The sequence below is a fragment of the Dietzia sp. NCCP-2495 genome, from assembly GCF_026011735.1.
Taxonomy (GTDB): domain Bacteria; phylum Actinomycetota; class Actinomycetes; order Mycobacteriales; family Mycobacteriaceae; genus Dietzia.
Genome location: NZ_BRVN01000002.1, coordinates 399,687 through 444,928, shown reverse-complemented (window position 1 = coordinate 444,928; position 45,242 = coordinate 399,687). Strand labels below are relative to the sequence as shown.

50 protein-coding genes (1 of these 50 only partly in view) are annotated in these 45,242 nt (G+C 69.4%); 10 read left to right on the top strand and 40 right to left on the bottom strand.

Translation table 11 applies throughout. The annotated features are described in order from the left end of the window. Positions 1-561 precede the first annotated feature (561 nt). The 29 genes from OPF83_RS04305 to OPF83_RS04170 all read right to left on the bottom strand — a co-directional run bounded on the left by OPF83_RS04305 (position 562) and on the right by OPF83_RS04170 (position 25,425). A complete protein-coding gene (locus OPF83_RS04305) occupies positions 562-1,197 on the bottom strand; it encodes a hypothetical protein (protein ID WP_264885968.1) in 636 nt (211 codons plus the stop codon). Continuing rightward, positions 1,190-1,402, bottom strand: coding sequence for a type II toxin-antitoxin system HicA family toxin (locus tag OPF83_RS17460; protein WP_375546203.1), 213 nt, complete (start codon positions 1,400-1,402; stop codon positions 1,190-1,192). The genes OPF83_RS04305 and OPF83_RS17460 overlap by 8 nt, the downstream gene beginning before the upstream one ends. A 173-nt stretch (positions 1,403-1,575) precedes the next feature. Further along, positions 1,576-2,004: a hypothetical protein gene (locus OPF83_RS04300; RefSeq protein ID WP_264885967.1), complete on the bottom strand. Its 429-nt coding sequence runs from the start codon at positions 2,002-2,004 to the stop codon at positions 1,576-1,578. After that, positions 2,001-2,612, bottom strand: coding sequence for a DUF433 domain-containing protein (locus OPF83_RS04295; protein ID WP_264885966.1), 612 nt, complete (start codon positions 2,610-2,612; stop codon positions 2,001-2,003). The genes OPF83_RS04300 and OPF83_RS04295 overlap by 4 nt, the downstream gene beginning before the upstream one ends. Before the next feature lie 812 nt (positions 2,613-3,424). Then, positions 3,425-3,850: a VOC family protein gene (locus OPF83_RS04290; protein ID WP_264885965.1), complete on the bottom strand. Its 426-nt coding sequence runs from the start codon at positions 3,848-3,850 to the stop codon at positions 3,425-3,427. A 26-nt stretch (positions 3,851-3,876) separates the two neighbouring features. After that, on the bottom strand, positions 3,877-4,326 hold the full coding sequence (locus OPF83_RS04285) for an SRPBCC family protein (protein ID WP_264885964.1): 450 nt from the start codon (positions 4,324-4,326) through the stop codon (positions 3,877-3,879). A gap of 116 nt (positions 4,327-4,442) precedes the next feature. Further along, positions 4,443-5,102, bottom strand: coding sequence for an MBL fold metallo-hydrolase (locus OPF83_RS04280; RefSeq protein WP_264885963.1), 660 nt, complete (start codon positions 5,100-5,102; stop codon positions 4,443-4,445). Next, the gene (locus OPF83_RS04275; RefSeq protein WP_264885962.1) at positions 5,099-6,184 is read right to left on the bottom strand and encodes an S-(hydroxymethyl)mycothiol dehydrogenase; all 1,086 of its coding nucleotides are present in this window, start codon (positions 6,182-6,184) and stop codon (positions 5,099-5,101) included. The genes OPF83_RS04280 and OPF83_RS04275 overlap by 4 nt, the downstream gene beginning before the upstream one ends. 226 nt (positions 6,185-6,410) lie before the next feature. Continuing rightward, complete coding sequence (locus OPF83_RS04270) at positions 6,411-7,139, bottom strand: M23 family metallopeptidase (protein ID WP_264885961.1); 729 nt, start codon at positions 7,137-7,139, stop codon at positions 6,411-6,413. Between the two features lie 178 nt (positions 7,140-7,317). Then, on the bottom strand, positions 7,318-8,736 hold the full coding sequence (gene pyk, locus OPF83_RS04265; RefSeq protein ID WP_264885960.1) for a pyruvate kinase: 1,419 nt from the start codon (positions 8,734-8,736) through the stop codon (positions 7,318-7,320). 153 nt (positions 8,737-8,889) lie between these two features. After that, entirely contained in the window at positions 8,890-9,774 is an 885-nt protein-coding gene (lgt, locus tag OPF83_RS04260) for a prolipoprotein diacylglyceryl transferase (protein ID WP_264885959.1), read from the bottom strand. Then, on the bottom strand, positions 9,771-10,562 hold the full coding sequence (gene trpA / locus OPF83_RS04255; RefSeq protein WP_264885958.1) for a tryptophan synthase subunit alpha: 792 nt from the start codon (positions 10,560-10,562) through the stop codon (positions 9,771-9,773). Before trpA ends, lgt begins: the two co-directional genes overlap by 4 nt. Then, the gene (gene trpB / locus OPF83_RS04250) at positions 10,559-11,854 is read right to left on the bottom strand and encodes a tryptophan synthase subunit beta (protein WP_264885989.1); all 1,296 of its coding nucleotides are present in this window, start codon (positions 11,852-11,854) and stop codon (positions 10,559-10,561) included. The genes trpA and trpB overlap by 4 nt, the downstream gene beginning before the upstream one ends. A 66-nt stretch (positions 11,855-11,920) precedes the next feature. Further along, positions 11,921-12,733: an indole-3-glycerol phosphate synthase TrpC gene (trpC, locus tag OPF83_RS04245; RefSeq protein WP_264885957.1), complete on the bottom strand. Its 813-nt coding sequence runs from the start codon at positions 12,731-12,733 to the stop codon at positions 11,921-11,923. Between the two features lie 95 nt (positions 12,734-12,828). Further along, positions 12,829-13,476, bottom strand: coding sequence for a TIGR02234 family membrane protein (locus OPF83_RS04240; RefSeq protein ID WP_264885956.1), 648 nt, complete (start codon positions 13,474-13,476; stop codon positions 12,829-12,831). Next, on the bottom strand, positions 13,473-15,032 hold the full coding sequence (locus OPF83_RS04235; RefSeq protein WP_264885955.1) for an anthranilate synthase component I: 1,560 nt from the start codon (positions 15,030-15,032) through the stop codon (positions 13,473-13,475). Before OPF83_RS04235 ends, OPF83_RS04240 begins: the two co-directional genes overlap by 4 nt. Then, positions 15,029-15,208, bottom strand: a complete 180-nt coding sequence (locus tag OPF83_RS04230) for a tautomerase family protein (RefSeq protein ID WP_264885954.1) — start codon at positions 15,206-15,208, stop codon at positions 15,029-15,031. Before OPF83_RS04230 ends, OPF83_RS04235 begins: the two co-directional genes overlap by 4 nt. A 6-nt stretch (positions 15,209-15,214) precedes the next feature. Further along, positions 15,215-15,568: a phosphoribosyl-AMP cyclohydrolase gene (gene hisI, locus OPF83_RS04225; protein ID WP_264885953.1), complete on the bottom strand. Its 354-nt coding sequence runs from the start codon at positions 15,566-15,568 to the stop codon at positions 15,215-15,217. Continuing rightward, positions 15,565-16,338 (bottom strand): imidazole glycerol phosphate synthase subunit HisF, encoded by a 774-nt coding sequence (gene hisF / locus OPF83_RS04220; RefSeq protein WP_264885952.1) that lies wholly within the window; start codon positions 16,336-16,338, stop codon positions 15,565-15,567. Before hisF ends, hisI begins: the two co-directional genes overlap by 4 nt. Positions 16,339-16,348: 10 nt before the next feature. After that, complete coding sequence (locus tag OPF83_RS04215; protein WP_264885951.1) at positions 16,349-17,260, bottom strand: inositol monophosphatase family protein; 912 nt, start codon at positions 17,258-17,260, stop codon at positions 16,349-16,351. A 46-nt stretch (positions 17,261-17,306) separates the two neighbouring features. Beyond that, positions 17,307-18,065 carry a bifunctional 1-(5-phosphoribosyl)-5-((5-phosphoribosylamino)methylideneamino)imidazole-4-carboxamide isomerase/phosphoribosylanthranilate isomerase PriA gene (gene priA, locus OPF83_RS04210; RefSeq protein WP_264885950.1) on the bottom strand — a complete coding sequence of 253 codons (759 nt, stop codon included), beginning with the start codon at positions 18,063-18,065 and terminating at the stop codon, positions 17,307-17,309. A 17-nt stretch (positions 18,066-18,082) separates the two neighbouring features. After that, positions 18,083-18,334: a hypothetical protein gene (locus OPF83_RS04205; RefSeq protein WP_264885949.1), complete on the bottom strand. Its 252-nt coding sequence runs from the start codon at positions 18,332-18,334 to the stop codon at positions 18,083-18,085. 16 nt (positions 18,335-18,350) lie between these two features. Further along, positions 18,351-19,016, bottom strand: a complete 666-nt coding sequence (gene hisH / locus OPF83_RS04200; protein ID WP_264885948.1) for an imidazole glycerol phosphate synthase subunit HisH — start codon at positions 19,014-19,016, stop codon at positions 18,351-18,353. Next, positions 19,013-20,260 (bottom strand): MFS transporter, encoded by a 1,248-nt coding sequence (locus tag OPF83_RS04195; RefSeq protein ID WP_264885947.1) that lies wholly within the window; start codon positions 20,258-20,260, stop codon positions 19,013-19,015. Before OPF83_RS04195 ends, hisH begins: the two co-directional genes overlap by 4 nt. Positions 20,261-20,267: 7 nt before the next feature. Next, on the bottom strand, positions 20,268-20,891 hold the full coding sequence (hisB, locus tag OPF83_RS04190; protein ID WP_264885946.1) for an imidazoleglycerol-phosphate dehydratase HisB: 624 nt from the start codon (positions 20,889-20,891) through the stop codon (positions 20,268-20,270). Further along, positions 20,888-22,027 (bottom strand): histidinol-phosphate transaminase, encoded by a 1,140-nt coding sequence (locus OPF83_RS04185; protein ID WP_264885945.1) that lies wholly within the window; start codon positions 22,025-22,027, stop codon positions 20,888-20,890. The genes hisB and OPF83_RS04185 overlap by 4 nt, the downstream gene beginning before the upstream one ends. Next, the gene (gene hisD / locus OPF83_RS04180) at positions 22,024-23,448 is read right to left on the bottom strand and encodes a histidinol dehydrogenase (protein WP_264885944.1); all 1,425 of its coding nucleotides are present in this window, start codon (positions 23,446-23,448) and stop codon (positions 22,024-22,026) included. The genes OPF83_RS04185 and hisD overlap by 4 nt, the downstream gene beginning before the upstream one ends. Positions 23,449-23,545: 97 nt before the next feature. Continuing rightward, positions 23,546-24,313, bottom strand: a complete 768-nt coding sequence (locus tag OPF83_RS04175) for an ABC transporter ATP-binding protein (protein WP_264885943.1) — start codon at positions 24,311-24,313, stop codon at positions 23,546-23,548. 53 nt (positions 24,314-24,366) lie between these two features. Continuing rightward, positions 24,367-25,425, bottom strand: a complete 1,059-nt coding sequence (locus tag OPF83_RS04170; RefSeq protein ID WP_264885942.1) for an FtsX-like permease family protein — start codon at positions 25,423-25,425, stop codon at positions 24,367-24,369. Positions 25,426-25,581: 156 nt separating this feature from the next. Between OPF83_RS04170 and OPF83_RS04165 the strand changes: the two genes are divergently transcribed. Together OPF83_RS04165 and OPF83_RS04160 are read left to right on the top strand one after the other, a co-directional pair. Further along, complete coding sequence (locus OPF83_RS04165) at positions 25,582-26,844, top strand: sensor histidine kinase (protein ID WP_264885941.1); 1,263 nt, start codon at positions 25,582-25,584, stop codon at positions 26,842-26,844. Continuing rightward, positions 26,841-27,509: a response regulator transcription factor gene (locus tag OPF83_RS04160; RefSeq protein WP_264885940.1), complete on the top strand. Its 669-nt coding sequence runs from the start codon at positions 26,841-26,843 to the stop codon at positions 27,507-27,509. The genes OPF83_RS04165 and OPF83_RS04160 overlap by 4 nt, the downstream gene beginning before the upstream one ends. Before the next feature lie 120 nt (positions 27,510-27,629). Here the strand turns inward: OPF83_RS04160 and OPF83_RS04155 are convergent, their stop codons facing one another. Next, complete coding sequence (locus OPF83_RS04155; protein WP_264885939.1) at positions 27,630-27,863, bottom strand: hypothetical protein; 234 nt, start codon at positions 27,861-27,863, stop codon at positions 27,630-27,632. A 26-nt stretch (positions 27,864-27,889) separates the two neighbouring features. Between OPF83_RS04155 and OPF83_RS04150 the strand changes: the two genes are divergently transcribed. Then, on the top strand, positions 27,890-28,258 hold the full coding sequence (locus OPF83_RS04150) for a YceI family protein (protein WP_264885938.1): 369 nt from the start codon (positions 27,890-27,892) through the stop codon (positions 28,256-28,258). A 135-nt stretch (positions 28,259-28,393) separates the two neighbouring features. Beyond that, positions 28,394-29,902, top strand: coding sequence for a lamin tail domain-containing protein (locus OPF83_RS04145; RefSeq protein ID WP_264885937.1), 1,509 nt, complete (start codon positions 28,394-28,396; stop codon positions 29,900-29,902). Between the two features lie 63 nt (positions 29,903-29,965). Here OPF83_RS04145 and OPF83_RS04140 read toward each other — a convergent pair whose 3' ends face one another. From OPF83_RS04140 to OPF83_RS04130, 3 genes are all read right to left on the bottom strand, one after another. Next, positions 29,966-30,301 (bottom strand): hypothetical protein, encoded by a 336-nt coding sequence (locus tag OPF83_RS04140; RefSeq protein ID WP_264885936.1) that lies wholly within the window; start codon positions 30,299-30,301, stop codon positions 29,966-29,968. Continuing rightward, on the bottom strand, positions 30,298-31,437 hold the full coding sequence (locus tag OPF83_RS04135) for a hypothetical protein (protein WP_264885935.1): 1,140 nt from the start codon (positions 31,435-31,437) through the stop codon (positions 30,298-30,300). Before OPF83_RS04135 ends, OPF83_RS04140 begins: the two co-directional genes overlap by 4 nt. A 115-nt stretch (positions 31,438-31,552) precedes the next feature. Then, positions 31,553-33,169, bottom strand: coding sequence for an NERD domain-containing protein (locus tag OPF83_RS04130; RefSeq protein WP_264885934.1), 1,617 nt, complete (start codon positions 33,167-33,169; stop codon positions 31,553-31,555). Between the two features lie 136 nt (positions 33,170-33,305). Here OPF83_RS04130 and OPF83_RS04125 point away from each other — a divergent pair, with 136 nt between their 5' ends. From OPF83_RS04125 to OPF83_RS04115, 3 genes are read left to right on the top strand one after another with little or no spacing between them, the layout of a single operon-like run. After that, positions 33,306-33,908, top strand: a complete 603-nt coding sequence (locus OPF83_RS04125; protein WP_264885933.1) for a biotin transporter BioY — start codon at positions 33,306-33,308, stop codon at positions 33,906-33,908. A gap of 11 nt (positions 33,909-33,919) precedes the next feature. Further along, positions 33,920-34,624 carry an energy-coupling factor ABC transporter ATP-binding protein gene (locus OPF83_RS04120; protein ID WP_264885932.1) on the top strand — a complete coding sequence of 235 codons (705 nt, stop codon included), beginning with the start codon at positions 33,920-33,922 and terminating at the stop codon, positions 34,622-34,624. Continuing rightward, positions 34,624-35,223, top strand: a complete 600-nt coding sequence (locus tag OPF83_RS04115; protein WP_264885931.1) for an energy-coupling factor transporter transmembrane protein EcfT — start codon at positions 34,624-34,626, stop codon at positions 35,221-35,223. The genes OPF83_RS04120 and OPF83_RS04115 overlap by 1 nt, the downstream gene beginning before the upstream one ends. A gap of 85 nt (positions 35,224-35,308) precedes the next feature. Here the strand turns inward: OPF83_RS04115 and OPF83_RS04110 are convergent, their stop codons facing one another. The 7 genes from OPF83_RS04110 to OPF83_RS04080 form a co-directional block, all read right to left on the bottom strand. Continuing rightward, positions 35,309-36,352 (bottom strand): oxygenase MpaB family protein, encoded by a 1,044-nt coding sequence (locus OPF83_RS04110; RefSeq protein WP_264885930.1) that lies wholly within the window; start codon positions 36,350-36,352, stop codon positions 35,309-35,311. Between the two features lie 105 nt (positions 36,353-36,457). Beyond that, positions 36,458-37,423 (bottom strand): siderophore-interacting protein, encoded by a 966-nt coding sequence (locus OPF83_RS04105; protein ID WP_264885929.1) that lies wholly within the window; start codon positions 37,421-37,423, stop codon positions 36,458-36,460. Beyond that, on the bottom strand, positions 37,420-38,337 hold the full coding sequence (locus OPF83_RS04100; protein WP_264885928.1) for an ABC transporter ATP-binding protein: 918 nt from the start codon (positions 38,335-38,337) through the stop codon (positions 37,420-37,422). The genes OPF83_RS04105 and OPF83_RS04100 overlap by 4 nt, the downstream gene beginning before the upstream one ends. Next, positions 38,337-39,395 (bottom strand): iron chelate uptake ABC transporter family permease subunit, encoded by a 1,059-nt coding sequence (locus tag OPF83_RS04095; protein ID WP_264885927.1) that lies wholly within the window; start codon positions 39,393-39,395, stop codon positions 38,337-38,339. Before OPF83_RS04095 ends, OPF83_RS04100 begins: the two co-directional genes overlap by 1 nt. Further along, the gene (locus OPF83_RS04090; RefSeq protein WP_264885926.1) at positions 39,392-40,474 is read right to left on the bottom strand and encodes an iron ABC transporter permease; all 1,083 of its coding nucleotides are present in this window, start codon (positions 40,472-40,474) and stop codon (positions 39,392-39,394) included. Before OPF83_RS04090 ends, OPF83_RS04095 begins: the two co-directional genes overlap by 4 nt. A gap of 4 nt (positions 40,475-40,478) precedes the next feature. Further along, entirely contained in the window at positions 40,479-41,585 is a 1,107-nt protein-coding gene (locus OPF83_RS04085) for an iron-siderophore ABC transporter substrate-binding protein (protein WP_264885925.1), read from the bottom strand. Positions 41,586-41,943: 358 nt separating this feature from the next. Beyond that, positions 41,944-42,540: a hypothetical protein gene (locus tag OPF83_RS04080; protein WP_264885924.1), complete on the bottom strand. Its 597-nt coding sequence runs from the start codon at positions 42,538-42,540 to the stop codon at positions 41,944-41,946. 192 nt (positions 42,541-42,732) lie between these two features. On the opposite strand from OPF83_RS04080, the gene OPF83_RS04075 reads away from it, so the two are divergent. The 3 genes from OPF83_RS04075 to OPF83_RS04065 all read left to right on the top strand — a co-directional run. Beyond that, positions 42,733-43,872, top strand: a complete 1,140-nt coding sequence (locus tag OPF83_RS04075; protein WP_264885923.1) for an alkaline phosphatase family protein — start codon at positions 42,733-42,735, stop codon at positions 43,870-43,872. A 105-nt stretch (positions 43,873-43,977) separates the two neighbouring features. Continuing rightward, entirely contained in the window at positions 43,978-44,481 is a 504-nt protein-coding gene (locus OPF83_RS04070) for a transporter substrate-binding domain-containing protein (RefSeq protein ID WP_264885922.1), read from the top strand. After that, positions 44,478-45,242, top strand: partial view of a cation transporter gene (locus OPF83_RS04065; protein WP_264885921.1) — the 5' portion only. 243 nt of this gene lie beyond the right edge of the window; 765 of the gene's 1,008 nt are visible here — the first part of the coding sequence; it begins with the start codon at positions 44,478-44,480; its stop codon lies beyond the right edge, outside the window. The genes OPF83_RS04070 and OPF83_RS04065 overlap by 4 nt, the downstream gene beginning before the upstream one ends.

The following is a 45,242-nucleotide window of genomic DNA, read 5'->3' as shown; positions in this document are numbered from 1 at the left end:
CTTATCCATTGATCCCAACCTTTTCGGGGTCTCAGGTTGAAGCCGATGATGCCATCGCCAGTCGGGGCGGCAGGAGCGGCGTCGCAAGCCACCTCGGTGTCCGTCTCAACAGCCTCCTCCCCATTGACCGAGAGGTCGAACCCCGAGGGGTCTAGGACGTGGATATCCGTCACCCCCGGCTGATGGGGGGAGAGGCGCGACTTGAGGATGGTCTCCGAGCTTGGGTCGAAGTAGTTCGGAGCCTAAGTGCCCCACGGCGCTTCTCACCTATTTGCACGCGGTAGACGAGAGCTCTTCGTAGTCCCCGTAGGTGACAGTAGCCCCAACTACGTCAGAGACCGTCGAAGTCACCGAGCACCAGATCGACGTAGGTGAGCAGTTCACGATAAAAGCCCCCAATACGTCACCGTCGAGGACGTATTCCGCCCTGCCGACCGCGGGGCGGCCTACGAGGGCGGGCCCTCCACCTCTAGTGGAATCGAGGCAGATGTCGAGGTCGAGTGGGGTAAAGGAGGGCTATTCTTCCCAATGGCTTCAACGAACGCGCTCGTTAAACTGGGATTACACCAATGCGATTAAGGTCTTACGCCTCTCGGATGTCTCGCGTGAGCGCTGCTTGTATTTGTTAAGCGCGGCTAACGCGTCCCGCAGCATAGCGTCGGGCCCTAGGTCAAGATCCAACGTCTCATACGAGTCATCGCGAGCGGACTTGCCGTTCCCGATTGCTATCGAGTCCGTGGAATCGCCCCGCAAGACCACGAAGCGCCCAACCGCGCCCGGGTCGAGCTGCGCTTCACACCACGACAACTTGTCCTCTGGCAGCGCTGAGATCAGAAGACGCTCTCCGGTGGCCGTGGGCGGCTGCCCCGCGTGGGTGACATCGTCGATGTCATCGAGATGCAAATGGGCCGTCAGCGCTTCAGTAAGGTGCATCCGGGACCACCGAACGGCTGGGTCGTCGGAATGATGAGTACGAAGCAGGTATTCGAGTCCGTTCTTGGCCACTAGAGGGTGCTGAACATGAACCTCTGGAAACTTCGGCAAGGGGCTCCAACCAGCTTCTTCGCACAGCTCGCGCGCGAACTGGAAAGCTTCGTCGTAGGTGTCGCGACCACCGATGATTGAAGGCAGCTGCGGAGACTCGATGGTCCAACCGAATTTGCCGTGATCCGTGAGGACGAGATGTAGGTCAGTCAACCCCGAGCACCTCCTTAGCTTCTCCGACCGAGAGCCCGGCCTGTCGTACAAGCACTTGCCGTACCGTCCTAGGCGCTAGCGTGGCCTTGGTATGAAAGCCCCAGATGATCCGCGGTCTCCCCTCCGCTTCCAGAACAGTATGACTGCCCTTGCCACGCTTGGGAACTATCGAGTAACCCAAATCGAACTTCAATACTCGCAGCATCTCCCGAGCCTTCATAGATGGGAAACCTCCAGCGTCGCCCATTTATGCCCCGTCCCAGTCGTTCACTGAGTCTTGGTTCCCTTCGCTGGCGGCCTTGCCAGGCCGGGGCCGGAGCTCGTCCTGTGGGGGGCCGGGCAGGCCGCGGGCGGCACGGAACGTGCATTCGGGACTGATCACAGGTCCATCACGCGCTCGAACAGCACTTTCCTCTCAACTCTGCCGATCGCCAAAATGAAGCACTGGGGACTTGTCGCAGATTCGATCTCCTCGACGATGTAAGGCAACGCCGCAGCGAGGGGTGTGAGCTGGGATGCCAGGACCTTGTGCTTCCCGATGACGGGGATCTTCCTGATCCCGATCCAATGGAGTCCAGCGGCGCGACACCCAGCTCGTTCGTGCCGGCGGTCCCAATGCTCGACCTGCTTCAGGTCCGAACAGACGTAGGCCGCACACCCCAATCCTGCTGCAGCCGGGTAGATGTCGACATCGTCGAGCGCCTTAGGCAAATCGGAACCAGAGTGGAGAAAGCTGTGAGCGCCGTAGGCCGCTTTCAACGGGGCCAAGACCTTCAGGTTGAGGCTCTCGTCCAAGAAGAACTTCACGCACCCACCTCTAACACTTCCTGCTGGAAGCTCACCGCGTCGAGCGCGGCTTCGGCAGAGACGCGAGGGTAGTACTCGGCCACCTCGTCTGGTTCGACGTCGCCGCCGGCCATGAGCTGGGCGACCGCGTCGTACGGGACACGAGAGTCGACGATCACCGGGTAGCCGCCAAGGCGGCGGCTATTGATCCGCAGGTTCTTTCGAGGTCTCTCGAATGGCACGACCCTACGACCGCTCCGGTTCTCGAAGGACTCGAAAATGTCCGCGAGAGTAACGAACTCGAACTGGCCGGGGTTTTTCACTAGGTCCATGAACCCGTCGTCGGTCCTGATCATGACGGCCTTGCCGTCGGTAGCGAACTTGTACCTGGAGGGATGGTCTGTGAACTCAAATTCCGGGAGGTTCGCAAAGGCCCGCTTGATGCGTTGAAGGCTGGTCTCGGCTCGGAGGTAGCTCACGGAGCGAAGTGCCGCCAGATCTCGGAAAGAGTAGAGCATCGGGCGCGATGCGTTTACCTCGGGAACGAGGAGGTCGTCTCGGTTCCACCGCCGCAGCTGAGCTACGGAAGCGCCGCTCAGCGTTGCTGCAAGGTCAAGCGGGAAAGCCATCTGGTGTCACCTCCTCCGGTGTGGCTGCCGCCAGTGTGGCAGCCCGATACGTCACAGAACTAGCCACGCGCCGACTCAGCCGTCGACCGAGTCCTCACTCTCGTGGCTAGCAGTCGTCTCGTCGGGTGCGGGTCCAGCACGATTCTCGCCATCACCGTGTATCGAAGGGTCTCTTGGGACGCTTCGCCTGCCCAAAAGGCGCACCTGGTGCGGACCGCTTCAACTGACGGCCCTTGGGGTTGTTAGGACCGTAACTGGTCACTTGGGTCCTCGTTTCCTGGGTCCTGACATTCTTCGCTGGCCGGTTCGACCTGGCCGCATAGCTGCTCACCCCAAGACGGCCCGGGCAAGTCTTTCGAGCCGCCGAGAGCCCGCCTGAGTCGTACGGCAAGGACTCGCCTGCCTCGTTCTAGGCTTCTCCATAGTTAAGCAGAGCAAGGGTCCAGATAGGGCCATGATCTGACATCGTCACCCGCGCCAGTCGCTCTACCCCTGGGTAGAGAACGGCCAGCCGCTAGCACCGTGCGGCTTCTCAACTCCTTGACACCCCATACCTTTAGTCCGGCCTCAGTACGCAGAGAGTACGCAGGAAATCCACCAGAGCACGGCACCCGCCAATAACCGCCGTGTTGTCTCCGCAGGTAGAAGCGCTACGGACTTAACCAGCCATGACGCTACCGCCTGGGACAACATTGCTAGAGCGGATTCAAAACCCGTCCAGTGTCGGTTCGAGTCCGACCGGGGGCACCACCACGCTCAGTCCGGCATCTGGTCTTCAGGCGCTACACCGACTCCGGATCACCTCGGGCGTCTCACACCGACGGCGCGAGCGCGAGCTGCCAACTCACCCCGAGCCTGTCGTTCAGCCAGGCGAATCGCGCCGCGAAACCGTACTCATCGTTGTCCGGCATGAGGAACGATCCGTCGTGTCCCAGCCCCGACAACACCGTCTCGTACTCGGCGGGGTCGTCGGTCTGGAAGTACAGCGAGGTCGACGGCGTGAACGTGAATCCGTGTGTGATCGGTGTGTCGTTGATCTTCACCGTCTGGCCGTCGAGTGAGACCCCCGCCATCATGACGAGCTGCGGTGCCGGCTCACCCGTCACCTCGCCCTCCGGCTCACCCTCCGCCGGGAAGTAGACGACCGAGTCGACCGATGACCGCGGGACCACCGAGGTGTAGAGGTCGATCGCCTCTCGGGCGCGGCCTTCGAACATCAGGAACGGGGTGAGTGACATCAGGGCCTCCGGGTAATTGGTGCGCCTCAGCCCTCGACGTCGGCCTTGAGGTTGGCGAGCAACTCGTGCTGGATCTTCTTGAGCCCGCCGGGAGCGAAGGTGCGCTCGAAGAAGCCGCCGACTCCCCCGGCGCCGTCCCAGGAGGTGGTCATCTCGACCAAGGAGCCACCGACCGATTCTCGCACTGTGTAAGTGGTGGACATGGACGAGTTCTCGTCCTTCTCGACCATGGACCAGCGGCCTGCGGCCTCGTCGACGGTCACGCTCACCTTGACGTCGCGGCTCCGCTTCTTGGTCGCCTGCAGGTGCCACGCGGCGACGGTGCCCTGACCCTGACCACCCTCGATCAGGCGGTAGGCACTGTACTGCTCGGGCTGGATACGGGGGCGCACGCCCGCGTAATCGGCGATCGCCGTGCTCACGGCCTCGACGGGCGCCTCGATGACGATGGTATTGGTGGCGGTGACCCTGGCCATGGTGACGTGTCCTCCTGCAACGGTCCGAGAGATTCGATCCCGGTCCTACCGGGTCGGCGCCCCTGGGCGGACGCGTCGGACGGGTTCCATCCTGCCCGACGCGTCCGGCCGGCGGATCAGTGACCTCGCCGGATCCATTCCTCGAGGTGCGGGGACTCGTCCCCGACCTTCGTCCCGTCTCCGTGGCCGGTGTGCACCAGCGTGTCCGCGGGGAGGGTGAGGATCCGGTCCCGGATAGACGTGATGATCGTCGGGAAGTCCGAGTACGAGCGGCCCGTCGCGCCGGGTCCACCGGAGAACAGTGTGTCTCCGGAGAAGAGCACTCCCGCCTCGGGGACGTGGAACACACACGACCCCGGCGAGTGGCCGGGCGTGTTCATGACGTCGATTCGGGTTCCCGCGATCTCCAGCGTGAGCCCGTCAGAAAGGTCCCCGTGCGTGACGTCCGGGTGGGTCTCGTCCCACAGCATCTGATCTCCCGGGTGCACCAGGATCGGGGCGTCGAGCGTGGCCGACAGTTCGGGCGCCACCGTGATGTGGTCGTTGTGCGCGTGCGAACACAGGATGCCCTTGACCTCGCGGCCGGCGACCGCGTCGATGATCGGCGCGGCCGTGTGGGCGGCGTCGATCACGTACACCTCGGAATCGTCACCGAGGATCCAGATGTTGTTGTCCACCTCCCACTCGCCACCGTCGAGGGCGAAGATCCCGCTCGTGACGACCTTCTCGATCCGCAGTCCGCCGGCGTACCCGGAACTGGTGTAGGTCTCGCTCACAACGTCACCACCGATCGCAGCACGGAGCCCGCCTTCATCGCGCCGAACGCGGCCTCGACGGCGTCGATGCCGATGCGCTCGGAGACGAACTTCTCCAGCGGGAGCCTGCCCTGCAGGTGGAGGTCGACGAGCATGGGGAAATCGCGCTCGGGCAGGCAGTCGCCGTACCACGAGGACTTGAGCGAACCGCCGCGACCGAAGAAGTCCAGCAGCGGCAACTCGAGCTTCATCTCCGGAGTGGGGACACCGACGAGTACAACGGTGCCCGCCAGGTCACGCGCGTAGAACGCCTGCTCATAGGTCTCCGGGCGACCGACGGCGTCGATGACGACGTCGGCGCCGAACCCGCCCGTGAGACCCTGGATGGCTTCGACCGGGTCGGTCTCGCGCGAGTTGACCGTGTGGGTCGCCCCGAAATCCTTCGCCCACTCGAGCTTGGTGTCGTCGATGTCGACCGCGATGATGGTCGACGCGCCCGCGAGACGTGCACCGACGACGGCGGCCACGCCCACGCCACCGCAGCCGATCACGGCAACGGACTGTCCTCGCTTCACTCCGCCGGTGTTGACGGCGGCGCCGAGGCCCGCCATCACGCCGCAGCCGAGGAGGCCGGCGACAGCGGGGTCGGCGGAGGGGTCCACCTTGGTGCACTGCCCCTCGTGCACGAGGGTCTTGTCGATGAACGCGCCGATTCCCAGTGCGGGCGAGAGCTCGGTGCCGTCCGTCAGGGTCATCTTCTTGGACGCGTTGTGTGTTGCGAAGCAGTACTGCGGCTCGCCGCGCTTGCAGGCACGGCACTCGCCGCACACCGCGCGCCAGTTGAGGACAACGAAGTCGCCCTCGGCCACATGCGTGACGTGCTCTCCGACGGTCTCCACGATCCCCGCGGCCTCGTGGCCGAGCAGGAACGGGTACTCGTCGTTGATCCCGCCGTCTCGGTACGCCAGGTCCGTGTGGCACACGCCGCAGGCCTGTACCCGGACTATGACATCGTTGGGGCCGGGGTCGGGAACCACGACGTCGACGAGCTCGACCTCTTCTCCCTTACCGCGAGCGATGACTCCCCTGACGGTCTGCGACATGGATGGCCTCTCCGGTTGATCTGGATACTCCAGACCACTGTGTCAGAAAGCCCGGACCGGCGATGCCGGTTTGTCCCGCGGGTGAGACCGGAGCACCCCGACCGGTCCCACGTGCCCGCCCGCGGCCCGGAAATGGCCGACGCCCCGCCGTCCGGATCGGAGGCGGGGCGCGGTGCCGGGTATTACTGCGGTGCCAGGTATTACTACAGTGCGGGCCTACTGGCGGTCAGAGGACGACGCCGTTGCCGCGCAGCCACGGCACGGGATCGATCCACTGGCCGGCGGCGTTCTGGACGCCGAAGTGGAGGTGGGGTCCGGTCGAATAGCCGCGGTTGCCGACGGTCCCGATGACCTGTCCGGCGTTGACGCGCTGACCGACCGAGACGTAGTTCTGGTCGTTGTGGCCGTACTCGAGCAGCTCTCCGTCGTCCGTCTTGATACGGATCCAGAGGCCATACCCGGAGGCCGGGCCGGCCGCGACGACCGTGCCTGACTTAGCGGCGTACATCGGCGTGCCCACGGGAGCCCCGAAGTCGGTGCCGTTGTGGAACGTCCCCCAGCGGGGACCGAAGCCGGAGGTGATGGGACCGACGGTCGGAGCGTGCGCGCCGCCGACACCCGGGATACCGAGCGAACCGAACATGGACGGGTCGATGTTGAAGTCGGCCGCGTAGTCACGCAGCTGCTGATCATTCAGGCCCATGCCCTGGATTGCGCCCTGCGCCATCTCGGCGAGCTGGTCCGGGTTGACCTCGGCGGACTGCGCTGACGCGGCCGGGGCCGCGGCCATGGCCACTCCGCCGGAGATCGCGGCTCCGGCGACGGCACCGGCGACGAGGCGTCCCATACAAGCAGACGAGCGGGCGGCGCGGTGGCGACCGCCGGCAGCGCCGGAGCCGTCCATACCGAGCCTGTCGGCGAGCTCGGCGAAGGGAATGCTGGTGGCGTCGGACATCAGGGGGAACCTCAAAGTCTGTTGCGGGGGTAGAGCAGGTAATCAGCCGGTCTCACCGGCGACCTCCAAGAAGGTAACAGAATTGTCTCGGCACTGTCACGTCAAAAGCACGAGAACATACGAAAGCGCCGGTCAGCGGGTCGCTGACCGGCGCTTCCGAACCGTTATCTGATGGTGATCAGTGGTCCGCCTCGCCGATGCGGTGGACCAGGATGAAGTTCGTCGACCCCTCGACGCCCGGGACATTGCCCGCCACGAGGACGATCACGTCGTCCTTGTTGTACCCCTCGAGCGGCAGTAGCATCTCGTCGGTGGCCTTGACGACCTCGGCGGTGTCGTTGATGCGGTCGGTGAGGAACGTCTGCGCACCCCACGTGAGCGAGAGCTGGCGACGGATCTTCGGGTCACCGGTGATCGCGATGAGAGGCAGCGGACTGTGGAGGCGCGCTAGACGACGCACCGTGTCACCCGTCGAGGTGACCGCCACGAGGGCCTTGGCGCCGAGCCGCTCCCCGATCTCGCGCGCCGAGTACGAGATGACGCCGCGCTTCGTCCGCGGCATGTGGACCAGATCCGGCGCCGCCGTGGAGTCCGACTCCACAGCCAGGGCGATGGACGACATGGTGCGCACGGCGTCGATCGGATACTTGCCCACCGACGTCTCGCCCGACAGCATGACGGCATCCGCACCGTCGAGCACGGCGTTGGCCACGTCCGAGGCCTCGGCCCGGGTGGGGCGCGAGTTCCCGATCATCGACTCCAGCATCTGCGTCGCGACGATCACGGGCTTGGCGTTCTCGCGTGCGATCTGGATGGCACGCTTCTGGACGAGGGGCACCTCCTGCAACGGCAGCTCCACGCCGAGGTCACCGCGGGCGACCATGATCGCGTCGAACGCCAGGACGATGGCCTCGAGGTTCTTGATCGCCTCCGGCTTCTCGAGCTTGGCGATGACCGGAACGTGCACTCCGACCTCGTCCATGATCTCGTGCACCAGGTCGACATCGGCCGGCGACCGGACGAACGACAACGCGATGAAGTCGACGCCGAGATTCAGCGCGAATCGCAGATCGGCGATGTCCTTCTCGCTCAGTGCCGGGACGGAGACGTTCATGCCGGGCAGGGAGACACCCTTGTTGTTGGAGACGATGCCGCCCTCGGTGACGCGGCAGTGCACGTCGTCGCCGGCGACGCGCTCGACCGTCAGGCCGATGTTCCCGTCGTCGACGAGGAGACGGTCTCCGGGACGGGCGTCGTTGGCCAGACCCTTGTAGGTGGTGGAGACCCGCTCCTTGGTCCCCTCGACGTCCGCGACGGTGATGACCACTTCGTCACCCTCGTCCCACTGGTGCCGTCCCTCGATGAAGCGACCGAGGCGGATCTTGGGCCCCTGGAGGTCGGCGAGGACACCGACGGCGCGGCCCGTCTCGTCCGAAGCCTGACGCACCCATCGATAGTTCGCCTCGTGATCAGCGTGCTCGCCGTGACTGAAATTCAGCCGCGCCACGTCCATCCCGGCGTCGACTAGTTCACGGATGCCAGCTTGGGAGGCGACGGCGGGACCCAGGGTGCAGACGATCTTGGTACGACGATTCACCTGACCCAATCTAGTCCCCTTCCGCGGACTGCCGGTGAACCGCACACCAACGGCCGGACAATGGGGGTGAGATCACGCGCTGCGAGGCGACCGGCGAGGCCCCGCGACGACGTCGTCGCGGGTCCGAACCGGGAGAGAGGGACAAGACCCGGGTCAGTTCTCCGAGTCCGATTCGGCCGCGGTCACTGACTCGTCTCTCGTCGACTCAAGATCCGACGGGTCCTCTCGTCGGCCCCTGACCCTCACGAAGTAGATCAGCGCGGCGATCATGACGACCACCGAGACGATGGTGTTGATCCGGAGGCCGAACACGTGCGTCGCCGAATCGGCGCGCATGAGCTCCACGAAGAATCGGCCGAAACAGTACAGGGCCACATACAGCGCGAAGACCCGGCCGTGACCGAGCCGGAACCGGCGGTCGAGCAGGACCAACACGATCGCCACGAGTACGTTCCACAGCAGTTCGTAGAGGAACGTCGGGTGGACGGTGGCCAGGACCTGGCCGGTGGACCGCCCGATCGTCTCGGAGTACCCGTACACCTCGTCGTAGCGCTGATAGATCTCCAGAGCCCACGGGACGTCGGTCTCGCGACCGTACAGTTCCTGGTTGAAGTAGTTGCCCAGGCGACCGATCCCCTGCGCCAGGACGATGCCGGGCGCCACGGAGTCCGCGAACGCACCGATCGCCCGGATGCCCTGCTGCCGGAGTCCGATGTACGCACCGACGGCACCCAGTGCGACGGCGCCCCAGATCCCGAGGCCCCCGTCCCAGATCTTCAGGGCGTCGACGGGGTTCTTGCCCTCCCCGAAGTAGCGGTACCAGTCGGTCGCCACGTGATAGGCGCGGCCGCCGATGAGACCGAACGGGATCGCCCACAGTGCGGTGTCGATCACCACCCCGGGCTTGCCGCCACGCGCGGCCCAGCGCTTCTCGCCCCACCAGATCGCGATGACGATCCCGAGGATGATCCACAGTGCGTAGGCGCGCAAGGGGAACGGTCCGATCTCCCAGACGCCCTGGGGAGGACTGGGGATCATGCCGTGGTCCCCGGCCGTCGCACACCCTCCGCGAGCTCAGCGGTGAGCCGGCCCAACTCGTCGAGCCCCTCCGTCGCGGCGGAGATGAGCGCCGAGCCGACGATCACGCCGTCGGCGTACGAGGCGATCTCCGCGGCCTGGTCACCGTTGCGGACACCGAGTCCGACGCCGCAGGCGAGGTCAGAGACCTCACGCACACGGGTGGTGAGCACCTTCGGCGCATCGGTGACGACGTCCCGCGCGCCGGTGACGCCCATGACCGCCTGGACGTAGACGAACCCACCGGTCTGCGCCAGCGTCGTGGCCAGCCGCTCCGGCGTGGACGAGGGCGCCACGAGGAACACCCGGTCGACCCCGTGCGCGTCGGTGGCGGCGATCCAGTCCGCCGCCTCGTCGGGAATGAGATCCGGCGTGATCACCCCGGCTCCCCCGGCCGCCGCGAAATCCCGGGCGAACCGATCGACGCCGTACTGGAGGATCGGGTTCCAGTAACTCATGACCGCGGGCACGGCACCGGCGTCGGCGACCGCACGGACGACCTCGAAGACATCGCGCACGCGAAATCCCGCCTCGAGCGCGGTGTCGGCGGCCGCCTGGATTGTGGGACCGTCCATCATCGGGTCGGAGTACGGGATCCCCACCTCGACCACATCACAACCGTTCGCCACCATCGTGCGCACGGCCTCGAGCGAGCCCTCCAGTGTGGGGAACCCGGCCGGGTAGTAACCGATGAGCGCTGCCCGCCCCTCGGCCCGGCACCTGACGAACACGTCACTGAGAACACTCATGCTTCGACTCCCCCATCCGCGTACGCACCGTTGCCGTCGTCGTCGCCCCTGTGGGCATCGACCCCCGCCTCGGGCGGGGCACCCCCACCCAACAGTCCGAACCACCGTGCGGCGGTGTCCACGTCCTTGTCACCACGACCGGAGACGTTGACCAGGATCAGGTCCACGCCCTCCGCGGCGAGCTGCGCCGCGCCAGCGATCGCGTGCGCCGACTCGATGGCCGGGATGATGCCCTCGGTGCGGCACAGCTGGGCGAAGGCGTCCATGGCCTGGGTGTCCGTGACCGGCCGGTACTCGGCGCGTCCGATGTCCGACAGGTGCGAATGCTCCGGGCCGACGCCCGGGTAGTCGAGCCCCGCCGAGATCGAGTGGGACTCGATGGTCTGCCCGTCGGAGTCCTGCATGAGATGCGCGTACGAACCCTGGAACACCCCCGGGCGACCGGCGTTGACGGTGGCCGCCGTACGCCCGGAATCGACGCCGTCGCCACCGGCCTCGCAGCCGACCAGCCGCACCGACTCGTCGTCGATGAACGGGTGGAACAGGCCGATCGCGTTGGACCCGCCACCGACACAGGCGACCGCGGCGTCCGGCAGCCGTCCGGCCTGGTCCAGGATCTGGACCCGCGCCTCACTGCCGACGATCCGCTGGAAATCACGGACCATCACCGGGAACGGGTGCGGTCCGGCCGCGGTGCCGAACGCGTAATACGTGTCGTCGGCGCGGGAGACCCAGTCGCGCATGGCCTCGTTGATCGCGTCCTTGAGCGTGGCCGAGCCGATCTCGACGGCCTCCACCTCCGCGCCGAGCAGCCGCATGCGGGCCACGTTCAGCGCCTGGCGCCGCACGTCGACCGCACCCATGAAGACCTTGCACTCGAGCCCGAGCAACGCGCACGCGGTCGCGGTGGCGACACCGTGCTGACCCGCACCCGTCTCCGCGATGACGCGCTTCTTCCCCATGCGCTTGGCGAGCAACGCCTGGCCGAGCACGTTGTTGATCTTGTGCGACCCGGTGTGGTTGAGGTCCTCACGCTTGAGGAACACCCGTGCGCCCACCTCGGCGCCGAACCGCTCCGCCTCGTACAGCGGCGAGGGTCTACCGGTGTAGTGGCGCTGCAGACGGTCCAGCTCCCCGAGGAAGCCCTCGTCGATGCGCGCCTTGGCGTACGAATCCGTCACCTCGTCGATCACCGCCATGAGCGCCTCGGGGACGTAGCGTCCGCCGAAGTCCCCCCAGTGGCCCTTCGGATCGGGCTCGTGGGCGGTGGGGGTCCGTACGACCTCCCCCATGGTGGGAAGTGAGGGCAGAGAGTTGGAAGTCACGCTCCCAGTCTGCCGGAGCGCCGGCCGACAGGCCTAGCGGGGGCCCTGCGGGCAGGACGGGTGTGCGCCCGCCGTGGCCAGTGCGTTGCAGGCGGCACGGGGATCGCCCTGGGTGACCAGGCCCTCGCCCACGAGCACGGCGTCCGCGCCCGCACTGGCGTACGCCAGCAGATCCGAGGCGTCCCGGACACCGGACTCGGCGATCTTCACCACGTCGGACGGCAGGCCTGGCGCGATGCGGGAGAACACGTCGCGGTCCACCTCGAGCGTCTTGAGGTTGCGCGCGTTGACACCGATCACGGTGGCCCCGGCCTCGAGCGCCCGGTCCGCCTCCTCCTCGGTGTGGACCTCGACCAGCGCGGTCATCCCGAGCGACTCGGTGCGGTCCAGCAGCGACACGAGCGCCTCCTGCTCGAGAGCGGCGACGATGAGCAGGACCAGATCGGCACCGTGCGCCCGGGCCTCGTGGATCTGGTACGGACCCACCACGAAGTCCTTGCGGAGCACCGGGATGTTCACGGCACGGCGAACGGCGTCCAGGTCCGCGAGACTGCCGTGGAACCGGCGCTCCTCGGTGAGGCAGGAAATGATCCGCGCCCCACCGTCCTCGTACATCTGCGCCAGGACGGCCGGATCCGGGATGTCGGCGAGCTGCCCCTTGGACGGGCTCGCCCGCTTGACCTCCGCGATGACGCCCACACCGGGCTCGCGCAGCACCTTGAGCGCGTCGATCGGAGCGGGAGCGGACTTGGCCGCCTTCTTCACCGACTCCAGATCGAGAACCGCCTCTCGAGCGGCGACGTCCTCACGGACCCCGTCGAGAATCGAGTCGAGCACGGTGCCCACCGCGACCTCCCTCGGTAGAAATGGGGAAAAGTGTGATCGAGATCAACCATAGAGGCCCGCGGCGGGGTTCCCGAATCGGGTCCCCCGCTCTCGCCTCAGACGGTCGGATCGTTGCCGTCGTCCAGGTCCTGCCAGAGGTCACGACCGGTGTCACTCCCGCCACCGTCGGCGGAGGCCTTCTCGGCCCGCCGGGCGGCAGGGGTGACGTAGCGGTCGTCCCGCCGCACCGCGGCGGCCGGTCGCACCATCACCAGCAGACCCGCCGCGAGCAGCGCTGCGGCACCGGCTCCTGTCGCCGCGGGCCCCGTCGACCGGGCGGAGATCTCGGAGATCTGCGACCAGACGGGGACGGCGGCCGTGCCCGTCTGGTCAGGACCGGCGTTGGTGCGGGCGGGCCCCTCCCCACTGGTGACGATCGAGTGGACCCTGTCGGCGTCGATGCCCCCGATACCGGAGAACGCGAGCGTCGCCGCCGCCACACCGAGGAGGGCGACGACGGCACCGACGATGCGCGCGCCCAGTCCACGGACCAGGGCCACGGCGGCGATGGCCGCCACCGCGCCGAGCGCGAGCGGGACCAGCGCAGGCTGCCACTGCCCGCCGGTCAGCGACCGGGCCGCCGTGCCCGACTGGTCGTTGAAGGCCTCCACGTCGAGCCAGACCACACGGGAGGCGATCCAGAGCAGGATCGCCCCGACGAGCAGCAGCACGACGGGGACGAGCAGGCGTGACCGTTGGTTCACCGTGTCCCCTCCCCGTCGTCCGGCGCACCGGCGTCGCGCAGCGTCTCCGCCGCCGCGACCGCGCGCAGCACCGCCATCGCCTTGTTGCGGCACTCCTCGTCCTCGGACGCCGCGACCGAGTCGGCGACGATCCCGGCGCCCGCCTGGACGTACGCGGTGCCGTCCTTGATGACGGCGGACCGGATGGCGATCGCCTGATCGGTGTTGCCGGCGAAGTCGACGTAGCCGACAACGCCGCCGTAGACCCCGCGCCGCGTGTCCTCGAGGTCCTCGATGATCTGCAGCGCCCGTGGCTTGGGAGAGCCCGAGAGGGTTCCCGCCGGGAAGCACGCGGTCACCGCGTCGAGACCGGAGTAGCCCTGCGCGAGTCGCCCCGTCACGGTCGAGACGAGATGCATCACGTGGCTGTAGCGCTCGACCTGGCGGAACTCGGTCACCGTCACGGTCCCCGGTTCGCACACCCGGCCCAGGTCGTTTCGTCCCAGGTCGACGAGCATGAGGTGCTCGGCGTTCTCCTTCTCGTCGGCGACGAGGTCCTTGGCGAGCAGTACGTCGTGCTCGTCGTCGTCACCCCTGGGCCTGGTCCCCGCGATCGGGTGCGTCGTCGCCGTCCCGTCGGTGACGGTCACCAACGCCTCGGGGCTCGACCCCACGATGGTGAACGCGGTGCCGCCGAAGCCGTCCTCGCCGGTCCCGTCCGGGATGGTCATGAGGAACATGTACGGGCTCGGGTTCGTGGTCCGCAGGATCCGGTAGACGTCCCGCGGGGAGGCGGAGGCGTCCACCTCGAAGCGCTGACTGATCACCACCTGGAACGACTCACCGGCATGGATCTGCTCGATGATGTCCGCGACCCTGGCGTGGTAGGTCGCCTCGTCCGTTCCGCGGCGTACGTCCGGCACGGCGGTGTCGAAGACGCTGACCCCGCCGGCGCCGGGTGTGGCGAGCCTTGAGGTCATCGATTCCACCCGCGCCACCGCGTCCCGGTAGGCCTCGTCGATCCGCTCGTCGCTACCGTCCCAGTTGACCGCGTTGGCGATGAGATGGATGCGCCCCTCGTGGTGGTCGAAGGCGGCGAGATCCGTGGCCAGGAGCTGGACCAGCTCGGGCACCTGCAGGTCGTCGATCGTGTCGGGCTCGATCCTCTCGAGGCGGCGCACGATGTCGTACCCGAGGTAGCCGACCATGCCGGAGGTCAGCGGCGGGAGCCCCTCGATCTGGTCCGTACGCAGCAGCTCCAGTGTCCGCCGCAGCGCCTCCAGTGGGTCACCGCCGGTCGGCGCACCCGCCGGCACGTTGCCCCACCAGGTCGCCTCACCCTCGGGATCAACCGTCAGCGCCGCCGCCGCGCCGCACCCGATGAACGACCAGCGGGACCACGACCGACCGTGCTCGGCGGACTCGAGCAGGAACGTGCCAGGGCGGTCGCCGGCGAGCTTGACGTACGCCGACAGCGGGGTCTCCGAGTCCGCCAGGACCGTGCGCACCACGGGGACCACGCGGTGCCCGGCAGCAAGCGCCCGGAACTGTTCGAACGAGGTGGTCCGGGTGGTCATTCGGCGACCTTGCCGCCGACCCCGAAGGAATCGCGTGGCATGTCGGCCACGTGGACCCACACCTTGGCCGGGTCCTTCCCCGACGCCTCGGCGTACGCGGCCGTGACAGCCTCGATCACGCGGGCCTTGTCCGCTGCCGGCATGCCGGCGAGCTGGTTGATCTGGATGAAGGGCACGAGTGATCAGTCCTCCCGGAGAAGTGTGGCGGTGTCGAAACAACTGGTGGTGCCGTTGTGGCAGGCCGCGCCCGTCTGGTCGACCCGGAGCAAGACGGTGTCGCCGTCGCAGTCGATCTCGACGCTGCGCACATGCTGGACATGGCCGGAGGTCTCCCCCTTCACCCACCGCTGACCGCGCGATCGGGAGAAGTACACGCCGCGTCGGGTCGCCAGGGTCTCGGCGAGCGCGGCGTCATCCATCCACGCCATCATCAACACCCGACCCGAGGTGGCGTCCTGCACGACCGCCGCGACGAGTCCGTCGGCGGTACGGGTGAGTCGCTCGGCGATGGCTGCGTCCAGGTGGTACCCGCTCATCGGACAGTGATCCCGTCGGAGGCCATCGCCTGCTTCACGTCCCCGATCGTCATCTCACCGAAGTGGAAGACACTCGCCGCGAGGACAGCGTCGGCGCCGGCGTGCACGGCCGGGGCGAAGTGCTCGACCGCACCGGCGCCACCCGAGGCGATGACGGGGATGGTGACCGCCGCGCGGACTGCACGGACCATGTCCAGGTCGAACCCTGCCTTGGTGCCGTCGGCGTCCATCGAGTTGAGGAGGATCTCCCCCACCCCGAGCTCCTGACCGCGCACGGCCCACTCGACCGCGTCGATCCCGGTTCCGCGACGGCCGCCGTGCGTGGTGACCTCCCATCCGGACGGCGTGGCCGCCTCACCCTCCGGAACGGTACGGGCGTCGACGGACAGGACGATGCACTGCGATCCGAATCGCCGACTGAGCTCGCCGAGCAGCTCCGGGCGGGCGATGGCGGCGGTGTTGACGCTGACCTTGTCGGCGCCGGCGCGGAGCAGTTGGTCGACGTCCTCGGCCGTCCGCACCCCGCCCCCGACGGTCAGCGGGATGAAGATCTGGTCGGCGGTGCGCTTGACGACGTCGATCATCGTGCCGCGACCGGACGAGGACGCGGTCACGTCGAGGAACGTCAGTTCGTCGGCCCCCTGGGCGCCGTACGCGGCGGCCAGTTCGACAGGGTCGCCGGCGTCACGCAGGTCGAGGAAATTCACGCCCTTGACCACGCGGCCGGCGTCGACGTCCAGGCAGGGGATCACCCTGGTTGCCAGTGACATGGTTCTCCTATCATTCTCCCTCGAGCCGCGGACGCGGGCTCTCGGGTTCCGGGGCCGCCCGTCGGCGACCCACTTCGAGGAAAGTGCCCGGTCCTCCCAGTTCGGAGACGGTGTTGAGGACCTCGGCGTGCGCGAGCGGCCCCGCGGCGAGCATCGACCGTGATTCGATCGACCACTGCTGTCCTGCGAGGTCGGTGACCACTCCGCCGGCGGACCGGATGTGCGACGCCCCGGCGGCGTTGTCCCAGGCGTGGTTGCCGAAGCTCACCGCCGCGGAGAGTCTGCCCGAGGCGACGAACGCCAGGTCGACGCCCGTGGACCCGAACTTGCGGGTGCGGGCGGCGGCCACGGAGAGCCGGTCGGACACCTCACGTCGGTAGGCGGGAGGGTACGTGCCCCGTGCGCCCGTTGAGAGTGAGCCCAGTCCGAGCGCCGAGTCGCGGATCGACACCTCGCCGAGTCGCGGCAGCTCGTCGCCGTTCTGCCGGAGCGGGCGGCCCGCCACGGAGGTGAACCGGAGACCGAGCAGCGGGAGCCAGGTCAACCCGAGTACGGGCTGGCTCTCATGGACGAGGGACACCAGGATGCCGGTCGTGGGGATCCCCAGGGAGTAGTTCGCGGTGCCGTCGATCGGGTCCACGACCCACAGCGTTCCCTCGTTGACCGGCGGCCCACCGAACTCCTCGCCGTGTACCTCGAGACCGGTGCCCTCGCGTAGTCCGACCGCGAGGCGCCGCTCCAACTCGAGATCGAGTTCGGTCGCGAAATCGTTGCGAGAACTCTTGAACTGGATGCCGGGTGCACCCACTCCGTCGATGAACCTCGGGGTGATCTCGTCGAGGAGGCGCGACGCCAGTGCCATCGCCTCGTCAGGGTCGACGGGCAGGGTCGTCGGCAGCGAGTCTCCGGTCAGATCAGTCATCTCGGTCCTCCTGCTCGAGGTCGTGGCGTACGGAGCTACCCGACTGTCACGACGTGTGGCGCACGCTGACGGCGGCCAGTGCCTCGGGCAGGGTGAAGCGTCCGGCGTAGAGCGCCTTGCCCACGATCGCGCCCTCGACGCCCTGCGGGACCAGCGTGGCAATGGCCTCGAGGTCGGCGACGGAGGACACCCCACCGGAGGCGACGACGGGTGCGGAGGTGGCCGCGCAGACCTGCGAGAGCATCTCGAGGTTCGGGCCGTTCAGCATCCCGTCCTTGGAGACGTCGGTCACGACGTAACGGGCGCATCCGTCCCGGTCGAGGCGCTCGAGGACCTCCCAGAGGTTGCCGCCGTCGGAGACCCAGCCCCGTCCGCGCAGCCGGGGCTCACCGTCCACCACGCGGACGTCGAGCCCCACAGCGATCCGGTCACCGTGGCGGTCGATCGCCGAGCGGCACCAGTCCGGGTTCTCCAGTGCGGCGGTGCCGATGTTGACGCGGGCACACCCGGTGGCCAGTGCGGCCTCGAGCGACGCGTCGTCGCGGATGCCGCCCGACATCTCGACCTTGATGTCGAGGGTCCCCACGACCTCGGCGAGTAACTCGCGGTTGCTCCCCCGCCCGAATGCGGCGTCGAGGTCCACGAGATGGACCCACTCGCCTCCGTCCGTCTGCCACTGCCGTGCGGCGTCCAGCGGCGATCCGTACGAGGTCTCGGTCCCCGCCTCGCCCTGGACGAGGCGGACGGCCTGGCCGTCCGCGACGTCGACGGCGGGCAGGAGTTCGAGGTAAGAAGCGTTGGTCACGGGGGTCAGCCTAGTCGTTACGGAGCGGGGGGTTCGTCATCGCCCACCTCGTCGGAGGGGTCGCCGTACTCGGCGCGGATCGCGCGGTCAGTGATCCTGCTCGACGCGACGCCCATCGCCACGATCGTGCCGATGATGCCGACGAGTGCCGCAATGGCTTTACCCACCGGACCGACCGGGAGAAGGGCGACGACGACGGCGGTGAGCCCGAGCCCGAGCACTCCGGCCCCGGCGACCCACAGCGCGAGGGTCGCGAACGACACCGGCACCGGCGAACTCCCGCCCCTAGCCAACGGACCGGATCCAGTTCTCGAGCAGGTGGAGTCCCGCGTCACCGGACTTCTCGGGGTGGAACTGCGTGGCCGAGAGCGGACCGTTCTCCACCGCCGCGACGAACGGGCTGCCGTGCGTCGCCCACGTGACCAGCGGCGCGCGGAGGTACTCCGACGGTTCCATCTCCCAGCTGCGGACACCGTAGGAGTGGACGAAGTAGAAGCGCTCGTCGGCGGCCATGCCGTCGAAGAGCACTGTATCCGGTGCGGCATCGACCGTGTTCCAGCCCATGTGGGGCAGCACCGGCGCCTCGAGCCGCTCCACGACTCCCGGCCATTCGCCGCAGCCCGCGACGCCCGTGGACTCGACGTGTTCCCCGTCGGCGAACTCGAGGCCACGGTCGAACATGACCTGCATCCCGACACAGATGCCGAGGACGGGGCGGGATCCGGCGAGACGCTCGCCGATGATCCGTGGTCCCTTGACCTCCGCCAGGCCCTGCATGCAAGCGGCGAACGCGCCGACACCGGGCACCACGAGCGCCTCGGCCTCGGTGGCCGTTCGTGCGTCCGAGGTCAGGTCGACGGTCGCGCCGACCTTCTCCAACGCCCGTTGCGCTGATCGGAGATTGCCGGATCCGTAGTCCAGTAGTGCCACGCGCGTGGCCTTGGTCGTCATTCGTCCACCTTATCGCCGGTGTCGGGCAGGGGTATCTCCCGCGCGGGGCGGGTACGTCGGGCGGCGACGGTGGCGGGCCCACCGACGACGAGGACGATGCCGGCCGCCACTGCGAACAGCACCACGTAGCCGAAGCCGGCGAGGCCGCCCATGACGATCGAGCCCAAGCCCGTGCCGGTGTCGAACGAGATGTTCCACGAGGCCGACGCGGTGCCGAGCCGTGACCGCGGCATGCGCTCGAATGACGCGACCAGTGCATCGTTCTGCACCGCGCCGAACCCGAGGCCGAACACGATGGTCGGCACGAGGAACCACCACGGGTCCGACCCGGTCGCCACCAACGCCGAGATCCCGACCATGCCGAGCGCGGCCGCGCCGAGCCCCGGGAAGACGAGCGCCCCCGGACCACGGCGGTCGGAAACGAGGCCCGCGAAGGTCCGTCCGACGATCACACCGACGCCGAGCAGTCCGAGTCCCACGCCCGCGACGACCGCTCCGCTCCCGTGGACGATCGAGTCGAGGGCCGGGGAGAGGAAGGACGCGGCGGCACCGTAGGGCAGCGAGACGGCGAGCATCACCAGGAACGGCCCGGCGAGCAGGACGAAGACCCTCCGCGTGTCGAGCGCAGAGGTCTCCGCGGGCTCCGCCGGAGCCGGATAGACCTTCGGCAGCCGGACCGCCGCGAGAAGGCCGACCGCGCCGAACGCAGTTGCTCCCCACGCGACGGTCGGGAGGCCGAACACGTCCAGCACCCACAGTCCCGCCGGGAGGAACAGTGCCTCGGAGATGCCGACCGCCAGGCCGACCAACGACGTGGCCCGACCGAGCATTCCGGGCGGCGCGAGTTCGGCCACGAGCGCCGACCCGGCGACGGTCATCATGCCGAAACCGGCTCCGCGGACACCACTGATGGCGAGCACCGCGAACGGGCCGTCGAGCAGGGCCAGCAGTCCGGAAGGCAGGCCGAGGAGCGAACTGCCCACCGCGAGCGTCCCGCGGTAGCCGATCAGCGTGTTCAGCTTCGGCGTGAGGAGCTGGAACAGCACCGTCACGGTCATGAAGACACCGGTGGTGGCACCGGCGACGAACTCGCTGCCCCCGCCGCGGACCACGGCGAGCGGGACCACCGGCAGCAGCAGCGAGAAACCGCCGAACGCGAGGAGTACGAGGACGAACGCCGCGAGCACACCCGGCGTCCGGATCAGCTGCCTCAACGCCCCCGGTGTCGCACCAGGTGCAGTCACGTCGGCATCACAGTGCGCCCTTGGTCGACGGGATCCCCGTGATGCGCGGATCCGGTTCGACCGCGGCGCGCAGCGCTCGTGCCACCGCCTTGTACTCGGCCTCGGTGATGTGGTGCGGGTCGCGGCCGTAGTGGACGATCACATGCAGGGCGATCCGGGCGTTGTAGGCCAGGGTCTCGAAGACGTGCTTGTTGAGGACCGTGCCGTACGGCGCACTGTCGTGTCCGGTCAGGACGTAGCCGATCATCATGTCGGGCTCGCCGCTGTGGACGCAGTAAGGGCGTCCCGAGACGTCGACGACGGCCTCGGCGAGGGTCTCGTCCATCGGCAGGGAGCACTGGCCGAACCGACGGATGCCCCGCTTGTCGCCGAGCGCCTGGCCCAGCGCCTGCCCGAGGACGATGGCTGTGTCCTCCACCGTGTGGTGCGCCTCGATGTCGATGTCCCCGGTCGCGCGGACCGTCAGGTCGAAGGCCCCGTGCTGACCGAAGGCGGTGAGCATGTGGTCGAAGAACGGGACACCTGTCGAGATGTCGGTCTGACCGGTGCCGTCGAGATCGATCTCCACGACGATCTCCGACTCCTTGGTGGTCCTGGAGACCCGGCCCCGCCGTGCGGTCTGCTCGCTCATCGCTTCTCCTCCGGTAGTGGCGCGATCTCGTCCGCCGCCAGTTCGGCGCTCACCTCGAGCAGCCGATCGTTCTCGTGCTCGAGCCCGATGGTCGCACGAAGTCGACCCGGGATGCCCACGTCGCGGATGAGCACTCCTGCGTCGAGGTACCTCTGCCACGCCCGGGGCGCATCGACGAACGGGCCGTAGAGCACGAAGTTGGCCTCGCTCGGCAGCACCTCGTAGCCCTGCTCCTCGAGCCCGGCGGTCACGCGCTTGCGCTCGTGGGACAACAGCGCGACCGAGGCGAGGGTCTCGTCCGCATGACGGAGCGCCGCCCGGGCGGCGGCCTGGGTCACCATCGACAGGTGGTACGGCAGTCGCACCAGGAGGACGGCCTCGACGAACGACGGATCGGCGGCGAAATAGCCGAGCCGTCCCCCGGCGAAGGCGAACGCCTTGCTCATGGTCCGGCTGACGACCAGCTTCGTGGGGTACTCGGCCAGGAGCGTGCACGCGCTCGGGGACGGGGAGAACTCGGCATATGCCTCGTCCACCACGACGATCCCCGGAGCGGCGTCCAGGAGCCGGCGGAGATCGTCGTTGTCCACCACGTGCCCGGTCGGGTTGTTGGGGGTGGTCACGAACAACACGTCGGGCCGGTGCTCGGCGAGGGCGGCCACCGCGGCGTCGACGTCGATCGACAGATCTGCGGCGCGGTCGACCGGGATCCACTCCGTTTCGGTCCCGGCGGCGAGGATCGGGTGCATGGAGTAGCTGGGGACGAACCCCATCGCGGTCCGGCCGGGGCCGCCGAACGCCTGGAGCAGCTGCTGCAGGATCTCGTTGGATCCGTTGGCCGCCCACACCATGTCCACGTCGAGGTCCACCCCGGTCTGCCGGGTCAGGTACGCGGCCAGATCAGTGCGCAGCCCGACCGCGTCGCGATCGGGATAGCGGTTGAGGTCGGCCGCGGCCCGGGACACCGCCGCGGCGATGTCGGCCACGAGTTCGTCACTCGGCGGGTGCGGGTTCTCGTTGGTGTTGAGCTGGACGGGCACCTCGAGCTGCGGGGCCCCGTAGGCACTGCGGCCCCGCAGGTTCTCGCGCAGCGGGAGGGCGTCCAGTCCCACACCGGGACGCGGGTTCGCGCTCACTGCACGTCCTCCCCTGCGGCGAGATCCTCGAACCGGGCACGGACCGCTTCACCGTGCGCAGGGAGCCGCTCGGCGTCGGCGAGCGCCACCACGGTGGGGGCGATCTCCTTGAGCGCGGCCTCGTCGTAGTCCACGACGTGGATCCCGCGCAGAAACGTCTGCACGCTCAGTCCCGACGAGTGCCGGGCGGTTCCGGAGGTGGGCAGGACGTGGTTCGAGCCCGCGGCGTAGTCGCCCAGTGGCACCGGCGAGTACGACCCCACGAAGATCGCGCCGGCATTGCGCACGCTGGCGGCGTCCGCGGCGGAGTTCCGGGTCTGGACCTCGAGGTGCTCGGCGGCGTAGGCGTCGACGACCTGCAGGCCGACCTCGATGTTGTCCACCAGCACGATGGCCGACTGCGGGCCCTCGAGTGCCTCACGCACACGGTCGGAGTTGAGGGTCACCTCGTAGCGGGCCTCGATCTCGCGGTCCACCGTGTCGGCGAACGCCTCGGAATCGGTCACCAGGACGCTGGCCGCGTTCGGGTCGTGCTCGGCCTGGCTGATGAGGTCGTAGGCCACGTGCACGGGGTCCGCGCTGTCGTCGGCCAGCACCGCGATCTCGGTGGGGCCGGCCTCGGAGTCGATGCCCACGACGCTGCGGCAGAGTCGCTTAGCGGCAGTGACATAGACGTTTCCAGGGCCGGTGACGATGTCGACGGGCTCGAGCTCCGCCGCCTCCGCCGCGGCACCGGAGTCGGTGCCGGAGTCGGTGCCGGAGTCGGTGCCGGGGTCAACATCAGAGCCGGGGGTGGAATCGGTGCCGGTGTCCTGCCCGCCGTAGGCCAACAGCGCGACGGCCTGCGCACCGCCGACCGCCCAGACCTCGTCGACCCCGAGCAGCGCGCACGCCGCGAGGATCGTGGGGTGCGGCCAGCCGTCGAACTCGGCCTGGGGCGGGGAGGCCACGACCAGGGACCCGACCCCGGCGACCTGCGCGGGGACGACATTCATGATCACGCTGGACGGGTAGACGGCCTTCCCGCCGGGAACATAGAGACCGACACGCTCGACGGGCACCCACTTCTCGGTGACGAATCCACCCGGGGCGACCTCGGTGACGGTGTCGGTGCGCTTCTGCGCCGCGTGGACGATGCGGGCCCGGCGGATCGCCTCGGTCAGGGCGTCGCGGATCCGGGGCTCGAGCTCCTCGGCGGCACGGGCGATGACCTCGGCCGGTACCCGGACGGACGCCGGCCGGACGCCGTCGAACTTCTCGCCGTACTCGCGCGCCGCGGTGGCCCCGTGCTCGCGCACCGACTCGACGACCGGGCGCACCACGTCGACAACGGAGTCGACGTCGGCCGCGCCACGAGGGAGCGTACGGCGCAGCTCGGCTCTGCCGAGGGTGCGTCCGCGCAGGTCGATGCGGGAGAGCATGCTGTGGCCTTTCCTAGGGATCGGGACCAGTCTAGTGACGGGTCCGTGCCCCGCGGCCCCGCCCACCCGGGTGGGGCGGGACCACGCCGATCCCGGGTCAGACCACAGCGCCGTCGACCACCGTGATCTGGTCATCGCAGCGGGCGGCGAGGCCCGCGTCGTGGGTGACGAGCATCAGCGCCACACCGAGGTCGCGGGTCGTGCCGAGCAGCAGGTCCATGACCGCCGCGCCGGATTCGGAGTCCAGCGCGCTGGTGGGCTCGTCTGCCAGGACGAGCGACGGCTGTCCCATCAGTGCACGCGCAACAGCCACGCGCTGCCGCTGGCCGCCGGACAGGGCGCCGACCGGGCGTCCGGCCATGTCGCCCAGACCCACCACGTCGAGCAGGCCCTCGGCGCGGGTCCGGGCGGCGTGCCGTACCGCCCGGGAGGGCCGCGTCCCGAGCCACGCCATCGCCTCGAGCTGTTCGCGGGCGGTGAGCGAGTCCAGGAGGTTGGACTGCTGGAAGACGATCCCGATCTCGGTCCGTCGTAGTTCGGCGGCGCGGGTCCGGTCAACCGTTGCGAGGTCCACCAGGGCGTCGGGGGTCTGGAGCATCACCTGCCCGGAGTCGGGTCGGGTGAGCGTGGCGGACACGGCGAGAAGGCTCGACTTGCCGGAGCCGGACGGACCGGTCACCGCGAGACTGCGCCCGCGATCGATCGTCAGGCTCACGGAGTCGACTGCCGTCACGCGTCCCAGACCGTCGGGGTAGGTCAGGACGACGTCCTCCAGGCGGAGCGCCTGGTTGCTGCTCCCGGCGTGCTGTGTGGTGTGGGTGGGGTTCGCCGAAGCCGAACCGTTGGGGCGCAGGGCGGTGGACATGGGGGTTCTCCCTTGTGAGGTGTGCAGGTGGTGTGGACAGGCGTCGCGACGTGTCATCGCGAGGCGCCGAGGGCGGTAGTGGGGTCGACGGTCACGACCGGGCGCAGGGAGACCGCGGCACCGGCCAGGCCGAGCCCGCCGAGGAGCAGCGCCGGCACCAGCGTGGTCCCGGCGGACACGACGAACGGGACGGTTCCCCCGATGAGGAGTCCGAGGAGCGCGGTGATCGCGACGCCGCCTCCCACGCCCACCGCGAGGACGAACGCGGCCTGACCGAGCGAGTCCCGGATCACGGCGCCCGTGGAGGCACCGAGAGCCTTGAGCACGGCGATGTCGGGGCGGCGCTGCATGCCCCACACGGTGAAGAACGCACCCACGACCAGCGCGGTCACAGCCAGCAGCATGGAGGTCATGGTGGTGAGCGAGGTGTTCTCGGCACGGTGCGAGGGCAGGGAATCGACCAGTCCGTCGGCGTCGACCGTCGCCAGGCCGGAGCCGGGGTCACCCGAGCCCACAGCACCCGAGCCCCCGCCGTCGACCGCCATCATCGTGGCCGGCCCACCCCGCGGCGCGAGGTCACGCCAGGTGTCGAGGTCGGTCACCACGACCGGGGTGTGGGAGTGCCAGAGGTCGCCGGCCTCACCGGTCACCGCGAGAGACGTGCCGTTGACCCCGATCGACCGGATGTCGGCGCCCAGCTCGTCGTCGACCCCGTCGGTGACCAGGCCCGCTCCCCCGCCGGGTACGGCCACCGAGCCCACGGGGGCCGACAGTCCCACGGCGACGGCCGCGACGCCGGTCTCGCTCCCGTCGTCGAGGGTGACGCGCGCGATCCCCACCGGAACCGCGGTGGGGTCGGCGGCGGTGACGGCGTCGATCTGTTCGGTGGTCAGTGCGGCGCGGTCGAGGTCCACGGCGCCGTCGGCGTCGGCGGGCAGGACGAAGGACGCGCCACCACTGCCGAGGGCGCGGAGCGCGGACACGCTCTGCCCGGCCAGGCCGGCGGTGAGGCCGAGCAGCCCGGACACCAGGACGGACAGCAGCAGGACGACGCCGGTGATCAGGGCGAAGCGCCAGCGGGCGGTGCGGAGTTCGCGCAGTGCGAAGAACATGGGTTTTCCTCTCGTGAAGGTCTGCCCTCAAGGCTCGTCGCGCCGCGGCGGATCCGAATCGGACGAGCGGTTGGTTCCTCGGGGTCGATCGGTGGAGTCGCGGGTCAACCGTTCGGTGGATGCGCCCGCCTCACCGCAGGCGCTAGCGTCGAGCGGGTGACCTCTGCGCCCGTGCCCGAGATGGAGCTGCCTCCCGAGTCGGCCGGGGTGCGCGCGGTGTTCGCGCAGTTGCAGGTCGCTCTGCACACCTTGGTGGCGGCGCTGCTGGTCCTCACTCTCGTGTCCGCTCATCGCGACTCCACGGGCGAGCCCGATCTCCCGGCGGTGGCGGCCGCTGTCGGGTTCGCCGCCGTGTACGTGGCGGGGACCGTGTGGGATCGTCGCCGCACAACGAGGCGCGCGGTACGGCTGGGCTGGCTCGCGGCGGTCCTGGCGCTGTGGGCCGCGCTGGTCGTCCAGGTCCCGGAGGCCGCTTACCTGGTGTTCCCGTTGTTCTTCCTCGCCCAGTTCCTCCTCGGCGCCTGGGTGGGCGCGGTGGCGGTGGCCGCGCTCGCGGCGGTGGCGGTGGTGGCCCTCGGGTTGCACCACGGGTTCACGCCCGCGGGTGTGGTGGGTCCGGTGGTCGGTGCCCTGGTCGCGCTGGGTTTGTCGGCGGGGGTGCGCGCGCTGCACGCGGAGTCCCGCGCCCGGCGTGAGGTGATCGCCGAGCTGGTGGCCACGAGGTCGGTTCTCGCGGCGCGGCAACGTCAAGTGGGGCGGGAGAGCGAGCGTGCGCGGCTCGCCGGGGAGATCCACGACACCGTCGCGCAGGGGCTGGCGAGCATCGGGATGTTGTTGCACGCCGCCGAGCGCGCCGATCCGTCCCACCCGGCGGTCGAGCAGATCCGCCTGGCCCGTGAGGTAGCCGGCGAGAACCTCGCCGAGACGCGCCGCCTGATCGAGGCGCTCCGCCCCGCGCCCCTGGAGGGGGTCACCCTCGTCGGGGCCCTGGGCCGCGTGGCCGACCGGGTCCGTGCGGAGTATCCGGATATCGAGGTGACCGTGGTGGGCGGTCTGGCGACCGAACCTCCGTCGGAGCTCGCGGCCGCGTCGGTGCGGGTGGTGCAGGAGGCCCTGTTCAATGCCGTCCGGCACGGCGCACCGTCGGAGATCACGGTGATCGTGTCGGACGAGGTGATCGTCTCGGAGGAGGTGAGCGTGCCGGACGAGGAGCACGCGGCCCCCGTCAGCCTGGCGCTGACGATCACCGACGACGGCCGTGGCTTCGATCCGGGTGCCCCACGGACCGCCGCCGCGTTCGGGCTCGACGGGATGTCGCGACGCGTGGCCGACCTGGGTGGGACGCTCGAGGTGGAATCCGGGGTGGGACGCGGTACGACGGTGCGTGCGGTGTGGCCGGCCGGGAGGAGAGAATCATGACGACGACACCGCCGCCGCATCCACAGTCGCAGCCCACGTCGACCCGGATCCGCGTACTCATCGCGGACGACCACGCCGTGGTCCGGACCGGCCTGCGGGCCTTACTGGCCTCCGATCAGACGATCGATGTGATCGCCGACGTTCCCGAGCCGACGGCCGCGGTCGATCGGAGTCGGATCGGCGACGTGGACGTGGTTCTGATGGACCTGCGGTTCGCCGGCGACGCGCGTGCCGGGGTCCGTGCCACCGCCATCCTGCGCTCACTCCCCGACCCACCCCAGGTCCTGGTACTCACCAGCCACGACACGGATGCGGACATCGTGGGCGCGATCGAAGCCGGGGCGTGCGGCTACCTGCTCAAGGACGCCGACCCGGAGGAACTGCTCGGGGCGGTGCGCGCGGCAGCCGCCGGGGAGAGTGCACTGTCCCCCACCGTCGCCGCGACGCTGATGGGACACCTGCGTGCCCCACGTCCTGTGCTGACCGAGCGCGAGACGCAGGTGCTCCAGGCGGTGGCCGGAGGCGCCACCAACCGACAGGCGGCCTCGTCACTCCACGTGTCGGAGGCGACGGTCAAGACGCACCTGGTGCACGTGTTCGACAAACTCGGTGTCACCTCACGGACCGCGGCGGTGGCCCGGGCCCGCGACCTCGGTCTGGTGTGAGGGCCGCGAGTAGAATCCGACCATGCGGACACGCTCCCTGAAGCCCGGACCGCTCGTCGCCGTCGTCGTAGTAGTCGTACTGGTCCTCGTCGTCATCGGGATCGTCGCCGGCCCGTCCCTCTACCGCGCCGCCCGCGGCGGTGACGACTCCTCCGTCACCACCATCTCCACAGGCCGGGCCGAGGCGCCGGCCGGCGAGCTCGAGGGCACGTGGACGGTCATCCCCGGTTCCGGATCAAATCGGACGACCGCCGGATACACGGTCGACGAGATCCTCAACGGTGAACCGGTCACGGTGGTCGGCAGCACCGGCGAGGTCACCGGCCGCATCGAGATCGCCGGATCCACCCTCACCTCCGGTTCCTTCGACGTCCGCGTCGGTGACCTGGCCACCGACAACGGCGCCCGCGACAACCGGGCGGTCCCCCGAGATCCTCGACGCGGACGGGCACCCGGTCGCCACGCTCGACCTGACCGGGGAGGTCGACCTCGCCGGGCTGCCCAGCGACGGCACCACCGCGACGATCCCGATGCCGGTGGAGCTGACCGTCAAGGGCACCACCGTGCCCGCGACCGTCGACGTGGATGTGCTGCGGACCGGCGAACACCTCATCGCCTCGGCCTCGATCCCGGTGACGTGGTCCGAGGTCGGCGTACAAGCTCCGAGCCTGGGGTTCGTCACGGTCGCCGAGAGCGGCACGGTCGACTTCCTGGTCGTGATGGAGAACTCCGGGCCCGTCGGCGCGTAGTCGCCTGCACGTCGTCCACGACGCATGTAGACGAGTGTTCAGTTCCCGGTCACCCGCCGGTCGTGTTCCGGGCACCCGCGACTCGTAGGTTCTCCGGGTCCACCGTTCACAGGTGTTGCCCAGGAAAGGCTCTCTATGCGTATTCGCTCCCTCACCCCCGGCGTCCTCGCCGCAGCCCTCGCCGCCGGTGCGGCGGTCGGGTTGCCCGCGACAGTCGCCGCCGCCCCGGTCCCCGCGACCGCCGCCGACATCGTCATCAACGAGGTCGAGTCCAATGGCGACCCGGTCGGCGACTGGGTGGAGCTGGCGAACCTCGACACCGACCGGGACCTGGACATCTCCGGCTGGTCGATCATCGACGATGATCCCAAGCACGAACCCCTGGTGTTCCCGGCCGGCACCACCATCGAGTCCGGCGGCTACTTCTCGATCTACACCGACGAGGGCCCGAACGGCTTCGGACTGGGCGGCGACGACACAGTCACGCTGTTCGACGCCACCGGCGCGCAGGTCGACGTGACCACCTGGCCGGGCCACTCCGCCACCACCTGGGGACGCGTGCCGGACATGACCGGCGAGTTCGCCGTCACCGGTGAGTCGACGCGGGGCGGCCGCAATACCGCCGCCGAGGACACCGCCCCCGTCGAGACCTCCCCCTGGCCCTTCGACCCGCTCACCATCACCCCGGTGGAGCTCGGTGGCGCCTTCGCCGGTGACGACATGTCCGGCGTGGACATCGCCGCCGACGGCACCGCGTACGTGGTGAACAACGGCGCGGGCACACTGCACGTCCTGACCTTTGACCGGGCCGCCGACACCTACTCCGAGGACCGGACCTTCACGCTGCGTTACCCGGACGGCGCGGGCATCCCCGACTCCGAGGGCGTGACCGTCGACGACGAGGGCGCCGTGTACGTCGCCACCGAGCGCAACGACGAAGCCGACGACATCAGCCGCCCGTCCGTGCTGCGCTTCGAACTCCCCTCCGGCGCTGACTCCGGCGAGCTGGCAGCGACCGACGAGTACGACCTGTCCGGCATCACCGGACCACTTTCCGCCAACGGCGGCCTCGAGGCGGTCGAGTACCTCCCCGAGGCCTGGGGCGGAGCGTTCGCCGTGGGTGTCGAGGGCACCGGAGCGGTCCACTTCGTCTCCTTCGGAGCGGACGGTTCGATCACCGAGCACCAGACCTTCGACTCCCCGTTCCAGGGCGTGATGGCGCTGGACCACGACGCCTCGACCGGCGTCCTGCGGGTCCTGTGCGACGAGGTGTGCGAGGGTCGCTCGCTGGAGATGACGTTCGACGGCACCGAGTTCGTCACCGACGGCACCCTCTACGCCCGTCCAGAAGGCATGCCCAACCACGCCAACGAGGGATTCGCCACGCACAGCGAGACCGTCGAGTGCATGACCGGGACCACCTCGCGCGTGCGGATGCTGTGGACCGACGACGCCGGCGCCGACGGAGTCGGCCTGCGTACCGCTGTCACCTCCGGTGAGGACTGTGAGTCCGGCGGCGGCCTCCTCGGTTCGGTCGGCGACCTCGCGCCGGTGCTCGAGCCGCTGCTCGGGTCGCTCGGCACGCTCGACCTGCCGGTGCCCGTGACCACCGAGTCGGTCATGGGGACGCTGCCGGCGCTGTAGAGCGCCACTACTCACCGCCCACCCGCAGGCCTGTCGCCCGCGCCGCCCGAGACCGCCGGCCGGTCACTCGGGGGGCGTGGGCGACAGCCATGTCGCGTCGTACTCCCGCGCGACGAGCGGCCAGACGAAGTCCCGCCCCGCCTCGACGGAGGCGAGGTCGGTCACCACCCCGGCCCACAGCACGAACTCGTGTGGGATCGGTCGGCCGGACCGGTCCGTCCGCCCTGCCGGATCGGGGAATCGCAGGCCGGTGTAGCCGTCGCGGTGGACGAGAAGCTCGGTGGCGTCGCCGGCACCGACGAACACCGCGTCATAGACGTCGAGGGGGTCGTCCAGCCCACCGTCGCGGAGGAATCGGAAGCCCCAGTCCCAGCCCCGGGTCGCCCAGATCATCGTCACGACACTCCCCTGATCAGTGTCACCGCCTGCTCGGCCTCCTCCAGGTCGATCTTGAACTGGGAGAGGGTAGAGCCGAGGAGGTCTCCCTTGGTCCGCGCGCTGCGGTTGAGCTCCCGGAGCTTGTTGCCCGCCAGTGCAGCCACCTCGGCGAGGACGGACGGACCGAGTGCCACGACCGCCCTCGCGAGCGGTTTCGGCAGGCGCGCGGCGGCCAGAGAGAGGACCGTCGCGACCAGCTTCGAGTTCCGGAGCAGCTCGCCGGACACCTTGGAGGGCAGTCGCAACTCGGTGGTCCATCTGACATGCCTTTCGAACGGCAGCATCGCGGCGAGTGGAAGGAGCAGGTCCAGCCCCACGCGTCGTTCGAGGTGGATCTCGCCGGGTGCAAACCGGCCGGAGGAGAGCAGGAGGACGTCCTCGCCCACCGCCAGTGCCTCCGGCGCCACGACGAAGGAGGCCAGAACCTCGCGGAGCAGATCGAGCTCGTCCACCGCCTTTTCGATCACGAGATCGCGGAACCCGTAGACGTCCAGGTCGGGGTTGAGGTCCGACTTCGACAGGGCGATGAACCAGATCCTCGGGAACCGCACCAGTCGCCTGTCGTCCTCGAGGATGTCGGGGCGCATCGACAGCAGCGTGTTGCGGAAACTCGTGAACAGGTACTTGAGGTAGCGCTCCTCCTCACCCCTGTGGTCGAGGAGTTTCTGCCCGTCGACCAGCAGGAACGCCACGTCGGATTCCAGCAGCGCACGGAAACCCGCGGCCTGACGCTCGCGCTCCCGCGCGCCCTCGCGTCGGCCCTCGAACCATTCGCCGGGATAGTCGTGCCAGACCAACCTCAGTGCGTCGGTTGTGCCTCCGCCGGTAGCGGAGTCCAGCTTCAGTTTGAGGTCGAACCCGTAGGAGTCCCACGAGAACCGGTTGGCCGGGGGCAGCGTGGCCGAGTTCTTCATTCCCAGGTAGTAGCTGTGCAGCTTGTTGCCCTGGGGCTGCGACACCGGGACCAGGTGGCGCCGGCTCGAGTTGATGACCTCGGGTTCCTGCGCGCGCCCGTAGAACGACGACAGCAGGACAGTCTTACCACTCCCGCTCTCGCCGAACAGCGCGATGTGTTGCTCGAACTCTGGTCGGGCCATCGTTTCCCTCTCCGTCGCCGCGCGTGCGGCTGTGCGCCGGGGACCGCGCCGATCAGTACATCAGCATCCCGGCTTTCCCCCTGGTTCTCCTGCCGCATGGTAGCCAGCCGTCACCTCAGTCGGAGGTGTCCGTGTTCCCCACCACGACGAGTACGTCCGTCGCCCGGGACAGCCCGACGTAGATGCGTTCGCGCAGTCGATCGATGTCGTCACGGTGGTTACACACGAGAACCACGGCGGGGCGTTCGAGTCCCTTGAAGCCCAGGACGTGCCCGTAGAAGATGTCCTCCCCGTCCCAGAACGTCTCCCAGTAGGAGTCATTGCCCTCGGCCTGCAGTTCCACCTGCATCGGGTGCCGCGATCCTGTGACGAGCAACGCCACGTCTCGCGGCTCCCAGCCCTCGTCGAGCAGCCGCACGGCCTCGTCGTCACCGATCGTTACGGGATCCTCGCCCTCGCCCACGGCGACGTATCTCACCGCGGGACCGGTGCCTCCCCGCAGCTCCATCCGTTGGCCCACCAGTGGGAGGAACGCCGTCGCGATCTGGCGTGTGTTGCGCAGATTGTGGTCGAGCACCAGCGGGACCAGGTCGACCGGTGGCCGTCCGGTCCGCTGGAACACACTCTGACCGGCGTCGCCGACGATCATCAACCGCCCGTTCTCGCGATCGCGCAGTGCCCTGATGACCGGGTTCCACCAGGTGTCGGCGAAATCCTGCGCCTCGTCGACGATCACCGCGTCGAACCTCTTACCCTCGGGCAGCTGGTCGGCCAGCTCGGTCATGAGCCGCGGCAGCTCCTCCTCCCACCAGTTCGCTGCCTCGGCCGTCCGCTCCCGCTCGTCGGGGCCCACGGGCGCGCCCCACTCCACGCCGAGTGCGTGGAACTCCCCCACGTAGGCGGGCTGCTCCCGCCGTCGCCACCCGCTGGTTACACGCTTGAGGTATCCGGCCAGTCCGTGCGAAGAGCAGATGAGCGCCACCCGCTGACCGTCCCTGGACAGCCGTCGGGCCTGCTCCAGCGCGAGGAAGGTTTTGCCGCTGCCTGCCCCTCCCCTGATCTCCACTCTCGGCAGGGCGTCGACGGCGCGCAGGAGGACCGATTGCTCGCGGGTGAGGGCATCGGCGATGTCGGCGTTCTCCGACGCCCGGGCGACGACGTCCCGCTGCGGTAGCCCACGACCGCCGAGGACCTCCGCGAGGCGGTTGACCGTCTCCGGGGCCAGGAACGACAGATCTGAGGGTCCGGATTGCTGGGCGAGGCGGTAGGCGATCGACGCGAGTTGGTCCAGCTGCTCGCGGTCGGCGATCCGAGTGCGCTGGATCTCGGGCAGGGCGAAGTCGTCGGGGATCCGCGCGTTGGGGAACACGAGCATGTGGGTCCAGCGCTGATACTGCCGCGGCCAGCGGGGATCGGCGCTGACGAATCCTCGCAGCGCGTACAGGGCGTCGCGGCACTGGGTTACCGGGTCGATCACGAACTGCTTGGTCCCGCTGCCCTGGATCCACTGCCCGTCCTCGACGGTGATCTGACCGGCCTTGACCTCGATCGCGACGATCCCCGCACCGGGCATCGCGACGAGGATGTCCACCTCGTGTTCCTTCTCGTCCGTCGACACGCGTTGCCCCACCACGATGAGGGAGTCCTCGGACAGCTGGTCGCGCAGGCGCTCGACGACCGACTCCTCGGAGGGGTGACCGTAGACGGGGTGGGCGGGGAGAACTCGGGCCATGTAACAGGGATACCCCAGGTTCGACCCTCCTCGGTGCCGCTGCGCCACGAGGGCGATGTGGCAGGCGCCACGCCGACCTGTTCTAATGAACGGCGTTCAGGGCCGCGGTGCGGCTTCGTCACAACCGAGGAGAACCATGAGCACGTCGATCGACAGGGCTCCCGCCCGCAGCGCCACCCGTGATCTCGCGCAGATCGCGGTGTTCGCCGCGCTTATCGTCGTTCTCGGCCTCCCCGGGCAGATCAGCATCGGCTCGGCCGGAGTGCCCATCACGCTGCAGACGCTCGGCGTGATGCTCGCCGGCGCGCTGCTCGGCTGGCGCAAGGGCGCCCTGTCGGTCGTGACCGTGATCATCATCGGCCTGGCCCTCCCGGTTCTCGCCGGCGGTCGCACCTCGCTCAACTCGCTCGCCGGCCCCACCGCCGGTTTCCTCATCGGCTGGATCCCGGCCGTGATCGTGATCGGCCTGCTCACCGCGCTGATGATGCCGCGCTACCGCCTCATCCCGGGCCTGCTCATCACGATCCTCGGCGGCATCGTCGTGATCTACGCCGTCGGCGTGGCGGGCATGCTCCTCCGCACCGACCTCACCCTCGGCGCCGCTCTCGCCGCCAACGGCGTGTTCCTGCCGGGCGATCTCGCGAAGGCGGTCGTCACCGCGGTGGTGGCGCAGCAGGTCCACAAGGCCCGCCCGGGACTCATCGCGCCGCTGCGTGGCCACCGCGCGTCTGCCGCGTAACGTATCCCGGCGTGACCGAGCCACGCGAGCCCCTGGAGATCCGTTTCGACGAGGTCGGGCACAGCTATGGCGACCGCACGGTCCTGTCCGACGTCACCCTGACGCTCACCGAACGCCGGATCGGGATCGTGGGTGTCAACGGCGGCGGCAAGTCGACGCTCGCACGGATGATCAACGGGCTCGTCGTCCCCACCTCCGGCGCGGTCACCGTCGGCGGCCTGGACACCCGCCGCAAGGGCGGTCGCGTCCGCAAGCAGGTCGGCTTCTGCTTCACCGACCCTGACACCCAGATCGTCATGCCCACTGTGGTGGAGGACGTGGAGTTCTCGCTCCGTCGTTCCGGGTTGTCGAGCACAGAACGACGACGACGAGCCCTCCAAGTGCTCGAGAAGTACGGTCTGGCCGGGCACGCGGACCATCCCTGCCACCTGTTGTCCGGCGGTCAGAAGCAACTCCTTGCCCTGGCCGCGGTCCTCGTGCTGGAACCGGCGGTGGTCGTCGCGGACGAACCCACGACCCTGCTCGATCTGCGGAACCGGGCGCTGGTCGCGGAGACGTTCGCGACATTGCCCCAGCAACTTGTCGTGGTGACACATGATCTCGACCTGGTCGCCGACTTCGACCGGGTCCTGGTGGTCGACGGCGGGCGCGTGGTGATCGACGACTCCCCCGGCCCTGCGCTCGACGGGTACCGGCAGATCGCGCTGGGCACCTGATGTTCGCGACCTACCAGCCCGGCGACTCGGTGCTCCACCGCCTGTCGGCGGGCGTGAAGATCCTGCTGGTCGCCGTGCTTATCGTGTCGGTCACGGTCCTGGTGCGCGAGCCGTGGCACCTGCTCCCGGCCATCGCACTGGTGGTCGTGCTCTACCTGGTCGGCCGGATCCCCGCCCGTGCCGCGTGGGATCAGGTCCGACCGGTGGTGCCGATGCTCGTCGCGATCGGAGTGTTGCAGTGGATCGTCGCGGATCGTGACGCGGCACTGAGGGTGACGGGCACGCTACTGGTCGCGATCGCGGTGGCCGGCCTGGTGGCGCTCACGACCCGGGTGTCGGACATGCTCGACGCGGTGACCCGCGCAGCCGGTCCGCTGCGCCATGTCGGGGTGTCCCCCGATCGCATCGCCCTGGTCCTCGTCCTGACGATCCGCGCCATCCCGCTGCTCGCGCGGCAGCTGCGCCAGGTCACCGAGGCGCGCAAGGCCCGCGGGCTCGGGATGCCGATCCGTGCGCTCGTGGTGCCGACCGTTCTCGGAGCGCTCACCACCGCCGACCAGCTTGGCGACGCGTTGGCCGCGCGCGGCGTCGACGACTGAGACCCCCGCAGTCGAGGCTCCGTGCGGCCGCTACACAACCGCTGGCCACCACCTCAGCTGGCCAGCACTTCATCCGGCCAGCGCTTCAGCCGGCCCTCCGGGGAGCCACGAACTCCAGCGGAGCGTCGTGATGGTTGTGCTCGTACGGGTCCAGCGCCGGGTCCGCGCCCCGGGCGGCGAGTTGGTCCGCGTACTGCTCCAGCGGGGTGCGGGGATCGCCGAACTTCGCGCGGGCCTGCACGGCGGTGTAGACGCTCGAGGACTCGGCGGGTACACCCCGAATATAGCCCGTGAGCACCGGTCCACCTCGCGGCGCGACACGCTCGAGGAACCACATCTGGGCTCGCGGACTCCGCGCCAGGGCCGCCATCCCCGGCCGGATCAGCCCGGTGACCACCGCGTCCTGCAGGCGTGACTGACGGACGCCCATCAACGGACGCATCCATCGCGGATACGTGGCGATCACGCCGGATCGGATCACCGGGCCCAGGACCGACCGCATCGGCGCCGGCAAAGCGGTGAAGATGGTGCGCATCCCGTCGAGGATGAAGTCGATGTTGTGCACCGCCGCCTCCGAGGAGGCCAGCCGGTCACGCCAGTCGTCGAAGTACTTCTGCACCTCGCCCCGCGTGGTCGGGACGTCCTCCACGCGGATGGGCTGCACGGAGGCCGCGATCGCACACTCCCGCCAGTATTCGTTCTCCTCCGCCCGGGAGAGCGTGCCGGGGCCGAACTTCTCGTAGACGTAGAGGATCGAGTGCCACGCCGTCATGTGGATCCACAGCTGCGAGTCCGGGTCGTTGGAGTCGAAGGTCCCGCCGGTCACCGGGTTCGGCCCGTGGGCCCGGGCGTGGACCTTCATGAGCACGTCCGACGACTTGATCACCGATTCGGCGTCCCCGAACAGCACCGTGGCGAAGTACTGCACGGTCCTGTCGTACCGCAGCGCGGGACGCTGGAGGACCTGGCCGCTGGCATCGACGGCCGCGGTGAGGTCGGGATCGAGGTGTTCGATCGTCACCGCACGGATGAAGCCGAGCAGCGCGGACGTGGGATATGACCACACCCGTCGTGACACCGAATCCGCAGGGAAGAGGCCTTCGTCGCGACGGAGGTACCGGTTCGTCATGGTTTACACCACCCTTGGTTTTGTCCACCTAGTGTGGCGACCGTAGCACCGACTCGTGCTCCGCGCCACACCCGAGGGGCTCTCCCGTGCACGCGGTGTCTCTGGCTACGACTCCGCGGCCCCTCGCCGCCAGTAGCCCATGAACGCCACCGAGCCCTTCGGGATACCGGCGGCGTCCACCGCGAGTCGGCGCATCGCCCGGACCAATCCGGCCTCCCCAGCGAGGAACACATACGGCTCCCCGGCGGACACGGCGGTGGCCGGCTGCCATTCACGCTCGGTCGGACGCTGCCCGCTCATCACCGTCGCCACGCTGTCCTCGCCGAGATCCAGGACCCCGGCCAGTCGGCGCGCGACCGCCGACCCCGCCTCGCCCTCGCGGGCGAAGACGGACACGAACTCGGGAACACCGGCCGCGAGTGCCGCGGCATCGGACTCGGTGGGGACCTCCACGAGGATGCTCACCTCGGGGACGACCGCCTTCGCATCGGGCGCGCCACCGGGCGAACCACCGGGTACAGCACCCGCGGCGGCGAGTTCCTCGGCGATCGCGAGCAGGGCCGGAGCCGCCGTCTCGTCCCCGGCGCAGACGATCCGCCGCGCCTCGCCCGGCGCCCAGGCCGCCCAGGGCGCGTGCCCGCGCCCCGGACCGACGATCCGGAGCAGGTCCCCCACCCGGACCGACCGCGCCCAGCCCGAGCCGGGGCCCTCGTCCTCGCCGGGATGGACCACCATGTCGATCGTCAGCGCGGGGACGGCGTCGCCGTCGAGCACGACGGTGTCCGCGCGGCGCACCGTGTAGGTCCGCATCCAGCCCCGCTCGGACTCCGGGAGTGCGAGCCAGCTGCGGATATCCGCCGGGTCCGGCACGACCCCCTCCCCGCCCGGCGGCGGGATGAGGAGCTTGACGTAGGCGTCGCGCACGGTTCCCGGCTCGATGACCTCCGCCGACCAGCGCGCCAGCTCGGGGCCGGCAACGACCAGTCGGATGAACGACTCCCCCAGGTCCCGGGTCTCGACCACCCGGGTCTCGGAACAGACGAGCGGTGCCTCTACGGTCGTAGCGGTCATGCAAAGTCCTTTCGTCGACTCCGTGGCAAGACCACGGGATGTCCGGTGAGGGGGTCGGGGATGATGTCGGCGTCCAGGCCGAAGACCCGCCGCAGGTTCTCGGTCGTGATCACCTCGTCGGGCGTGCCCGCGGCCACCACGCCGCCCTCGGCCACCGCGACGAGGTGGTCCGCCACGCGCGCCGACAAGCTGAGCTCGTGGAGCACGGCGATCACGGTGCGTCGACCACCCGCGGCGCCGTCGCGATCAGTCGAGTCGCCGTTCGTATTCTCCGGCCGCGTCGCCCCGGGCATCGGCAGGTCGTGCACCAGGTCCAGGATGTCGAGCTGGTGCGCCAGATCGAGGAACGAGCACGGTTCGTCGAGCAGCAGGGTCGGCGTGGCCTGCGCGAGGACCAGCGCCACCCAGACACGCTGCCGCTGCCCGCCGGAGAGCTCGTCGACCCGGCGATGGGCGAGCGACGCGGTGTCGGTCATGTCCAACGCTTCGGCCACGACCCCCTCGTCGTCGTCACCCCCGCCCCACCACCGGCGGTGGGGATGGCGGCCCCGCGCGACGAGTTCGGCGACGGTGAGTCCCTCCGGGACCAACGGTGACTGCGGCAGGAACGCCACCGACCTCGCGTGATCGCGGGCCTTGACCCGGGCGAGGTCGCGGCCGCCCACCTCGATGGACCCCGACGTGGGCGTGAGCTGCCGGCCGAGCGCGCGCAGGATGGTGGACTTGCCACAGCCGTTGGAACCGATGAACACAGTGGTCTTGCCCGCGGGGATGTCGAGGTCGAGGTCGCGGATCACCGGATCGGCTCCGTAGCCGAGCGTCAGCCCGCGGAGACGGAACGCCGGCTCGGTCCCCCCGTCCCGCGGTACAGATGTCGAGGGCCGGGTGGGTGCGTCGGGCGCAGAGATGGACATCAGGCGACCTTTCTGGATCTCAGGAGGATCCACAGCATGGCGGGTGCACCGAGCGCGCCGGTCACCACGCCGGTGGGCAGATCGACGGTGCCGAGAGCTTCGGAGGCGACGATGTCGGCGGCCACGACGATCACCGCGCCGGTAAGCGCCGCGGCGAGGATGTGCGGCCGGCCCCTCCCCAGGGCGGTAGCGATGGGAGTCGACAACAGGGCCACGAACGCGAGCGGGCCGGCGACGGCGGTGGCCGCGGCAGCGAGGACCGTGCCCACGCCGAGCGCGGCGGCCCGCGTGGGAACGGGCCGTGAACCCAGGCCAACGGCGAGCTCGGACCCCAGTTCGGCGGGCTGCAGTGCCGCGTGCAACCAGGCGCCCAGCGGCAGCAACACCACCAGGGCCGCACCGAGCCACAGGATCCGGTCGACGGACGCGCCGGACAGTGACCCGACCGTCCACACGGCGGCCTCATGCGCGTCGTTGAGGGTCAGCCTCGCCATGAACTGGGTGACCACCGCGGTACCGAGCGCGGCCACGGCGACACCGCCGAGCAGGAACCGCTGCCCCACGATGCCGCCGTGACGGCCGGCCGAGGCCGCGAGGACGATGGCCAGCGCGACGGCTGACCCCATGAGTGCGGCCGGCACGACCTGGACCCCGCGGAGCCCCCAGAGCATCATTCCGGTGACCGCGCCGGCGGACGCCCCGTGGGCGATACCGAGGATGTCCGGGCTCGCGAGCGGGTTCCCGAGGACCCGCCGGAACAGCGCACCCGAGGCTCCGAACGCGAGACCCGCCACGGCGCCGAGGACGGCGCGGGGAAGCTTCTCCTCCATCACGACGAACGTGGCGCCGGGGATCTGCGCGCCGCCGACAATGGCGACGAAGTCCGGGATGGTGACGGTGTAGCGGCCGAGCAGGACCCTCACCGCCATGACGGCCAGGAGCGCGACGACGAGGCCGACGACGACCCGGAGCACCTGACGCCGGCGTCGGACGGCCAGCTCGTGGACGAGCTCCTCGGTCTGATCGGATCGCGTCGTGCGGTCGAGTACGGCGGTCACGAGGTGCTCACCCCCTGGCCGGCACGCAGGAGGGCGATGAGGAACGGGACGCCGATCGCGACGGTCATCACGCCCACTGCGATCTCTCCCGGGGGCGCGATCACGCGACCGACGGTGTCGGCGACGAGCAACACGACCGGACCGACGATCACCGACAGTCCCAACACGACCCGGTTGCCCACGCCGACCAGGCGGCGGAGGAGGTGCGGGACGAGGAGACCCAGGAACGCGATCGGGCCGGCGAGAGCGGTGGCCACCCCCGACAGGATCACCACGCCGGACAGCACCACGGCGCGTCCGGCGGCGGGCCCCACACCGAGGCCCCGGGCGAGGTCGTCTCCGAGGGCGAGGGCATCGAGGGTCGCGGCACCGGCGAGGACCAGCGCCAGGCCGAGCAGGATGAACGGCAGGGCGGCTCCGATCTCGGTCAGACCCGAGCGGTCAACGGTGCCCAGGCCCCAGAACCTGAACCGGTCCAGCACGCCCGGCAGGGCGATGACCAGCGACGACGTGACAGCCGTGCAGCCAGCGGTGACGGCGGCCCCGGCCAGGACGAGCCCGGCTCCCGAATCGGCGCCCATCCGACCGGCGCCGGTGACTACCAGGCCTGCCGCGAGGGCACCACCCACCGCGAAGAACGCGACGGTCGACGCGGCCGCGGCGGGTGCGAAGGCCAGGCCCAGGACCACGCCGAGCGCGGCGCCGGCGGTCAGCCCGAGGAGTCCGGGGTCACCGAGTGGATTGCGGGTCGCCCCCTGGAGTCCGGCACCGGCCACGGCTAGTGCTGCTCCGACGAGAACCGCGGTGATGGTCCGGGGCACCCGTGCCGCGACGACGACCTCGTCCATGGACGCCGCGGATCCCGGGGCGAGCGCCGCGGCGAGATCTCCGGAGAAGAGCTGACCGGGCAGGGCCGCCAGGGTGGACACGGCGACCATCGGGTCGACGGTGCGTGAGCCGATGAAGAGCGAGGCGACGACCGCCGCGGCGAACAGGAGCACGGACACCACCACGCCCGCCACCACGCGGCTGGTGCCGCGATGGGGGCGGGTCGTGGTGGAGGCGTCGACCAGCGTCACGAGGTCAGGACTTCGGAGCTGCGTCGAGGATGTCGGGGACCACGTTCTCCAGGGCCCACGGCAGGCTCAGCGGCGACGAGGCGGAGATCGAGAGGACCTGCTGCTCGTCGGTCTGGACCACCATGCGTCCGGCCTCGACGGCCGGGATGCGACCGAGCAGCGGATCGGACTCGATCGCCTGCCGGACCTCGGGAGAGGTCGCGTACGTCACGAGGATGTCGGACTCGAGCTCATCGGCCCGCTCGGGGGACCACGGCACGGCGAACTGGTCGGGGGCTCCCGCGGAGGCCTCGGCGATGACCGGCGCCTGCGTCATGCCGAGGGAGGTGAGGAACCGGGGACGGTTGTCGACGTCGGTGAAGGCGTAGATCTTCTCGGCGGCCTCCGGGTCCACGGTGCCGTAGACGAAGGTCGTGTCCTGGATGTCCGGGTTGTCCTCGGAGACCTGCGCGATCTGTCCCTCGACGTCCGCGATGAGCTCCTCGGCGGCGTCGGACCGGCCGAGCGCCTCGCCGATGAGGCGGGTGGAGTCCTGCCACGCGGTGCCGAATGCGACGTCACCCTCGGGCATGGCGATGGTGGGAGCGATCTTGGACAGCTTCTCGTAGTCCTCGGCGGTCATGCCGGAGTACGCGCCGAGGATCACATCGGGATCGAGCGCGGCGATCGCCTCGGTGTTGATGCCGTCGGTCTCGGAGTACAGGGTGGGCATCTCGCCACCGACGCGCTCGAGCTCGGCGTCGAACCAGTCCGTCGAGCCGTTCTCGTTGGCGCCGAACGAGTTGCGGGGCATGCCGACCGGCACCACACCGAGGGCCAGAGAGACATCGGCGTTCACCCACGAGACGGTGGCGACGCGCGTCGGGGCCTCGGTGAGCTCGGTCTCGCCGTAGGCGTGCGTGATGGTGCGCGGGAACTGTCCCTGGCGCTCGACATCAGAGGCGGTGTCCTGCCCCTCCCCGCCGTCGACCGCGCCGGTGGAGCAGCCGGCGAGCAGCGCGGCCATGGCCACGATCGCGAAGAACGCGAGCAGGAGGTAGCGGGCCCGGCTGCGCACGGGGTCGTTCGCCCGGTCGACTGCCAGTCGAGCTCGTGGGGCGGGTGAGGTCATGGGGATCTCCGTCTCTGAACGTCTACGGTCAGCCAACTTAGGATTGGCTTACCTATGTCGCGCACAACGGTATGACCTCGACACCGTGTCGCGCAAGCCACACCGATGCCTCGCGGAGCGACGGACGGGCGCCACCCGGCCCGTGAGCGGAGGCGACACGGCGACAATCCGCGCGTGAACAGGCGGTATCCCGGAGTTGTGATCTACACCTCAATAGAGCGGGGCGGGCAATTTCCTCCGCGATACCGGCGCAGTGGGACGCGATTCCGCTCGCCCCGGAAATGGCAACGCCCTCTGTGCCCCGCCTGAATTGGCGCGGCGCAGAGGGCGTCGGTAAGTGCTGAGGGCAGCCCGGGTGTCAGTTCTCCGGCGACAGGGATTCCGGTGCCTGGGCCTCCGGCGACTGGGTCTCCGGCGACAGGGAGGTCTCGGCCAGCGAACCGAGACGATCTCCCACGACCCCCTCAACGGATTCCGTCGCGGACGCGGTGTCGACCTGATCGGCGAGTGAGTTGCCGACCACCGGGACTCCGCCGATGACCTCGCCGACCGAGCCGTCCACGTCACCCACGACCAGCGAGTCCAGGGACCGGGCGACAGGGTTCACGATGCCGCAGACGATGCCCACCGGAACGGGGAGCGGAATGGCCATGGCCTGCGCCGCCCATCCGGCGACGGTGCCGATGTTGCACCCGACCGCGGCGGTCGAGCCGATGGGGCCTGTGGTGTACCCGGGCAGGGAACCGGTGACGGAGGCCGGGGCGAGTTCGCCCACCGAGCCGAGCGGCCCCTCCTCCTCGGTACCGGCCTCGTCACCCTCTGCCCCGCTGGACAGCGACGAGCTGCCGAGGCCCTCCGTCGACAGGCCCTCACCGGACTGCGCGACGGCGGGACCTGCAGAGGCGACGAGAAGGGCCGTCGCCAGGGCTCCGGCGTACGCGATGGTCTTGGTCATGGTGGCCTCCGAGGAGAGTAGAGGGGCGGTCACCCCGGCGAGATCGACGACAGTTAGTCCACCACATATAGCGACCCGGTGGGCCTCCGTTACATTCCTGTGATCGCTCGGGTCCCGCCGGCTCCGTGCCAGGCCTGTCCCGCGGTCGCCAACCCCGGCCTGGATCTCTCCCCGATGGGGGATGCTGGGGGCATGACCGCTATCCCCGCGATGCCCTCCGGACATTCTCTCGCCGACGTGATGCCGTCTGTGGCGGCGTCACTCGGTGTCGGTCTCCGTGGGTCGCTGGACCTGGAGCCCTCCGCGGACACCGTGGTGGTGTTGATCGACGGGCTCGGTGCGGAACTCATCCGCGCGCATGCTGACGAGGCACCGACCCTCGCGGCCCTGACCACGCGGGTCATCACGGCGGGCTTCCCCGCGACGACGGCGACCAGCCTCACGAGTCTGGCCGTGGGCGCACCGTGTTCGCAGCACGGGATCATCGGGTACAGCTTCCGGCTGACGGATGCGGAGGGGCCGGTCTCGTTCAACCCCCTCCGCTGGACGCTCGAGTCCGCTGGAGGACCGTCTGCTCTCCAGAGGTTCCTGCCCCGCGACGTGCAGTCGATGCCGAGCCTGCTGGAGATCCTCGCGGACTCCGGTGTCGAGATCACCTATGTGATGCGGGAGGTCTTCCGCGAATCCGGGCTCACCCGCGCGGCGTTCCGGGCCGAGGGACATTTCCGCGCGGTCACGACACTCGACGAGACCGCCCGCGCCATCACTGACGTGGTGGCCCGCCCCTCCCGCGCGAGACGCTTCGTCTACGCCTACTACGGCGATCTCGATATGGCCGGGCATCTGCACGGTCCCGGATCAGACGAATGGCTCGACCAGCTCCGCGACGTGGACGCCTTCGTCGCCGGTCTGGCGACCGACCTGCCACGCGATGTCCGCCTCGTCGTGACCGCGGACCACGGAATGGTGCGCGCAGACACCCCCATCGACATCGACACCCATCCCACGCTTCTGGCGAACGTTCGAACCGTCGCCGGCGAAGCCCGCGTCAGACACGTCTATGCCCGACCGGACGCCGAGCAGGACGTGTTGCACAACTGGGGATCGGAGCTCGCGGGCCACGCGCGAGTGATCAGCCGCGAGCAGGCCCTCGAAGAGCACCTTTTCGGTCCCGGGCGGGACCATGCCGACCGACTGGGGGACGTGATCGCGATCGCCTCCGGGAACACGGTGCTGACCCGATCGAAGAACGAAGAACTGGAGTCGTCCCTGCGTGGTCACCACGGCGCCAACACGGCTGCCGAGCAGAACATCCCACTGATCCTCCGCTGACCGACGCATCAGCGGGTGCGGACGACCTCGCCGGAGATTAGCGTCGGGCCCATCACCGAGGCGGCTCTGCAGGGCGGCGCCGTGAGGAAGCTGAGAGGAGCACCCGTGTCGTTTCACCTCACGAGAGTCCGGACCAGGACGGAGGCCGTCGCGGTTCTCCTCAGTCTCGCCCTGTGCGCGACGGCGTGCGGCGGACCGTTCCCCCGGGACACCGACGGCAGCCTGGACCGGATCACAGGCGGAACGCTCAGAGTGGGCGTGTCAGAAAACGTGCCGTGGACCGAGTCCCTCGACGACGGCAGCGTGGCCGGTCGGGAAGTCGACCTGGTGACCGGGTTCGCCGCGACGATCGATGCCGAACCGGACTGGACCCCCGGAGCCGAGAGCGAGCTGATCATGGCGATGAAGCGGGGGGATCTCGACGTGGTGATCGGTGGGCTGACGGCGGATTCTCCGTGGTCGAAAGAGGTGGCTCTGACCCGACCGTATGCCACCGAGGTGACGCCGGACGGGGAGACGGAGAAGATGGTGATGGCCACACCACTGGGCGAGAACGCCCTGCTCGTGGCGCTCGAGACGCATCTCGCACACACGGGCGAAGCGCAATGACCCGCGACGCACCGGCCGGAAGGGGCGAGGAGGCATCGGCACCGTCGTTCGGCGGAAACAAACTACCGCCGGATCAGCAGGCGGCTCTACACAAGGCCATCCGGCTCGAGTGGGCGACCATCGCCGTAATGGTCGTGACCGTGGCAGCGGTATACGCGGTGTCCGGACAGTCGCAGGCGATGAAGGCGGCCTGGCTCGAGGACTCACTGTCGTTTCTGCCACCCATCGCGTTCCTGATCGCCATTCGTGTCGCCCGGGCGTCGCCGTCGGCGAGGTACCCCTACGGTCGCCACCGCGCCGTGGGAATCGGCCACCTGGTCGCGAGTGTGGCACTGCTGTCCATGGGCCTGTTCCTCGTGGTCGATTCCGGGTCAGGCCTGCTCGGTGGCGAGCGCCCTCCCCTGGGCGTGATGGAGGTCGGCGGGCACGTGATCTGGGTCGGCTGGCCGATGGTGCTCGTGATGGCACTGTCCTGCATCGGTCCGGTGATCCTCGGGCGGATGAAAACCGCGCCCGCGGAAGCATTGCACGACAAGGTCCTGTCCGCCGACGCGGACATGAACCGGGCCGACTGGCAGACCGGCGTGGCCACCATCGCAGGTGTGCTCGGCATCGGGATGGGGTTGTGGTGGGCGGACGCGGTAGCCGCGCTCATCGTCAGCGTGTCCATCCTCAGGGACGGAGCGGCAAACTTGCGCGGGGCGATCGCCGGACTGTCCGATGCTCGACCGACCGGAATCGACGGCACCGATCCGCACCCG

Excerpts from the sequence above, each read along its gene's own strand:
- OPF83_RS04160 (WP_264885940.1), top strand. The coding sequence starts at position 26,841 with ATGACGACGACACCGCCGCCGCATCCACAGTCGCAGCCCACGTCGACC.
- OPF83_RS04285 (WP_264885964.1), bottom strand. The coding sequence starts at position 4,326 with ATGGCCAGGGTCACCGCCACCAATACCATCGTCATCGAGGCGCCCGTC.
- hisB (WP_264885946.1), bottom strand. The coding sequence starts at position 20,891 with ATGAGCGAGCAGACCGCACGGCGGGGCCGGGTCTCCAGGACCACCAAG.
- OPF83_RS04100 (WP_264885928.1), bottom strand. The coding sequence starts at position 38,337 with ATGTCCATCTCTGCGCCCGACGCACCCACCCGGCCCTCGACATCTGTA.
- OPF83_RS04275 (WP_264885962.1), bottom strand. The coding sequence starts at position 6,184 with ATGTCGCAGACCGTCAGGGGAGTCATCGCTCGCGGTAAGGGAGAAGAG.
- OPF83_RS04145 (WP_264885937.1), top strand. The coding sequence starts at position 28,394 with ATGCGTATTCGCTCCCTCACCCCCGGCGTCCTCGCCGCAGCCCTCGCC.
- OPF83_RS04295 (WP_264885966.1), bottom strand. The coding sequence starts at position 2,612 with ATGGCTTTCCCGCTTGACCTTGCAGCAACGCTGAGCGGCGCTTCCGTA.
- OPF83_RS04080 (WP_264885924.1), bottom strand. The coding sequence starts at position 42,540 with ATGACCAAGACCATCGCGTACGCCGGAGCCCTGGCGACGGCCCTTCTC.
- OPF83_RS04115 (WP_264885931.1), top strand. The coding sequence starts at position 34,624 with ATGTTCGCGACCTACCAGCCCGGCGACTCGGTGCTCCACCGCCTGTCG.
- OPF83_RS04270 (WP_264885961.1), bottom strand. The coding sequence starts at position 7,139 with ATGTCCGACGCCACCAGCATTCCCTTCGCCGAGCTCGCCGACAGGCTC.
- OPF83_RS04215 (WP_264885951.1), bottom strand. The coding sequence starts at position 17,260 with ATGACTGATCTGACCGGAGACTCGCTGCCGACGACCCTGCCCGTCGAC.
- OPF83_RS04105 (WP_264885929.1), bottom strand. The coding sequence starts at position 37,423 with ATGACCGCTACGACCGTAGAGGCACCGCTCGTCTGTTCCGAGACCCGG.
- OPF83_RS04130 (WP_264885934.1), bottom strand. The coding sequence starts at position 33,169 with ATGGCCCGAGTTCTCCCCGCCCACCCCGTCTACGGTCACCCCTCCGAG.
- hisH (WP_264885948.1), bottom strand. The coding sequence starts at position 19,016 with ATGACGACCAAGGCCACGCGCGTGGCACTACTGGACTACGGATCCGGC.
- OPF83_RS04135 (WP_264885935.1), bottom strand. The coding sequence starts at position 31,437 with ATGGCCCGACCAGAGTTCGAGCAACACATCGCGCTGTTCGGCGAGAGC.
- hisI (WP_264885953.1), bottom strand. The coding sequence starts at position 15,568 with ATGAGCGGGTACCACCTGGACGCAGCCATCGCCGAGCGACTCACCCGT.
- OPF83_RS04125 (WP_264885933.1), top strand. The coding sequence starts at position 33,306 with ATGAGCACGTCGATCGACAGGGCTCCCGCCCGCAGCGCCACCCGTGAT.
- OPF83_RS17460 (WP_375546203.1), bottom strand. The coding sequence starts at position 1,402 with ATGCTGCGAGTATTGAAGTTCGATTTGGGTTACTCGATAGTTCCCAAG.
- OPF83_RS04170 (WP_264885942.1), bottom strand. The coding sequence starts at position 25,425 with ATGTTCTTCGCACTGCGCGAACTCCGCACCGCCCGCTGGCGCTTCGCC.
- OPF83_RS04235 (WP_264885955.1), bottom strand. The coding sequence starts at position 15,032 with ATGACCACCCGGACCACCTCGTTCGAACAGTTCCGGGCGCTTGCTGCC.
- trpB (WP_264885989.1), bottom strand. The coding sequence starts at position 11,854 with ATGGGGGAGGTCGTACGGACCCCCACCGCCCACGAGCCCGATCCGAAG.
- OPF83_RS04175 (WP_264885943.1), bottom strand. The coding sequence starts at position 24,313 with ATGTCCACCGCCCTGCGCCCCAACGGTTCGGCTTCGGCGAACCCCACC.
- hisF (WP_264885952.1), bottom strand. The coding sequence starts at position 16,338 with ATGTCACTGGCAACCAGGGTGATCCCCTGCCTGGACGTCGACGCCGGC.
- OPF83_RS04075 (WP_264885923.1), top strand. The coding sequence starts at position 42,733 with ATGACCGCTATCCCCGCGATGCCCTCCGGACATTCTCTCGCCGACGTG.
- OPF83_RS04290 (WP_264885965.1), bottom strand. The coding sequence starts at position 3,850 with ATGTCACTCACCCCGTTCCTGATGTTCGAAGGCCGCGCCCGAGAGGCG.
- trpA (WP_264885958.1), bottom strand. The coding sequence starts at position 10,562 with ATGAGTGTTCTCAGTGACGTGTTCGTCAGGTGCCGGGCCGAGGGGCGG.
- OPF83_RS04110 (WP_264885930.1), bottom strand. The coding sequence starts at position 36,352 with ATGACGAACCGGTACCTCCGTCGCGACGAAGGCCTCTTCCCTGCGGAT.
- hisD (WP_264885944.1), bottom strand. The coding sequence starts at position 23,448 with ATGCTCTCCCGCATCGACCTGCGCGGACGCACCCTCGGCAGAGCCGAG.
- OPF83_RS04085 (WP_264885925.1), bottom strand. The coding sequence starts at position 41,585 with ATGACCTCACCCGCCCCACGAGCTCGACTGGCAGTCGACCGGGCGAAC.
- lgt (WP_264885959.1), bottom strand. The coding sequence starts at position 9,774 with ATGATCCCCAGTCCTCCCCAGGGCGTCTGGGAGATCGGACCGTTCCCC.